We start from the raw sequence: 57,671 nt of genomic DNA on the forward strand, positions 1-57,671 counted from the left end.
CGGGGTCAATCGGCACTGTCGGTGGGGGTGTCGAGTATTTCTGACAGCGGGCGGTGGGTCAGTAAACTGCAGGCTTCCTCCAATACACAAGGGGATATGGGGGCTGGTGTCGGCGTAGGTTATCAATGGTAGCGAAGGGCCAATACTGACTATTGTTTAATATTATTACTGGGTTGTGCGATTTTTTTGCACAGCCCGATTTTTATTTTTTAGCTGAATCTATATTATTTCTCCAAACTATAGGATTGCCATTTTTATTATTCTTTTCATTGTCAGTACTTTTTTCTTTACTATTATTAACCGGTTTATTTTTACTCACTGGATATACTGCAACATATACGACTCATCATCTAATATCGCACCTGTTTTACCAATCACCGCTCTTGCGTTGACATAAACTGTTTAAAACTCAACAATAGATTATTCTCATATTTTTTCTCTATACACAGAGCGCTAATCCTTTAGCCAGAAATAATGCACTGTTGCCTTTCGTTCAGCAGATCAGGTAAGTCTGCCAACAGGACTGATTAAGGTCTCTTATTTTTTTAAGTACTAAAAAATCACAATCTATTGAAAAAATTTACTTTTTTGTGGGTCACTGGTTGATTTGTATCTTAATGGTTAAATAATTCCGCGTTTAGAAAATAAATAAATTGAGCAACCATTTTTGAATAGATCGTACTAATTAGCTCCCTTTATGGTTGATATTTTAAGGGGGAGAACATCATTAGGATAAATCTCACCCTAGTGTAACCAATAGTAAATTTTTATTGTGATGCGACACCGACTATCGGTGAGGTAGAGGTAAATTAGTCAGTTTTTTTGACTCAATGTTATGCAGAAGCAGGTTCGAGCGTCTTTGCCTAATAATTAGCCACCAATGACAAAAGGTGAGCAAGAATAAGATGGGGATGATATGACGAATATCAGAAGATATGATTGTAATTATATTTACAGATATACAGTTTTGAAATTTATTATAAGCGAGAGTTATCTTCGTGGTCTGCCCGCTATTTTTATGATGATGGTACTTGCGCCAGGTACTGCATTTTCTCAAATCTATGTGAACAATGCCAATGATACTTCTTGTTATGCCGTTCTAGATGTACCTGAATTATCTGGAATTAAGCCCTCTGGTATGACGACTAGTTCAAGTTGTAATACGTTGTCTTTGAGTAATCTGAATACCAATGGGGGGCAGCTATTTGTTGGCGGACAAGGCGGGCTCCCTGGATATGCTGCCACTCCCTGGACAGGGACATTCACGACGGCAGTTGGCACCAGTAATACCGGAACGGCATACGGTTTTGTCGTTCAAAGCAATGGGGCATTTATCAACGGTGATACTTACGTGCAAGGGGGGTTATTCTTGAATGGCAAAAAAGCCACCAATCTTGCCCCCGCAACGATTTCATCGGCCTCCACCGATGCGGTGGTTGGTAGCCAGCTTTATACGTTGAACCAGACTGGAACCCGCTATTTCCACGCCAACTCAGCCAACCCGCAAGACTCCGTGCCTGCGGGTCAGGATGCTATTGCTGTCGGGCCGGCGACGGTGGTCAACGGTAATAACGGTGTTGGTATCGGTAACAGTGCGGTTGTTGGGGTAAACGCTGTCGGGGGCATTGCAATTGGCCCCAATACTCAGGCGACCGGTACCGCGAGCACGGCCCTTGGTGCCGGAGCGCAGGCGCAGGGGGCACAGTCTTTGGCTCTTGGGGCCGGGGCGGTTACCAGCCAGGCAAACAGTATTGCGTTAGGGGCGTCGTCGGTCACCACGGTGGGCGCTCAGAGCAGCTACAGTGCGTATGGTCTGCCGACCGCACAGGCATCGGTGGGTGAAGTGGGTATAGGGACCGCGCAGGGTAATCGCAAGATCACCGGTGTGGCGGCAGGCTCGGCTGACTATGATGCGGTCAACGTTGCCCAGTTGACTGCTGTTGGTAATAAAGTCGGGAAGAATACCGCTGACATTACCAGTTTAGGCAGCCGGGTTAGCAACGTTGAGGGGGGGATGACCAGCATCACCAACGGGGGCGGTGTGAAGTACTTCCACACCCACTCCACCCAACCTGACTCGGTGGCCAGTGGTAGCGATTCGGTGGCTATCGGCCCGAATGCGCAGGCATCCGGTACCACGTCGATAGCCATGGGGGCCGGGTCGCAAGCGCAGGGAGCACAGTCGTTGGCATTGGGGGCGGGAGCGGCTGCCAGCCAGGCAAACAGTATCGCATTAGGGGCCTCGTCGGTCACCACCGTCGGTGCTGAGAGCCACTACAGTGCGTACGGGTTGACGGCCCCGCAGACGTCGGTGGGTGAAGTGGGAATAGGAACCGCGCAGGGGAATCGCAAGATCACCGGTGTGGCAGCCGGTTCGGCTGATTATGATGCGGTCAATGTCGCGCAATTGACCGCGGTTGGGGATAAGGTGGAACAGAATACCGTTAACATCACCAGTTTGGGGGGCCGGGTCACCAATGTTGAGGCGGGGATGGCCACCATCGCCAACGGGGGCGGCGTGAAATACTTCCACACCCACTCCACCGAGCCTGACTCGGTGGCCAGCGGCAGTGATTCGGTGGCGATCGGGCCGCAGGCGCAGGCGTCCGGCACCGCGTCGGTGGCTTCCGGCAAGGGCACGTTGGCCTCTGGTCGCGGGGCGGTGGCGATAGGTGATGCTGCAAGCGTCAGCGCAGATGGCAGTGTTGCCCTGGGGCAGGGTTCCGCTGATAACGGGCGCGGCATGGAGAGCTACACCGGTAAGTACTCTATTGCGGATAACGCTACCGTAGGTACGGTGTCGGTGGGCAATGCGGCAACCGGGGAGACCCGGACGGTCAGCAACATTGCCGACGGGCGAGAGGCGATGGATGCGGTCAATCTTCGGCAACTTGATGGTGCAATGGCCGCGGTGGGTGACACCGTTTCAGGGTTGCAAAACGGCACTGACGGGATGTTCCAGGTGAACAACAACAGCGGCCAGGCCAAGCCTTCGGCCACCGGAACTGATGCGATGGCGGGTGGTGCGGGTTCCGTGGCGTCGGGCAGCAACAGTACCGCGATGGGTACGGGCAGCAAGGCGACGGCGGCAAACAGCACCGCGTTGGGGGCCAACTCCGTGGCGGATCGTGAAAACAGTGTCTCGGTGGGGTCGGTTGGCAATGAACGGCAGCTCATCAATGTTGCCGCAGGGACTCAGGGCACTGATGCGGTGAATCTGGATCAACTCAACCATAGCATGTCGAGTACCACTAACGACGCCAATGCTTATACAGACCGGCGCTATGCTGCACTTAAAGAAGACCTGAAAAAACAGGATAGTACGTTAAGTGCGGGGATCGCCGGTGCCATGGCGATGGCGAGCCTGACCCAGCCCTATACACCGGGTGCCAGCATGGCGACCATTGGTGCAGCCAGCTACCGGGGTCAATCGGCACTGTCGGTGGGGGTGTCGAGTATTTCTGACAGCGGGCGGTGGATCAGTAAACTGCAAGCCTCCTCCAATACACAAGGGGATATGGGGATCGGTATCGGTGTAGGTTATCAATGGTAGCGAAGGGCCAATACTAAATATTGTTTAATATTATTAATGGGTTGTGCGATTTTTTGCACAGCCCGATTCTTATTCTTAGGGATTAAAAGGCAGCACCCATGCTATCACTCAAAACCACTGGATTGATCATATCGTCATTATTATTGTTTTTTTCCTTACTGCTACTAACTGGTTTATTGTTACTTACCAAGTACGATGCAACCTATCGACATACTATCAATAATACCCCGAAAATAGAGCCTCAGTGGGTCGAACTGCCCACATTGCCGCTTATTCAACAAGCCGTCGCAGGTTTGGTGCCCGCAGTAGATGGTCAGCACAAAGAGCTGATCATGAGTCAGGTGTGTGCATTGGCCAGAGGTGAGCGTTCTCAGGAGCAGGTAGCGCAAACATTAGTGAAATTCGGTATTGATATCAGTAATATTCCCCAGCAGGGACATCCTCTCTCGTTATTGGTGGATACCGATAAATCCAGCCGTATAATCGGTTGCGCAGCGTATGTTGCCAATTCTGTTATGGCGGTACCTAAGCCGACTGAGTTTATGACGAGTACTTATAAACCATCGGGTGTCTCGTTAGGGAAAAAAAATGAAGCAGTAACGAAAGAAAAGACACTGAGTATTGATGCTAAAAAATTAGCTCAATATCTTCGGGTTCAATTGTCTGTCGCAAGGGCTGATGCCGATGCTTTTGCAATTATTGCAGTAGAGTTGCAAAAGAAATCAGGACTGACTGCTGATCAATATACTACGCAAGCTAAGAAAATATTTAGTGAATATGCACTGGTCTATCTGCAGCGTGTTAAAGCGCTTCATGCCGCGGGTGGCGGGACTAACTATAAGTTAATTATTTACTCTGATGAGTATTTTAAGTTCATTAGTAGTGATGGTTATTTGTTTGAGTATGGATACGATGGTTTAAGCTTATACTTCAATAAAATTCCATGGTATGAGGGTGAAAAGTTACTGGGGAAAGATTATTTTCTTCCTACTTCGTACAGTGAACCGGTCTTGGCAAAGCGTATAAACGGTGAAGCACCTTCCCATAAATAAAAGGAGGTTTCCCCCTGAGGTTGATAACAACGTCCCCATGGCGGAGATAATAGGCAGACCGTAAAAATATTGGGGGATAAATTCACGCCCACCCTGAAACGGATGTTGTATTCCAGTGTCTATTTTCACCGTTTAAAATCGAGTCATTAGGGTTTGTCAGTAGTTTTAGAGGGGGGATGGATTTTATCGTACGCGGATGATGTTTATATACAGTAAAGCCGTGACTGACTTTTGTTGACCACGGCTTTATTATTTTTTTCAAAAAATTTTATAGCCGTTCGTTAAGCTGGCGTTTGGACTCTATCACTATACTGAGGGCTGGGAAATTAATGAAAGGAAAGGGTTATATATGAAAGCAAAGTATATATTAAGTGTGGCCACTCTTTGTCTTGTCAGCTTTACCGGCCTGGCAGCTACTATTACTAATAGTGTTACTGTCTATGCCACACAGCAAAATAAGGGGTCAATTTCTATAGGTGATAAATCTTATTACACAAAAGATTTCAAGGTTTTCATTGCTAATCTCTCGGACAATGAGATTGATTTATCTTCGTTATGTCTGGCGGTGCATTCTCCTGATGGAAAAACCTTCAAACTGGATACCGTGGATGAGACCCTGATTCAGGGGAAACTCAAGCCACAGGCTATGGTGGAGGGGGTTGCCGTATTTTCTGCCGAAGATGACAGTGTGTATCGTGCCGCCATTGTGAAAGTAACCGATAAGTGCAAATAGTCGATAAATAATAGCATCATATTCATATAATGCGCCGGAATTTCTATTTCTGACAGGTTATTTACATCAAAATTAATACTCTGATTTAGTGGTTTTGGCGTGTTTTTTACGGATTGTTAATATATCGTTTTTTTGTGGATATTTAATTAACTATGAAGATTATTTTATTTTCTAGCGTTTTCTTGATTTCTTTTATTATCTCGGGGTGTTCATCATCATGGGAACCAATAGGCCAAGCGCCCTTAACGTTAGAGGCAACTAAAAGTCTGTGCAATAGTGAGTCACTTATCCGCTTCCCCATTAAAAATGAAGTAGCGCAAAGGACAATTCAACAGACGGTTACAATAAAATGTAAAACTGGAGAAGAGTGCTCAAAAAATGGAGGATACAAATATGAGAATAAATCAGTTTTAGAAAGCTATCCTATGGATGTGAATAAACAGAGTCGCAATGCGAATTTTTCGGACTGCATGGGAAAAAATGGTTGGCAGCGAGAGACTAAATGGTTTTAATTGGTCGTTGCTTCTTTCTCTCTGCCTTTTCCTGTATTCCGTTATGGGCTAATAAGTGCAAATTATCTCGTGCAGACAACTCGTCCTGTGAAAACGGTTCACTCTGTGAAAATAATCGGGATAGGGAGGGAGTTATACGCGATATACTGACCGTCTGTTTTCACGACAGTGTTAATGAAAACAGACGGTGAAATGACTTAATCTACCAGAATACGCTTATTGGTTGCACCCCATAGAATTGACATTTCGGTAAATAGTGCCCCACTGAGATCTTCAATTTCTTCTGCCTGGATTTCTGCATTGCCCTGCTTTCCGAATAAGACTACTTCATTACCTAAACTCACTTTTTTTAGATCGGTGACGTCTACCATAACCGTATTCATTGATGTTTTGCCTAATACGGGCAGGCGCTGACCTTGAATAATCACATGCCCCGCATTACTGAATACTCGGCGATATCCATCGGCATAACCCACAGGGATATTAGCCAGCAGGGAATCACGTTTCAATGTATAGGTCCGGTCATAGCCAACAGTGCCGCCCTTAGGGTAGTTGTTCAGTGATGCGATATTAGATTTGAAGGTCATAGCCCGCTTATATTCTGTGCTGGCGATGGTGTCACCATAAAACACCCCTCCCACACGGACCATATCCAACCATGAATCAGGCACCGCTAAGGTAGCGAATGTATTGGCGACGTGGAGCTTAATCTTTTCACGTTTCAGCCCCGTGGCCGCGATAACATCTTTGGCTTGTTGCTGGAATCGAGCCAAGTCTGCTTTGATTTCGCTAGCATCTTCCACCGGGTAGTGCGACATGATGCCAACGATTGTTAGATTGTTTAAACCTGCAATCGTCTTTGCGTCATTTAAACCGCGGGTCTTACTGACCTCCAGCCCATTACGTGACATCCCTCCAGAGTTAAGTGCCAGATGGATACGGAGAACTTTTCCATTCAGTTTTGCAATATTATTTAACTGCTCAGCGACGGTTTTATCGCCAATAAGTTCTTCAGCATCGTAAGCCATGGCTTGTTGCATTTCTTTTAATGTTGCACTTCTGACCCGCATCAACTGACCAGTAAATCCTAGGTCACGTACCGTTTTTAGTTCCTGATTGCTGGCAACCCCAATACATTGCACATTGTTTTTTAGCATCACCGGTGTGACTAAGATCAGGTCATGTCCATAGGCATCACCTTTTAATATTGCACAAAGTGTGGATTTATTATCCAGCAGTGTAAGCATCTTTTTAGTATTGAAATCCAGCGCACCTTGAGAAATTTCAAGCCACGCATTATTCACTACAGGTTGCTGGGCATTGGCAGGTATAGAGGTCAGGCTAAGATGGTTTTTTGGTACGGGTTGGCTACAAGCGACCAAAGTTATTAATGATAATAAGAATAAATGACGAAAACGAACGTGCATGAAATCTCCTGAATAAATTTTCCATTAGTTTCTATAATTAAAACAATGAAGTGATTTTAATAAGATTTTTATTAAGAATATCTTTTTGTGATGAGTTGTGTTCGGGGGCATATTACATCTAACAAACTGTTGTCTGATATGCTCCATTAAAACTACAGTTGTAATGGGTTTAAAAAAAGATTAAACAATATATTCACCTGTTTTTATTCGCGTGAGCGCTATATGGCGCTAAGTTTAAACAGGCTAATCGCAGTTAATCTCAATGTGATTAACATTATTTGCGTGCTGTAACATGAGATGTAAGAGAAAAAGAAGAGAAGAAGGGAGGAGAGGCTCTGTTAGCTGTAAAGTACAGTAAGAAGGCGCGGGTATTTTGTGCTGATGGGCCTCTGCCTCCAGAATGTTTTAAGGATACCTTTCATCGTCAGGCTGCCGATACACTTCCCCACAAAGCAATACCACATCGGGTCTTCTTTCATGCAGGCGAAGAGCCACATCCATGCATTCATGACGTGTTGAATAAATATCTTCTGTCACCGGAAGCGCCTCACAAGCATCCATGCCGCAGGTACTAACCAGTAAAACAAACCCTATGAGCATATAGCCTCCTTGTTATAGGATTTATATGAGTATAGCGTGTTTCGTTGGGGGCTTTGTTGTTATCAGTATTTGTTGTTATGAATAACCGTTACCCTCGCTTTATAGGCAATAAAACGTTAGCAGGGGGGCTACTCGAATGTGAGTTAGCCAAATTTAGTCACAACAACACCCGCCATGATCATAAAACTGGCTGCAAGACGCAAGCCACTGGGTTTTTCTTTTAGCATCCCAATGGAAATGACCATAGCGAACAGCACGCTGATTTTACGTAATATTACTTCCAATAGGTATCAATTTCCACCGAGGATCATGTTTATATTGTGATCTTTGGGTGCCAATGAAGGAGTCAATAATAAAGAGGTTAACGGGATATCATAGCCGTTTTTTTGAGCTAAAGTGGAGTGCAACTAGGGGAGAGAATAAGCGAGGGGTATTACAGAGTTACTGCTTCCTAAAATAGCGGTAAATTGGCATCATATAATGATGACATTGGTTTTTAGGATAGACGATGAAACAGTTTCCTTTTGATAAACGTTACGAGATTGAAGATGTTTACGGTAGCGTTGAGTACTATATCGATGGCGATGAATATATCCGTAACCAGGATGGGACCCCTGGCTATCGAATCGACGGTTATGAAGTGTACGAACATGGTGTTGAGTCTAAATTAGCGGGTTTCCTTGAGGGGAAATATATCACGACGCCAGATGCTGATACCCTATTGACGATTCTGGATGAACAATCGCCAGTAGATTAATCGTTTTGATTTTAGCCAGTTAGACACAGTATCCACAATAAAGGGCCATTCTATTGAGTGGCCTAAGTATAAAAATGGGCTTAGAATTTTCTTTAAAAGAATCCATTACATCAATGAATAAATTACATTAAGTAATTGATTGTATAAAAATTGCTGATGTGAAAGAGTTAATGGTATGAAGACGTTAATTGAATGTGAGACTGAGCGTTTATTGCTGCGGCAATGGCGTCCTTCAGACCGGGAGCCATTCGCTCAATTAAATGCGGATAAACGGGTTATGGCCTATTTCCCTGCGCCCTTAACTCGGGCGGAAAGTGATGCAATGGCGGATCGCTGTCAATTATTGATTGAGCAGCGTGGTTGGGGATTCTGGGCTGTTGAAGTAAAGAACAGTGGCCAATTTGTGGGGGCGCTGGGGTTGCATATTCCTACTGTTAAATTGCCGTTTTCACCCTGTGTGGAAATTGGTTGGCGCTTTGCATACCCCTTTTGGGGAAAAGGCTTAGCAACAGAAGGCGCGTTGAACGCCTTAAAAGTGGGTTTTGAACAGTTAAAACTGGTTGAGATCGTTTCATTTACCGCACTCATAAATCTACGCTCACAAGCAGTGATGGCGCGTATTGGTATGGAGCGGGCATCCCATACTTTCCTTCATCCTGGCGTCAGCGCGAACAGTCCGTTAAGCCAACATTGCTGGTATCACATATCACATCAACAATGGCTGAATAGGTAGTATTGGGTTTGTGAAGCAAGCACAAGAATAGTATATATTTAACGGGCAGATATTCTGCAGTATTGGCTAGGAAATATAATGATAACTCGTTGGCAATTAATTCGCTCCATAGCTTTACTGCTCGGAATCTCTTTTTTGGCGGCCTGTAGTCAACTCCCAAGAAATCCAGTGCCTGTGGAGTTAATGCCCGCAGCCGAGATCCCTGGAATGCCAAATATTCGCGCTGGGGCAGGGCACATTAGCGCCGTATTTGAAGCGGACTTGCTGCAATCATATAAAGATGAATCGAAAGAGATGTTTCGTCAGGCTGACGGAACACGGGTGTACCCGCATTTGGCTTTGTCTGGTGGCGGGCCAAATGGCGCGTTTGGTGCTGGTTTTCTAAATGGTTGGACAGAAACAGGTAAACGTCCGGTTTTCAAAGTTGTTAGTGGGGTTTCAACGGGGGCCTTGATCGCGCCTTTTGCTTTCTTGGGTAGTGACCACGATAAAGCCCTGCATGATTTTTATACCACCACAACGACTCGAGATATTTTTCACCTAAATAACCTGTTGTTTCGCCTATTTTTCCGTGAATCATTGGCAGATACCAGCCCACTGTCTCAGTTGATTGATGGTCATATTACCCCGCAGTTGCTGAGTGAAATTGCTAAGGCCCATAAAGGCGGGCGTCGGTTGTATATGGGGACAGTTGATCTTGATTCACAACGCTTTATTGTGTGGAACATGGGGTTGATCGCGTCTAAAGGCACGCCAGAAGCCTTGATGCTATTTCGTAAGGTGATGTTGGCATCCTCTTCTGTGCCCGTCGCATTTTCACCGGTCTTCTTCGATGTCGTGGCTAATGGTAAACACTATGATGAGATGCACGTAGATGGTGGTGTTGCCGCGAGGGTTTTCTATAATGGCGGGGTATACAGCTCGAAAGTGGTACGCGCCAGAGCAGGTTTAGCTGACAGTAAAGAAGATATTTACATTATTCATAACGGTCAACTTGGCCCTCAACCGGAACCAACCCCGCGTTTGGTCCGTAATATTGCTTTGCGCACCTTGGACTCAACCAGTAAAGCTGCGTTAGTAGGCGACTTATACCGTATTTATGCTTTCTCTTTAGCTGAGCAATCGGGATTCCATTGGATAACTATCCCACCTGATGTCGATATAAATGGTGCGGAAATCTTTGATCCAGTCAAGATGGAGCGCCTGTATCAGGCGGGTTATGCCGAAGGATTGCGTGGGCCTGAATGGTCGCTGCGGCCACCGGGTTCTATTGAAATGGAGGTGCTATTAAAGGAAGCTGCTACAAGACATACTAATCAAATGCCAGCGGATTAAATTTGATAGATAGAAGACCGGATTGATTAACAGGAAATAGTTAATCTGCTGCTTTATCAAACTGTTAGCGCCAATTGAAAACAATTTAAGCAGCATATAAGCAGAGGGGGTGTAATTGTGCTACACTATGCGACCGATAATCAAGGATAAAACATGAAAAAAATCTCGATCATTGCTCAGTGCTTAATAAACGCTAAGAATTTCAGTGAGATGTCTGAAGCTGAATCCTCGATAAAAAAAGTGTTCAGCGATAGCTACGCGGAACACTCTTTCGATGAATGGAATACCGACGTTTCAACATTGAGCGCTAACCGTATCATTAGCCTGGTTGCTGGTGCATCCAAGGTTCGGGTCAGGGGATTGATCCAAGAATTATGGAATCACTGATCCCGGCTCAACCATTTCCAATAACCTGCCTACCATTTCACTACGCCAAGCATGCCAGCCATGCCGCGTGGTGAATGTTTTTACCCTATCTATCCTTTCTATTTCTATTTCTACTTATCTCTTCCTCTGTAGCACATAAAATCGGCTATCTCAGGCAACAAAAGTTCTGTTTTGGGTCTAATAACGTGAGTAAATGTTGGCCATCCCACGGCTTATGATTGGCGATTAACGTAAGCTGAGTCAGTCATACAATAGAGAGGTGAGGATATGTCATTTCTTGATAATCTTAAAAAACTGGTGAGCGGTGTGCGGGGACAGATTAAGTGCCCAGAATGTGGGGCGAATTCTGTGCAGAGTGCGGAGAAAGTGCAAAAAAATATCGCCTTGATCTGCCCGAAGTGTGGCTGTTTATTCTTGCCGCAAGACGCACCTCAGCCATGATCAAATCAGCCAAAGATCATTGATGCCCATCGTAATAGCATCAATGCAGCACAGATGCACAGTAACACCAAAAACATTTTCCAATGCCTTTTAGGTACGCGTTTGGTCACCATAGGGTCCTTAAAACGATTTGAGTATTATAGTCTGGTGAATTGCTGCACCAGACGTGAGTGGTTTTGATTCACCCGAATCACTGATTAGGGGCAACTCACCGGAATCAATGATCTTCCCCACAATGCTAGCTGCAACACCAATGATTTGATGTATCGGGTATAGTAGCGGAAATTTATGCTGATGCGAGAGTTAGTCAGTTCGTACTGATTAATATAAAGTGTAATATGCGTTGCATCAATAATATTACGAATAGGAATAATGAGATTATGGCTACACTCCCACAGAAATATGAAGACGCTGAACGTTGGGCATTTGGTGATACTGAGCAGGTCGCGGATGACTTATTGGCATTGGTACTGAATGGCACAAAAACGGCGACCTGTGCAGCATTGGATGAAGAGGGTGTTCCTCAGGCGGGTGACATATTTGTCGTGGTCAATGGCCGGAATCAGCCAGCATGTGCGGTAGAGTTAACCGAGGTAGAACTGAAAACGTTTGATCAAGTTGATGAGGCGCATGCACTGGCGGAAGGTGAGGGTGATAGTACACTGGCTTACTGGCGTAAAACTCAACAGCGTTTTTTCGAGGAATATGATATGTTTTCCCCAGATATGATGCTGATCTGTATGAAGTTTAAAGTGCTGGAAACCTTCTGATTGCTGCACCAGGCAACTGTTTTAATCAGTTAGCTCTGTCACGTTCCAAGAGAAGAAACCGTCACTCATAAGCATGAACTATGGGTTGACGGATCTTCTTATCGCCATGTTCAGGTTATTTTCATAACCCATGCATCTCGATGTCGGTCGTAATGCTGCTTGTATAACAGCGTATCCTTGCCATCTAAGATAGCAGGAATACTGATGTTTTCATCCCATCCATCTAACTGCATACATAAATCAGGGTCTGATTTACACGGAATACTAAGCGTATGCTCACCTTTTGTCTGTGATGATAATTCTGCATCATCAACTTCAAACTGCCTGATTTTTACAATGCTTTTCCCCATAAAGGCTCCTTACTAATGGTGTGGCAGGAGGTATGACCAGATTGATCACCTTATTGAGAATAGCTGAGCTGAAGAAAATCGCCAGAGATACTTTCTAAAAAATCTCTTGGAAGTAAAATAGCTCTTGGAAAACAAATAACACTGGATATATGTAGGTATGCACGGATGTTCAATTCAATATTCCAATACAACACTCACATTATCTTGATAAGTTCCCACCGTTTTCTGTGCTTGCTGCGCATTGATTACGGCATTATAAGGGATCAACTGCTGAGTGCCTGTCGCGGTACTCGTTCTTTTGTTCGTCACATTCCACGGTATTATTCCAGCCCCTTGATACAGTTGATACTGTAAATAGTCAGTTCCAGAGGTTAATTTCATTCGAGGCCATGGTGCGACGAAATTACTTCCATTGGTTATGTAAGTCGTGAAAGTGGCATTTTTTGTACAGGTGGCTGAGATGTTTTGATTAACAGGAACAAACTGGGCAATTAATGCATAACTGCCGAAATTAACGTTTGGGGCACTGTTAATGACGCAGTCGTTACTGACTGTTAATGTGACTGTAACGGTGGAGGTTGCCGTTCCACTGAAGGGGCCGCCAAGGCAGAGACTAATGATAGAGGTAGCACATAAATTATAATTCCAGTTTAAATTAATTACATCGGTATATGTTCCGGCACTGACGTTAACATTAATAGCGTTATTGCTACCAGTTCGAATATAAATAGGGAGGTTAGCACTAATTTGGAAAAATGTTACAGTGAGTAAACTGCTATTGCTGGCATAATTTATCATGTTGCCTATAGCAACGGGATTGTTATAACCTGCGTCAGAATAAATTGTATAAGGAATAAAGTCACCCGCTGAATTTTTTAGCCTCAAGGTATTAGTTGTACTGGCTACAGTTGCATTTAATATAGGAGAAGCCAATAGGCTCACACCTGTCCCAGTACAGAGCATTGCAGTGGTACCGCTGGCACTTTCTGTTAGGGTATTGACGTTAAATGACGAATTGGGTGGGAGCGTAACGGTGGGGGAGCTAAAGGTACAGGCTAATGTATTCCCTGCATAAAATAACCATAATACAGGTAATGCTCGCCAGCTAAGCCAATACCTGGGAGTGTTCGTTATGGTGGAGATCTCTCTGGCGGTGGATAACATTCGTCGTTCCTCATATGAAGTCTATACCCGTCATACTCCAAGCTGCATGCGCGTTGGCTTTCTTCGTTTACCCCGGTTACTGACTGGTGCAAGCTCCTGGAGACGTACTCAGTTGACGCTTTCCTGCAACTTGAATTATTTTGAGTATATTGATAGCATCTTATAGCGACTATCGGCATACGGTGGTGCCAGCATCCTGTATACCTTCCGTCGTCTTTAGTCTGAACTGGCTGTAGCACTGTGTGCCATTATCGGCGCGTATAATCCTAATTTTATTTAATTTTCTCAATTTATTTAATGGTGTCACATGTTCGATATATACCATGCCGTCCCAACCGACATAACTTATCGGGACGTTACCGGTGGTATATATTGCACTGCCTTTCGGTAAGTCTTGGCCTGATGTGTCTGTAATTCTAATATTCACTGCGGAAATTCGCTCAATTGGGAAATCAATTAAATAGCCGCTGCGTTCACTAATAGCTAACCTTCGTTCAACATTGGGTAGCAAGACATCTGCCGGTAAATTCATTGGGTCAATCTGGAATTTTGCCTGATAGAATGAGGAGACTGTCGGGATAAGCAAATAACCCTTTGCATTAGTTGTGCCAATAAGTTGATTTTCGTAGCTAACCGGAATATTGCTAAAACCATTGGTTGATACCAAGGCAAAAGCATCGTTAATCATATTACTGGCATAGAGATTTCTATTCATCATCACTAATGAACCGGTTAATCCCCCCCAATAGTTGTAGTTATTACTGTTACCATATAGGCCCACGCGACTTTCCATCATTGACGTACGCCAAATGATGTCTGCCTGTTGGTATTGATTACGGTTACTTGCGCTGTTGGCATAAGCGATGTTCCAGCCCCATCCACCATTCGGGGGCGCAGCACGACTATAATTTAGCCGTTGAGTCCATTGGTTATCACTTGTGCGTGTTGCACTGATGCTGCTTGATCCTCGCTGACCTAACGGAATGCTCCAGACCAGTTGTATATTGTAACCTTTACGGCCCAGCTCACGGTTTAGTGCGCTATAAAAGTTGCTATTGCGTAACAGTGAAGTACTGTAGCTGACATTGATAAGCCGGGTTTGTTCGCCGAGAGTATCTCTGACATCAAAGTAACCAGATCCTAAGTTACCGTAACTATCTAGGCTGATACTCCCCGTGAGTTGAGTCATACGTCGGCTTAAGCGCGAAGGACTTTTATAATTAGCAAGATCAGCATATTCATCACTACAGATAATATGTTGAGCATTTAAATTAAAGAATGCGTTACTGTAGCTATAACCTAATGAACGCTGGTTGCCACGACCATTACGTGAAGTTACAGGGTTCGGTAACCTACTCGATGTGGCGTTATTGGTATTTCGCGGTTCAGCCACCTCGTTAAAAGTGCCGTTCGATGTGTTGCTTATACTGTATGCGCTATTTAGGACACCCAATAATCCCATGCGTAGATTGACGCCCCCCCCAATGACATTCATTTCTTTGGCGATTTCTCCCCGGCCCTCCAGTGTCAACCAAGGTGTGGTGCCGTAACGAACGACGCCACTGGCAGCCATTTCACCGTAGTCTGCTGAGCGAATCGCATAATTACGACGTAGGATCCCCCCCGAGAGACTGAAATCCCACATTCCGGGTTTTAACAGTCTACTGGCAACGTAAAAGGGCACCGATGTGCTGATTTGCCTGCCAAGGGCATCGGTTGTGACGATAGTAGCTTGGCCAGCACCATTTATTCGCGGTGCATTATTGATGACAAAAGGGCCTGGGTTGATATTGGCAGATTGTGTCCTGAAGTTATCAATGTAGAGATCAACGGTGCTGGGTACTGCTGCTTGACCAGAAAATTGTGGTAATGGGTAGGTTATGAGATCGGGCCGGATAGCAAAATGTCGTGCTATCTGAATACCACCAAGGCGTATCGCACTGCTCCATGGCAAAGCACCGGTAATGAGGTCACCTGCGCTATAACGCAGCAGATGTTCTTCGTCATTCTTCTGCCACTGGGTATCAAAACGAATATAGCCTTTAGCGTCATCTGTGTTGTTATTACTTGGAAAGTGGGTGCGATAAACGCCGGTATTACTGAGCAAGCCAAAACGATCAAAAATGCGTTGTTCTGTCCATGCTGAAAAATGAGTTAAAGATGAGTACAGGTAACCTTGTGTGGCATAAATATCGTAATTGAATAAAGCCCCCAAACTACTTTGCGCAAGATTGAAATCATCTTGTTCAGTCACATCGATTTGTTGCTTTGGTAGCCACTCACTGGGGACATTGATTAATAGGCGTTGGTTCTCTCCATCATATTTAACGTTCACGCCCGCCATATTATCAACGGCAATCTCGAGTGCTAGTGGGTCTGATATAGGAAGCCCAATAGTCCTTAGCTGTGATTGAGAAAGATAATAACGGTTGTTGCGATAGCTAACAGGTACAGCACTCCCAAAGTTACGGTCATTTACCACGAGTTCAAGATATAACGTGGTATCAGGCATCGTTGTTGTTGTCGAGGGCGGGGGGAGGCTCCCTCCTAAAATAGGAGAGGGTATTAGTGACGCTAACACTATTGAGCCATATATCAGCACCGATAATGACGGTAGTCGGAATCTGATAATCATCCTCGATCCTCAGTTCATTGTGAGTAAAGTCCCATTTGTTTTTATGTATCTCAATTATTGGTATGGGATAGTTACTGATATGGAATAGTTACTGGTTTAGTATTGTTATTGATGATGGCCACCAACTCACCTTTTCTGGCAGTTAAGTCAATGGGAAAACTCATCTGTGAACCCGCTAATACATAGCCCAATAAACCGTTATTAACCGTCTGGCCGTTGAGTGTGACCTGAGAAATACGTGCATGTATTTCACTTTTATTGCGGATCGTCAGCCATTGCTTCCCCTGTTGCCGATTCAATATATAGCTGAGCACAGGCTGTACAATATCAGTTGGTTGTGTCGCCTCGGGTGCTATCCGCATACCACTCCCATAAACAAATAGGGGCACGGAATAGCGCATTTGAAATCTCAGTCCCAATGATGGGTTGTTTTTTTTATTGGGCTCCTGCCGGGGGATCTCATCGATTAATATTCGGTAGGCCAACTCTTTCCCCGCAGGAACTTGTGTATTTTTAACTAAGCGAATCAGTTGTCGCTTGCCTGGCTGAATATTGGCAACCGGGGGGCTGGCAATAATGGCTGATTGAGAATTGTAATCGTCAAGACCATTAACCTGTCGCCAACTCAGTACTCGTATTTGCATATACGTCGGTTGGCTATCTTTATTTTCCAGCCACAATACCGTGGCATTTTCATTATCGTTAATGACTGGATCAATGGGCCAAACTAATACGGAAACAGCAGCATATAGTGGGACGCAGGGTAGCAGAATAAAGAGCAATGTCAATCTGGATAATAGGTGATATATCATCATCGTAAATTTTTCTCCGCTATATTGTTATTGATCAGTAACTGACAGTAACCAATAACGTATCTGTATAAACTCCCGCAGTAGGTTGTGTATTACTGGCAAACAGTTGTGCATATAAAATAACTTGCTGTAGCGTACCATCGGTAGAAATGACTTGTGTTGTTCCCCCATTTGAACCATCCCCCCAGATAAGGGTTCGGGGGTTATTTTGATAAATTTGATACAGCAAGTATTCACCGGTACTGCTGTTAAGTAGGCGCCTACCCGCGGAGATATTACCCGTCATGTTGGCCCCTGAATTGAGCGCAAGTGTTACGCTAGGATTACCATTACATTGAATGGTAATGGTTCCTGCATTCAGCTCAGAAGTTGCATTAGTGGCGGTTGCCAGAGAAGTAATATTGCCAAAATTTATGGAACCAAAATTGGAGCTGTCAGTTGCACCTCCTCCCAGAACACATCCAGTTAGCACGGTAGCGTTGACGGTGAAAGGGCTAGATACGGGTGATGGTGCCGCGTTAACAGGTATGATAAACAGCGTTGAGATAAGCAAAGCGGCACTGAGGTTATACGGAGGAAAAAGACTTATCATTGTTAGCCCTCCCTCTATGCTTACCAATTCACCGTGACCTGAACGGTATCAGTATAGGTACCTACCGCAGGCGTCGATTGTACAGGAACCTTGCCATAAACCGGTATGGTGACGACTTGTCCGGTAGCAACCTGCGATACACCCACCACATCATCCCAGATGACACTATAGGTCGCGTCGGTATACAGGTTGTAGCTGACCTGCTGGGTTGCTGGTCCCCCGGACAGATAACGGTTATTGGTATTACCACTCTGTCCACCGCTCAGTAATACGTTAAAACTGCTGCCGTTGCTGCATTGCACGGTGATAGCGCCACTATTTGTTTGACCCACCACCGAGATTGGTTGGGTTAACGCGACAGTTGATCCAAAATCCAAGGTGCCGAAACTTGTGCTGCCACTGACAAGAAAACTCGCAAGGCAGGTGGGCAGTAGCGTGGCCGTTACCGTTATATTGGCTGTTTTTGATACTGTCTGTGCGGGATAAGCTTGGAATAGCAATAAGCCGCATACTAGCTTTAAACTGAATACAACAAGATTGTGATTTTTCACTGTTATTACCAAGTAACAGTAACGATAACAGTATCAATATAAGTACTGACACTGGGCGTTGTTTGTATCGGGACTTGGGCATAGATAGTTAAAGGAATAGGAGTGGCAATCCCGGTGCCGGTACCACTTTGGACACCCGTCGTCGGGGTCGCGCTCCATGGCTGACTGTAATTACTGTCTTTGAACAGATTATAATTAACATACTCAAAGGGGGTTGGTGCCGAGGCCCCTCCTCGGAGTCGACGCTGTCCTGAAGTACTACTGTACAGCCCATTATCAATAGCGATGGTATACGCAGTATTAGTACTGCAATACAAATTGAGAGACCCGCTCTGTGTGCCACTGAATGCGACGTTAATTACTGAGGATAGCACCACTACACTACCAAAGTTTATTGTTCCCAGATTACTCAGGCTTCCAGACCCAGTCCCATCGTTGATATAACAGCCGGAGAGGATGGTCAGTGTTGACGCCAGTGTACCTGTGGTAGTACCTGCATTGGCTATTGGTAGCACTGTCTGTAATATGGCTATTACACTTAAACTAAATAAGTTTTTCCTCATTACCCTACCCTTTATTCATATATAGTTAATCGCCAAGTAACCAGAGCGGAGTTGTTGAGCCAATAACGTAAAGCAACAAATATTTTCATTGCTAAACATTAGAAGTATGCATGATTAATTAATGATAATAAATTTAAATAAATAATTAATATCATTATCCTAATATTGATTTATTTTAGGTTCAACATTGTTTTTATTTTTTTTTAAATATTTAATTTGAATCCATTCAGCTGAGTAACTCTATGATGACTTTATTATTAATGGATGCATGAATTGATTAGATTTGCTATTTAATAAATAGGTGATGAGAAGTATATATGAGGAAAAAATAAAGAGACGGATTTAGAGATAAAAAAGAAAACAGCGGTGAATGCTATAGGAATTTAGAAAAATGGTTTATGAGAGTGAAACTTGCGGTGGAAGGCATGAGAGCGGGAAATCATCAGGGCAGCTTATGGCGAGCCACCCTGATGAATTATTTAAGAACGTGGAATGGCGGTTCCCCATTTTCGCCAATCTTTAGGTTCCTCGGGCGCGAGCAAAAAGTGCTGATTGATACTGGCTCTCGGTGCCAGTGGTATGGTTGGTGGAGTAGCGAAAGCGATGCCCCCACGGATAAACTGTTGGAAGGTCCCGCTTTTCACCACACCACCTATCAGACCGAACTCGAGGTTATAACCTGATGCTAGCCAAAAGACCGTGTTTTGTCTCACCAGGTGCTGAAACTTTTGGCTTATCCGCAGTGATACCTGCACTCGATCGGACATTGCACCCAGATTAAAGCCGGTTACAGTGCCGACTTCAAGCCCACGGAACAGGACTGGCGTCCCTACTTGCAACGAGCCAGCTTCAGCGGTATCCAGGATGATGCTCAGGCCATCAAGATAACGGGAGTCAGTAATAGTGGCGGTCTGTAACTCAAAATTGCGCAAAGGCCCCCCTTTACCGGGTTCAACATTAATGTAGGGCTGGAACAAGGTCTCCAGATTATTGACCCCTGCAGCCGAGATCTCCGGTGAGACGATGGAGAAACGGGTACCAACGCGGGTAAAGTTTTGCACATATTCTGGGTAAAGCACGGCTTTGGCTAAGACCTCATTACGTTCTGGTGCCAGCTTCAGTGACTCAACTTGGCCAATATCGATCCCCAAATAGCGGATTGGCATACCCGCCGACAGTTTACTGGCATCAAATGTACGTAATATAATCTGGCTACCCACGGCCCGAGCGGCCGTTTCATTACTATACAACGTCCGTTTGGCCCCTTTATCCAGAGTAACACCTTCTAAATTGTCGAAGCTGATGGCCCCTTTTAAGGCACGGTTAAGCGGTGATGCTTGTACAGTAAGGCCACTCCCACTCAGTTGTACTTTCGCCCCCCCTTCTGACCAAAAAATACTCTTTTCGGTTAGTAGGTTGCGATACTCTGGTTGAATGTAAACATCCACTTCGAAGGCGTTGGCTTTAGGGCGTACGTGAGTAATTTCACCCACCTGAAACTTACGATACAACACCACAGAACCGGCCTGTATATCGGGTAAACTGCTGGCAGTTAGTGTTAGGGTAGTTGCCGGTGAACTGCCTAAAATCCCATCAACTGCTTTTGCCACGCTACTGTAAAGGGGGTATTGGTTCAGTGCCTCGCCTTTGCTACCAGATAGAAGCAGAATACCGCCATCAATCCATTCTTGTGCGCTGGCTCCTTGCACGTTAATTCCATCAATCCCCACGTTAACATCAAGGCGGCTGTTCGCCACAAATTTGCTGTCCTTATGTACCAGATGGCGATATTTCGCTTCTATAGCTGCCGTGAAGGTGACGCCATCGGCTGACAGCTCGCGGGTTAACACCTGACCAATCTTGATACCACGTAGTGAAATAGGCTGGCCGACATCAATGCCATAGCTTTGTGGCGCGGTTAGTTGCAATTCAAGGACATTGGGTTGTTGTAACAGACTTTTACTGCTGGGCAGTACGGTAAAATGTTGTTGTGGCTCACCATCGCCTGGGATCAGCTCTAATGTATTACCCGTTAGCAGCTCACTTAAATTGGTATTACTGAGGCTGATCCGCGGGCTATTCATTTCAATGCGCGTGCCACTACGCATCAAACTCACTACGGAGGGATCAATGGTTAGCTCTCCCGTCACTTTTTGGTCTGGTTGGAGAGTCATTTTAGTCAAGGTGCCGACTTGCAACCCCTGATAAATCAGAGGGGTACGGCCCTCGCTCAAGTGACTGCCCCCTGGTAAATCTAGGGTGATGGCAACCCCGCGCTGACTGTGAGCTAAATCAGAATAAAGTTGGAAAGGCTGATCTGGCGCGGCATCTTGGCTATTTTGTGGGGAATCAAAAGCAATTGCGCCATTGATCAGCGCCGCCAGACTCTCCATTTGCACTGAGGCACCGCTTAGGCTGAAATCACCTTTAAAACCAGAAACATTCCAGAATCGAGAGTCTTTTTTCACCAAATTGGCAAATCGCCTATCAATCAGAACATCAATAATAACTCCGTCATTATCAGGGGCGATCGTGTAGTCATACACTTTACCAACCGGAATTTTGCGATAGTAAACCAACGAGCCGTTATTGAGTGAACCGAGGTCAGGGGCAGAGAGATGAATCATTAATTCGCCTGTATTCAGGCGGAACTTAGGCTGAGTATCCAATGCAGTGAAATGGTTTTGCGGCTTACCCTCACCAGGCATCATGCCGATATAATTACCGCCCACCAGCGCATCCAATCCAGAAACACCGGCCAGAGAGGCTTTGGGGGTCACTAGCCAGAACTGGGTGCCTTCACGTAGCGAGTCCTCCATATCATTCTTGATACTGGCGGTCACTTTAATGTTACGCAGGTTATCATCCAAGCTGATGGATTGAACCAAACCTACATCCACGCCTTGATAGCGGATAGGCGTGCGGCCAGCAACAATTCCAGCAGCTGACTGAAAATCAATAGTGATTTCCGTCCCACGTTCTTGCCAATTGTTATAAATCAGCCAGCCCGTGATCAGTAGCGCAATAAAAGGCAGTAGCCAGAAGGGTGAGATCCGGCGTTTATGTTTTACATGAGCTTCAGTCGGTGTACTCGGTATTTCCTGTTGCATATGCATCCCAAATCAATCGGCTATCTAGCCACTCAACAGCAAGAATAGTCAAAATAACCGCAGACCCAAAATAGAAGGCTGCTGGCCCCATAGTGAAGGAAAAGAGCTGATCGCGATTAATCAACGACATCATTAATGCGATAACAAAGAGATCCAGCATTGACCAGCGACCAATCCAGGTGATCAACCGCAGCAAACGCATACGGGTTTTCAGGCTGTGTTGTGTCTTTAGGTGAATACTGAGCAACAACGTGATTAACACAATCACTTTAGTAAACGGCACCAACACACTGGCGATAAATACCACGGCAGCAATGGGAAGATTACCTGATGACGCCAAAGAAACCACACCGGAGAAAATGGTATCTTCCATCTGTACTCCATTGGCATAAACGATTGATATTGGAAGTAGGTTTGCGGGCAATAACAAAACGATAGCGGCAATTAATGCGGCCCAGGTTTTCTGTATACTATGACGCCGGCGATGGCGAAGAGGAGTATGGCAACGCGAACAACGGCCATGGCTATCGGGGTGCCCAGCGTAGTGGCACGATAAACAAACGCGCAGTGTTTCCTGCGGGCCAGGCGTCTGCTCTTGCGGATAAAACCGTTCCCAAAGCTGTTCCAGATTCAGATGAACTAAGGTCAGAATACTGAGTAATGTCAGGGTCAGATAGGCTATCAGACCTGTACCCGGCATGATGTCAGCGTACTCTTTGACTTTAATACAGGCGACTGCCATGCCGATTAAATAGATATCTAGCATGACCCACTCTTTCAGCCGTTCCAATATAAGCAGTATTGGGCGCAGATTTATACCAATCCGGCTACCAATACGCAGATACAGAATAGAGAGGGTTAAGGTTACAGGCGCAGCGAGTACACAAAATGCCACCATACTGGCCGTTATGGGGTCGCCTTGGCGGCTCATTTGCCAAATCCCCGCTAACAGACTGGCATCAATACGTGTGCCGAGTAAGCGAATACTGATCAGGGGTTCAGTGAAGGCGAACGGTATTAACAGCAACATGGCGAAAGCCATGGCGGTCAACCGGGTCAGCGACCAGTCACGCCCACTGGTTATTTTGGCGTTGCAGCGTGGGCAATAGGCTGTTTGGTTGCTCCCCAGTGGTGGCAAGGTGAATAGGGCATCGCACTCGCAGCATCGTTGAACTCGCGCGGTGGATAATGGGCGTTGAATTGCATGTATTTTCATTAGATAGAGGATCGCTCTACATAGGATGCCATCAGTATATTGTATCGTTTTGTAAAAAATAGCGCGGTTTATAATGATGTAATCGGGCGAAACAGGTGATAAAACGGATGAATTCATAACATAGGTAACTCTTTTGCAACATTACAGAGGAATACCCTTGTCGCCAAGGGTATTTAATGATTATTTTATATAAGCCAAGCATTCATTGCCCTTGGCTATTCTTTGGATTCTAACGGTCATCACATGAAAAAAGCAGAATTCTACGCGGAATTAAAACGTGACTTATGTGCCTTAGTTGCAGGTGAAACGAATTTTATTGCCACACTGGCCAATGCCAGTGCCTTGCTTTATGAACGCCTTGATGGCTTGAATTGGGCTGGTTTCTACTTGATAGATGGCAAACAACTTGTACTCGGGCCTTTTCAGGGAAAGATTGCATGTGTGCGTATTCCGGTAGGAAAAGGGGTGTGTGGAACCGCGGTAGCAGAGAACCGCGTTCAGCGGGTAGGTAATGTGCATGTTTTCCCCGGTCATATTGCCTGTGATGCAGCAAGTAACGCTGAAATTGTGTTGCCAATCACTGTAAAGGGGAAAGTTATCGGCGTTTTGGATATTGATAGCATTGTTTATGATCGCTTTGATGAAGACGACGAATTGGGTTTAATCTCAGTTGTGGCGGGGCTTTGCGAGCATCTTGAGTGTTGTGACAGTGCCAAATATGTCACAGAGACTGCAAGTTGATATACGGATAACGTGGCAATTGCTGATGGCGTCATTATAATGACGCCTGTTCATGCCTGCGCTGGTTGGCAAACCCGTTGTAATCAGGAAATTTCATGGAAAATCAACCTAAGTTGAACAGTAGCAAAGAAGTCATAGCCTTTTTGGCCGAGCGGTTCCCGCTTTGTTTCACCGCCGAAGGCGAAGCACGCCCACTTAAGATCGGTATTTTTCAAGATCTAGTAGAACGTGTTCAGGGGGAAGAGAATTTAAGCAAAACGCAATTGCGTTCTGCGCTGCGTCTCTACACCTCAAGCTGGCGTTATCTTTATGGGGTCAAAGTCGGTGCTGAGCGTGTTGATTTGGATGGCAACCCTTGTGGTGTGCTGGAAGAGCAACATGTAGAACATGCCCGCAAACAGCTGGAAGAAGCGAAAGCCCGTGTTCAGGCACAACGCGCTGAACAACAGGCTAAAAAGCGCGAAGCTGCCATTGCTGCGGGTGAAACGCCAGAGCCACGTCGCCCACGTCCGGCAGGTAAAAAACCTGCGCCGCGTCGTGAAGCGGGTGCGGCTCCGGAAAACCGCAAGCCTCGTCAGTCACCTCGCCCGCAACAGGTTCGGCCACCTCGTCCACAGGTTGAGGAAAACCAGCCACGCCCTGTGCCGGTCACAGATATCTCTAAACTGCAAATTGGTCAAGAAATCAAAGTCAGAGCAGGCAAGAGTGCAATGGATGCAACCGTATTGGAAATCGCTAAAGATGGCGTACGGGTGCAGCTATCTTCCGGTCTGGCGATGATTGTGCGCGCAGAACACTTGCAGTTCTGATACGGAGGCCAACCTAGGCATGAACAAATTTGTCAGACTAGCAGCAATCGCAGGCTTGTTACTGGCTGGGGCGAGTTACGCAACCGATACAACGTATCGAATTGATCAACTCCCTCAACTGCATCAGGAACCTGAGCATGCAACCGTGAGTGAGCGCGTAACATCGCGCTTCACTCGCTCTCACTATCGCCAATTTGCATTGGACGAGCAGTTTTCCGCCAAAATATTTGATCGCTACCTCAATATGCTGGATTACAGCCATAATGTATTGTTGGCATCAGATGTGGCACAGTTCGCGGATAAAAAGTATTCGCTGGACAAAGAGTTAAAATCAGGTCAATTAGACACACCTTTTGCCTTATTCAATTTGGCGCAGAAACGCCGTTTTGAACGCTATCAATATGCTTTGTCAGTACTGGACCGGCCAATGGTCTTTACTGGTAACGATACGATTGATATTGATCGGGCAAAAGCGCCGTGGCCAAACAGTGAAGCTGAGCTGAATGCGCTTTGGGATGCAAAAGTAAAATACGACCAGCTTAATTTGAAGTTAGCCGGTAAAACGGATAAAGAAATTAAAGAGACGCTGACAAAACGTTATCAATCAGCCATTAAACGTTTGACGCAAAGTAACAGCGAAGATGTTTTCCAACTGATCATGAATGCCTTTGCTCGCGAGATTGACCCGCATACCAGCTACCTTTCTCCACGTAATACTGAACAGTTCAATACCGAGATGAGTTTGTCTCTGGAAGGTATTGGCGCGGTATTGCAAATGGATGATGATTATACACTAATCAATTCTATGGTCCCTGGCGGTCCGGCGGCGAAGAGTAAAACGATTGCAGTAGGTGATCGGGTTATCGGTGTGGGGCAGGCGGGTAAGCCAATGGTTGATGTTATCGGCTGGCGTCTTGACGATGTGGTTGCTCTGATCAAAGGGCCGAAGGGCAGTAAAGTACGGTTAGAGATTTTACCTGCGGGTAAAGGGACTAAACCTCGTACTGTAACCTTGACTCGCGAACGCATTCGTCTGGAAGATCGCGCGGTGAAAATGTCGGTGAAAACCATCGGTAAAGAGCGCGTAGGTGTGTTGGATATTCCAGGTTTCTATGTTGGCCTGACCGAAGACGTTAAGGTGCAATTACAGAAGCTTGAGAAACAGAATGTCAGCAGCATCATCATTGATCTACGCAGTAATGGTGGTGGGGCATTAACCGAAGCTGTTTCGCTTTCTGGTTTGTTCATTCCGAGTGGGCCGGTGGTTCAGGTGCGGGATAACAATGGCAAAGTGCGTGAAGACAGCGATACTGACGGTGTGGTGTATTACAAAGGTCCGCTAGTGGTGTTGGTTGATCGCTACAGTGCGTCGGCGTCTGAGATTTTTGCCGCTGCCATGCAGGATTATGGCCGTGCATTAGTTGTCGGTGAGCCAACCTTCGGTAAAGGTACTGTTCAGCAATATCGCTCGCTTAATCGTATATACGATCAAATGTTACGCCCTGAGTGGCCAGCGTTAGGTTCACTGCAATATACCATTCAGAAATTTTATCGGGTGGATGGCGGTAGTACGCAGCGCAAAGGTGTGACTCCAGATATCGTGATGCCTACAGGGGTTGATCCGGCGGAAACGGGTGAAAACTTCGAAGATAATGCTTTGCCATGGGACAGTATCAATGCTGCCAGTTATACCAAGACCGGTGATTTGAAACCATGGGAGCCTGAGTTACTGAAGAATCATGCTGAGCGTATCGCCGCTAATCCTGAATTCCAGTATATTCAGAAAGATATTGAGCGTTATAAAGCATTAAAAGATAAACGTAACATTGTCTCTCTTAACTACGCACAGCGTGAAAAAGAGAACCGTGATGATGATATGACGCGCTTGACTCGTTTAAATGAACGGTTCATCCGTGAAGGCAAAAAGCCTCTGAAATCGTTGGATGATTTACCAAAAGATTATCAGGAGCCGGATCCTTATCTGGATGAAACGGTGAATATTGCTTTGGATTTAGCGCACCAAGAAAAAGCTCAACCACAGATTGCGTCTCGCCCTGCCGCAGCTGCTACCGCTGCGGCAACAGTAAAATAAATCTGCGAATGATGTGAGGAATCCGGGTCTTATTGGGCCCGGTTTTTTTTTGCTTTTTTCAGGTGCATGACGGAGGAATAGGCTGCTTAACCCTTGTTACAATCAGATGTCACGGCGTATTGCTTGGGGCATTAGGCCAATTATGGCCTGCTCATTCTTAATATACCCGTCGTCCTTCAAGATACAGGGGTTAGCTGCCCTAACTCACTCCAGTCACTTAGTTATCTAAACTCCTGAGGATTGTCTACCTGCATCGCGAAGTAACTTGGGTGTAGATCTACAAAATAATAATGAGAAAACATTGGTTATGCGCGTTGCCTTGTCAGGGAAATATCATATGGCGAAGAAATAATAAAATATGTAATAAAAAACATCCAGTTTTGTAAAGTTGTGTTGATTCTTTTTGTTAGAACTTAACAAGCCTTGAAAATTTATCAGATGCCCATACGATTAACGTATCTCACAGTAATTTATTCAAGAATCTTTTTTTGCTTAACGCAAATCTGACTCAATATAAATTTGGTTTAACACAGCTTGTTTCAACATAATCAACTTGTTTCAACGTAATCAATTTGGCTCAACACGATTAATTTGACTCAACACAATTAATTTGACTCAACACAATAAGGAAAAATTCTTATGATGCGTATCGCTCTGTTCCTTCTCACTAACCTGGCGGTGATGCTGGTGTTCGGGTTGGTGTTAAGTCTGACGGGAATTCAGTCAAGCAGTGTGCAGGGGCTGATGATTATGGCGGGTTTGTTTGGTTTCGGTGGCGCATTTGTTTCGTTACTGATGTCCAAATGGATGGCTCTACGTTCAGTGGGCGGGGAGGTTATTGAACGGCCACGTAATGAAACAGAACGCTGGTTGTTGGAAACCGTACGTCTCCAGTCTCTGCAGGCGGGGATAGCTATGCCACAAGTGGCTATTTATCAGGCACCGGATATTAATGCCTTTGCGACTGGTGCACGTCGAGATGCCTCGCTAGTGGCGGTTAGTACCGGTTTATTGCAAAACATGAGCCGTGATGAGGCTGAAGCGGTGATTGCCCATGAAATCAGTCATGTGGCTAATGGTGATATGGTCACCATGACCTTGATTCAAGGGATCGTGAATACGTTCGTGATCTTTGTTTCACGACTGATTGCACAAATTGCCGCTGGTTTCTTGTCTGGTGACCGCGACGGTGAAAGTAACAGCGCCGGTAATCCAATGGTCTATTTTGCGGTATCAATGATACTAGAGTTGGTGTTCGGTATTCTTGCCAGCATTATTACCATGTGGTTCTCACGTCATCGTGAGTTCCATGCAGATGCCGGTTCTGCAAAATTGGTTGGGTGTGAAAAAATGATTGCTGCATTACAACGGCTGAAAACCAGCTATGAACCGCAGGAAGCGGGTAGCATGATGGCTTTCTGTATTAATGGTAAATCTAAAACGTTTAGTGAATTGTTTATGTCACACCCGCCTTTGGATAAACGTATCGAGGCATTACGTTCTGGTCAGTATCTGAAGTAATATCAGTATCTGAAGTAATAGGAATAAATCGGGCGAAATAAGCGGCTTCGATTCGCGAAGCGATAATATGGTCTTCCCACCCTGTGAGCGATAAGCTGACAGGGTGTTTTTTTTGATGGGCTTATAATGCAAAATGCCTAGATTTGGTAGGTGGATAGCATGAATCATAGTAATTTTCCTAAATAATAATTTTTTTTCACCTTAGTAAAGTAAATAATGTGTAAAAATGTTTCTAGCGTGGGCGTCATTAAAAAATCTGTGACTTACCTCACTGAAAAACGACATTTTTTGTTTTTTTATCCTAATGCTGGCATAAGAAAAATCCTATATGACTGTTTTTCCTGTTTTTTATTCACTAATTGTTTTTTTACTCGAATAGTTCTTTATGTGGTTGGTTTTTTAAATGAAAATAAGTTGTAGGATATTTCATACGCAATAAAGGACGATTCATACAATCTTGTTCCTGTTTTCTTTATTGTCTTTTAAGTTATTCTTAATATCTGAAGAGATATTTGTATTTATGCAGTTGTAGCTAAATTGACAATTATTCAAATGCTGTAATAATAGCCCTATCGAAATCGAACCACACTAATTAATGATATTATTCTCATCAACTCTATTAATATTAAATCTTAATATTAAACATAGGAAATAAACATGAAAATCAAATCAATCAATATATTAATTGCAGCTATCGCTGGCATATTTATTACCCAATCAGCATTTGCAGTCGATGGTACTATTACTATTAACGGTAAAATTACTGATACGACGTGTGGTATCTCTGTCAATAACGGCACTAAAGATGGCACAGTCACATTGCCAACGGTTTCTGCAAGTGCACTGGACGGTATTAACTCTGTAGCGGGTACCACACCTTTCAATATCGTATTAACAGGTTGTACTGGGGCGACAATGGGTAATGCCTATGCTCATTTTGAGCAGGGTACTAACGTAGAAACGGCTACTGGCCGTTTAAATAACAGTGATATCAATGGTGCAACCGGCGTACAGGTTCGTCTATTAGACAAAAATAGTGCTGCTATCGTGGTGGGTTCTAGCAACCAAGGTAGTGTAGTAGAAGATATTTCTGGTGATGACGCAACATTAAGCTATTATGCACAATATTATGCAAATGAAGCGAATGTCGAAGCAGGTTTGGTCACAACGAATGTCGACTATACTATTGTTTATGATTAATGTTTGTTCATGATTAACTAACGCGGATAGCAAATCCAATCCGGCATAAAATGGGAGCTTAATGCTCCCAGCTTTATAAGTTCGACATCATTGGAACCCATATGCGCAGAACGCTCCTCACTACATTGTCACTCTTAAAGGCTGTGTCATTTTTAAAGACATTGTCATTTTTAACGACACTGACACTCTTAACATTACCAATTGTGGTGACCGTTGCCCGTGCTGAAGTGATGATCAGTGGTACACGTGTTATTTATGAAGAGAAACAACGTGAGGGTGTGGTAAAGGTTTCCAATACTGGCGATATGCCAGTCCTGCTTCAGGCCTGGATAGATAAAGGTGATGCGAACGCACGCCCAGATACTATCAAGGTGCCTTTTAGTGTAACCCCCCCGGTAGTACGTTTAGACCCTAAGAGGGACCAAACTATTCGTCTTTTTCGCACTGATGGTGGATTAGCGGCTGATCGTGAAACGTTATTTTGGTTTAACTTATTAGAGGTCCCGCCAAAACCAATCCAAAGTGCGACTGGTGGTGAGAACAAAATGCAATTGGCTTTCCGTACCAGAATTAAAATGTTTTACCGCCCTGAAGGGTTAACAGTATTACCTACGCAAGCGGCCAAGAACCTCGCCTTTTCGATGAAAGGCAATCAGGTCGTCATAAAAAATGCATCACCGTATTACATTACCTTGAGAAAATTAGAATTACGTACGTCAGAGAAAGGACCGGTGTTGGCTAATCTTACTAAAATAAATAATAAAATGGTTGCCCCTTTTAGTGAACTAAGTTTACCCGCTAATGCAAAAAAATCGATCAATAACTCGGCGCAAGTTTTTTATTCTGTTATTAATGATCAGGGCGGCGAAACTCAGGGTACGCAAAAACTGACCCAATAAAACTATAAAAAATACAAATTAAGGGTAATTTGTATTTTTGCGATTTTATATGCTGCATTTAATTTAATGGCCTCGATATAATGCTTAGTGCTTTCATATGTTATCAAAAAAACGAGTGCCTAAAATATTTACCGGCATTCTCTTTTGCTATTTGTGGTATTGGTGGCATGTTATATACTCCATCATCTGCCGCTGAAAATTCTGAATACGTTGAGTTTAGTGACGCTTTCCTCCGTTTTCCCGTTGATGCCACCCGCTACAGTGAGGGTAATCCTGTTTCCCCGGGTGAGCGTCATATTGATATCTATTTAAATGATCAATGGATTGGTCGCCAGAAAATGCGTTTTGCATTACCGTCGCCAGAATCTAAAGTTGCCACCCCCTGTTTTGACGTAAAACTCTTTGATGAGTTGGGGGTTGATACGGATAAGTTATCTGTCGATACCTTGAAATTGCTCGAAAGTAGCGTGGCATGCTCTCCGTTGAGTCGTTTGCTGGAAGGTGCAAGTGCTATTTTCGACGACAATCAGCAACGCTTGGATATTCAGGTTCCTCAAGCTTATCTGTTCCGTCAGGCTCGCGGTTATGTGCATCCTAAATATTGGGATGATGGCGTGACAGCGGCCACCTTGAAATATGACTATACCGGTTACCGCAGTAATCAGCATGATATCGGTAGCCAGACCTATCAATATCTGGGGCTATTGGGGGGACTTAACTGGCAAAGCTGGCGTCTATATTACCGTAGTGCATTGAACCGAAGTGATAGCCAAGGCTTTGATTATCAGAACCTGGCCACTTATGTTGAACGGGCCGTTCCCTCTCTATACAGCAAGATGACTATTGGTGATTCAAACACGGATGGTCAGGTGTTCGACAGCATTAGCTATCGCGGCATTGAGTTGACCTCAGATGACCGGATGTATGCGGATTCTCAGCGGGGTTATGCGCCAGTGGTACGGGGTGTTGCTCGAACTAACGCCCGTGTCGTGGTGCGTCAACAGGGAAGGCCTATTTATGAAACGACGGTACCACCAGGGCCTTTTGTCATTGACGACCTCTACCCGACCGGTCAGGGTGGCAATCTCAATGTCACCATTACCGAAGCGGATGGCAGTGAACAGACATTTATCGTTCCTTTTGCCTCGATAGCTGAGTTGCTGCGACCGGGAACCACGCGTTACTCATTGATGGCAGGTGAGTATCGTGACAATTCGATGGTAGATAAACCGGTCCTATTTATGGGAACGGTGCGTCATGGTTTATCCAATTTACTCACCGGTAACGGTGGGGTGGTTGCGGCTGAAGGCTATTTATCGGCCTCTGCCGGGCTGGCATTTAACACACAGGTTGGTGCAGTGGCATTTAATGTGACGCAAGCACAAACCCGTCTGCCTAATAAAGATAATCAAAGTGGGCAAAGTATTGGTGTGACCTATGCCAAATCCTTGCCGGAAACCAATACCAACTTGACCATCGCCAGTTATCACTATTCCAGTAACGGTTTTTATACACCGGCAGAAGCCATGCGCATGCGTGATTATTTACAGCATGGTGAAATCAATAATACGCAGATTGATTCAAGTTGGCCGAATGGCAGTGATCGCTATGATGATAGTTTTAAGTATCGTCGCCGCAATCAGGCGCAAGTGAGTATCGCTCAGGGCTTACCTGATGGCTATGGCTCGTTCTACGCGAATGCCAATGTGCAGGATTACTGGGATGGACGTAACCGCGATATGAATTTTCAATTCGGCTACACGAATAGCTATAAATCGCTGAGTTATAACGTGGCGCTTAACCGCTTGCGTGATATACCTAGCGGAGATTGGGACAACCAATTAAGTGTTTCCCTTTCTATTCCTCTGGGGACCCATGCGGGTGCACCACGTTTGAGTTCCAGCTATTCCAATACTCGTGGTAGCAGTGCAATACAAACCGGGGTTTCTGGCTCTGCGGGTGAAGATAATCAATTTAGCTATGGTGTATCTGCGGCGAATAACCGTAGCGATGAAAATGGCAGTTATAACACCCTGGGCGCGAATGGCAGTTGGCTGGCACCTTACGCCACTGTGGGTGGCAGTTATTCGAAAAGTGACAGCTACGATCAAGCCAGTGCCAGCTTATCAGGGGGGGTAGTAGCTTATCGTGGAGGGGTGATATTGGCCCCGGCACTGGGTGATACCGTTGGTATTATTGAAGCTCCAGATGCTGCGGGAGCGCGTGTCGGCAGCTACTCCAGTATGTATCTTGATCGCCGTGGGCGTGCGATATTGCCTTATTTAAGTCCGTATCGGCAGAATGATGTTGAATTGGATCCGAAAGGGCTATCTGCAGATGTTGAGTTTAAAAGTACTAGCCAAAAAGTTGTGCCAACCGCGGGTGCTGTTGCATTGGTAACATTCGATACCTCAACCGGTTATTCGGTTTTATTAATGGGGCATCTGGCAGACAACACCCCCTTGCCGTTTGGGGCGGAAGTAAAAGATGACAGTGGTACCAGCGTCGGTTTTATTGCTCAGGGCGGTCAGGCGATGGTTCGAGTGAATCAACAAGCCGGTAATCTGCGAGTGATATGGGGTGATGGCATCGGTGAGAGTTGCAGTTTTGACTATAAATTGCCGGAAGGTAACCTGGTAAAAGGTGACTATCGGCGGTTAGAGGTGGTATGCGAATGAATTCTTATTTCTATAGGGTGAAAACAGCGATTCTGCATATCAGCATGCACCTGCGTGTTCATGTTAATGTCCGATCTGTTGCTACGCTACTGATACTGGTCGTCGTGGGCGGGGGGGCAAGCAGTAAAGTGCGGGCTGAAGGTCTTGGGATAAATTGTGACTATACTGGTGGTATTTACATCTATCCCCCTGACGGCGTTATTTATGTTAAACCTAATGCGGCTATAGGTGATCCTATTGGTTCTTGGATGTCCATCAGCGCACCTGAAGTTTGGTCATGCTCGCTATTAGCCGCTTACCAGTCCCGGGATGTGCGGGCTGGGATTCTGGTGTTTTCACCTTATAATCCATTACTTACGACCAATATTGATGGTAGTAATTACAAAATTTTCCGCACTGGCGATATTAATCCTGGCTTGGGAATTGCCGTACGTTTTCGTGCTATAGGGGCCGGTTTTAGCAGCGATTGGACCCAACTAGATGGTTTTGGGCTTGCAGAAGGCACGGTGAGTGCCCCATTAATAGGACCGGTTCCTTATAATAATGGTGCTAAATTCCCCTTGGGAATGGAAATGCAAATTCACTATGTGAAGGCGAGTGAACAGCTAAGGTCGGGTGGCGTAGGGATCTTTGATTTTGCTTATCTTTACCATAGGCGCTCCATTGATGGTGTGCCGGATAATAGTGGTGCTCGCTACAGGATTGTTCAGGTCCGGGCAAATAGTATTAATATTCAGATAATGACGCAAACCTGTACCACGCCTAATGTGATTGTGAATCTGCCTGATGTCAATTTGCGGCAGTTTACTGGCATTGGTTCAGTGACAGCACTTAAGGCTTTTAATCTGAATTTTAATAATTGCCCTGGTGGGCTAGACGGTATTAATTATAAATTTGGTGCGACGACGAATATTCTGAATTCGGCTAATGGTGTCGTTGCGTTGGATACCAGCTCGACTGCTGAGGGGGTGGGGGTATTACTGCGCAGCCAATCAGATGCGGCGATTGAATTGGATAAGGAATACACGATGAGTGGTTATAACACCAGTAGCACACAAAGTTACACGGTACCCATGCAGGCGGGAATTTACCAAACAGAAAACACCGTGACACCCGGTTCAGTAAAAGGTGGGTTCACATTTACGTTGATCTATAAATGAAAATGTTATGGCTAATCCTCATATCGCGTGCCCGCAAGGTGAATAATCTGCGTACTTTACTGATGACGGCTATTTTAAGCAGCTTGGTGCTGAGTGCCACTGTTCAAGCCAGTATTGCGATTGGCCTGACACGGGTGATAGTGACCGGTGCTGATAAATCCGGCAGTGTGCAGATCCTCAATGACGGCCTTCACCCAGCGTTGTTGCAACTCTGGGTGGATAATAATATCGCTGAAATGGATAAGCCCATTGAGCAGATAAACGTCCCGTTTGTGGTTGATAACCCGCTATTCCGCCTTAACGGCAAGACCAATAAATCTATCCGTATTTACTATACCGGAAGCGCTAATCAGTTGCCGTCTGACCGCGAATCCATGTTTTGGCTTAATGTGTTGGAAGTGCCGCCCAAAGCGTCTTCATCCCAATCATCACAAAATGCGGTACAAATCGCTTTTCGCTCACGTATTAAATTATTTTACCGCCCGGCAGAAATACCGATCAGTTCAGAAGGCGTAGCAACTAAGTTATCTTTCACTCTGGTACCTAAAGGGGATGGCAGTGTGTTACGCGTGACCAATCCGACGCCATTCAATGTCACATTCCAGACATTGGCTATCGGCCAAAGTAATACCGCACCGGGCATCACTATCAAACTGGGCGCTGATGATATGGTGGGGCCAAAAAGCAGCGTGGATAGTGCCCCTGTGGGCAACAACGCGCTGGTGAAGAATATGAGTGTGTTTTTCTCAATTATTGATGATTTTGGCTCACCCATTGAAGGCCAGCAGCCGCTACAATAAGTCAGTGATCGTCTTGCTGGGGGAAACCAACACTCAGGCTTCCCCCAATAGCCTAATAACGTTTTTGTGTTACACGTAAGATACTGACCAGTGCCGCGATACTGGCAAAACAGCCAGCCAGTATCAAGGAGGCGTGGGTGCCGTTGGTTGAGAACATATTGAACATTAGTGCAACCAATGCAGCACCTGAGGTTTGTCCTAGCAAGCGGGCGGTCCCCAACATGCCACTGGCTCCACCGCTACGATGCTGTGGAGCGGCAGAAATAATCGTATGATTGTTCGGGGTCTGGAACAGCCCAAAACCTGCGCCACACAATATCATCCGCCAGATAATATCCACGTCGCTGGGGTTGGCGGGTAACACCGCCAGCAAGAATAGACCACTGGCAAAAACAGCCAGACCAATCCCACCTAATAAACCTGCATGATAGCGCTCAACCAAACGCCCCGCGATCGGAGCAATGACCATGGTGGCCAACGGCCATGGAGTCAACAGTAGCCCGGTTGCCACTTCGTCGCGGCCCAATACGGTCTGTAAAAAGAAGGGAAGCGACACCATTGCCAGCATTTGAGCGGCAAAAGAAAAAATTGAAGTGCCAATCGACAACGCGAAAATAGGAATACGCAGTAAATCCACGGGGAGCAGTGGGAAGGATTGCGTGAGTTGACGACGCACAAAGAAGAAACCAATCAGTAATAGGGCAACCACTTGAGCAGCAATCACTGCCGGGCTTTGCCCTTGGGAAAAACCACTGATTGCGGTGATCAATAAGCCAAATGTCAGCGCATTCAGAACACAACTGGTGATATCAAAGCGATTGCCGTTGCTTTTCGTATTATTGGCGGGTAGGAATTTTATGCCTAAACACCACGCTAATAACCCAATTGGCACGTTGAGGGCGAACAGCCATTGCCAAGAGGCGACAGACAACACGGCAGCGGCAATACTGGGCCCCGCGGCTGAAGACACAGCAACAATCAAGGTATTGATACCAATACCTCGACCAAGTTGGGCTCGAGGATAAATGATACGAATCAGGGCGGTATTGACGCTCATCAATGCCGCCGCGCCAAACCCTTGTAGCACACGGGCAAACGTCAGGGTCCATAACGAATCGGACAGAGCACAAAACAGTGAGGTCACGCTGAATATCAGTAAGCCAGCTTGATAAACCCGCCGGTAACCAATGATATCGCCCAATGACGCCATGGAAAGCAGTGAGATGGTGATGGCGAGCTGATAAGCATTGACAACCCAGATAGATGTCGCTGGGCTGGTATTGAGGTCACGTGCGATAGTCGGTAATGCCACGTTGGCAATAGTGCCGTCCAATACCGCCATCATAATACCTAAAGCAATAACCAGTATCGCGGCATAGCGTTGAGGTACAGGTAAGCCATCACTTGTTGATGGGTTCATAGGTGCGTATCTGTAAAAGTAATAAAATAGGTGAGTATTGATATGCTAACGATTATTGCCCCTGATTGCATCCTTACACATCAGATTAATTGTAAGTATATAGGATTAATCGTAGGTTCATGGCGTTAATCATAGGTTCATTGAGTTAATCATAAGTTCATTGAGTTAATCATAAGTGTAATGGTTAATTGCACATCTTGCACCAGATTAACCGCCCGATAAAAAGAGTAATTTACGATAAAAAGAAAAAGTAGAACCGCGATCACGGAAAAATGAAACATTGTTTCTATAATGTGAGATAGTATTAGTCGACAGGTTCTCCTGCGAGTAAATTTTAATTCTCTGACGATTTTAAGGATTTTCCGGATGGCAAAAGGTAAACAAATCCCCCTGACATATCACACTTATCAGGATGCCTCTACCGGCGCACAAGTGACCCGACTGACGCCCCCTGATGTCACTTGTCACCGTAACTATTTCTATCAGAAATGTTTCACCCGTGATGGTAGTAAACTGTTGTTCGGTGGTGCTTTTGATGGCCCATGGAATTACTATTTACTGGATCTTAACAGCCGGGTCGCAACACAACTGACTGAAGGGCGCGGTGATAATACCTTTGGGGGTTTCCTCTCACCAGAAGATGATGCGCTGTTCTACGTGAAGGATGGCCGTAATTTGATGCGTGTTGATCTCGCCACATTAGAAGAGAACGTGGTTTATCAGGTGCCAGAAGAGTGGGTCGGTTATGGAACGTGGGTAGCAAATTCTGATTGTACTAAATTGGTCGGTATTGAGATTAAGCGGGAAGACTGGCAACCGTTGACAGATTGGAAGAAATTCCACGAATTTTATTTCACCAAACCGTGTTGCCGCCTGATGCGCGTTGATTTGAAAACTGGCGAATCAGCGGTTATCCTGCAAGAAAATCAGTGGCTTGGTCACCCTATTTATCGCCCTTATGACGATAGCACCGTGGCGTTCTGCCATGAAGGGCCACACGATCTGGTTGATGCACGTATGTGGCTCATCAATGAAGATGGCAGCAATATGCGTAAAGTGAAAACCCATGCAGAAGGTGAGAGCTGTACGCATGAATTCTGGGTTCCAGATGGTTCAGCATTGGTTTATGTCTCTTATTTGAAAGGCAGCTCCGATCGTTTTATTTATAGTGCTGATCCAGTGACATTGAAAAATCGTCAATTGACTTCTATGCCTGCCTGCTCACATTTAATGAGTAATTATGATGGCACACTGATGGTAGGTGATGGGTCTGACGCACCGGTTGATGTGCAAGATAACAGCGGTTATAAGATCGAAAATGATCCTTTCTTGTATGTCTTCAATATAAAGAATGGGACACAGCATCGTATTGCTCGACATGATACATCATGGCAGGTATTTGAAGGTGATCGCCAGGTTACGCATCCTCATCCTTCTTTTACGCCTGATGATAAGCAGGTCCTGTTTACGTCAGACGTCCACGGCAAGCCCGCATTATATATGGTGACATTGCCTGAGTCTGTTTGGCAATAGCCGAGTTTTCCATTAGCCTCTCTCTTAGAAAGAGGCTAATTTGCTGTCTGCAAGGCTTTTATCCGATTATTCACATTGGTTTATTGCACAGTCTCGCAACTTCCCTTTATAATAAAACCATTGTTCTATTTTTTCTAAAACATATTGTTTTATGAATCAAAGAAAACTGAGTAGGGTAACTAAAAAATGGCTATTGCAGATCTAGATAAACAGCCCGACTCTGTCTCGTCGGTGCTGAAGGTTTTTGGCATATTACAAGCGTTGGGTGAAGAACGGGAAATAGGTATTACCGAGCTTTCTCAGCGAGTCATGATGCCTAAGAGTACAGTTTATCGTTTTCTCCAAACCATGAAGTCCTTGGGTTATGTGGCACAGGAAGGCGAATCGGAGAAATATTCCCTCACCCTGAAGCTATTTGAATTGGGTGCGAAAGCGCTGCAAAATGTCGATTTGATTCGCAGTGCTGATATTCAGATGCGTGAATTATCTAATGAAACTCGTGAAACTATTCACTTGGGTGCATTGGATGAAGATAGCATTGTGTATATTCATAAAATTGACTCGATGTATAACCTGCGAATGCATTCCCGCATTGGCCGCCGCAACCCATTACACAGTACTGCCATTGGGAAGGTGCTATTAGCCTGGCGTGATCGTGGTGAAGTAGAAGAAATTCTGTCTCATATCGAATTTACCCGCAGCACCAAATATACGTTGGATAGCACTGCTGCACTGTTACCGGTTTTAGATAAGGTACGTGAGCAAGGGTTTGGTGAGGATATTGAAGAGCAGGAAGAAGGTTTACGTTGTATCGCAGTTCCTGTCTTTGACCGTTTTGGTGTGGTGATTGCCGGATTAAGTATTTCTTTCCCGACACTACGTTTCGCTGAAGACAGAAAGAGTGATTATGTTAAATCGTTACATTGCGCAGCCCGCAATATTTCTGAGCAAATGGGCTACCGCGATTATCCTTTCTGATAAAAATGTCGATAAATAGGGTAAGTACCCTATCGTTATTGGATAACTTTAGTTAGCTGTTAATTATAACTATTTATCCCTCTTTATAAAAAAACGGCTCCTCTGGTGGGGGCCGTTTTTTATTACATGAATAATCATACTATTTGCGTGGTTATTATACTTCTTAATAATTACCATTCCCCTTAATAATTACTGTGCGTATGGTTATCGGCTTAACATTATTATAGGTAATAAGCCTTATTTGGCCTTGCCACTGATTATTGATAAATATTGTTTATGATTTGTTTAATTCATTCAGGTCATTATAACCGCGGTTAATTAAATTATAGGGAGATAAATAATGAGGAAGCTATTGAGTGGGGGGCTATTATTGTTGCTGGCCGGTTGCAGTAGTTCAGATCATCGCAGCGCGAATGAGTTGATCGACCGTGGCGCATATAAAATTGATACCCGCTATCCCTCTGTTGCAAAAAATGAGCGGGTACGGTTTTTAGTCCTCCATTACACAGCAACTGATGATGCCGAATCACTAAAATTGCTCACCCAGGGTGAGGTGAGTGCCCATTATTTAATCCCTACCCACCCCAAGAAAGCCGATGGAAAAGCCATTGCTTTGCAATTAGTGCCAGAAGAACAGAGAGCCTGGCATGCAGGTGTCAGCACTTGGCAGGGGCGTAATAACCTCAACGACACCTCGATTGGTATCGAAATCGTCAACCTAGGCTTCACGGAAAAGATGCTAGGTAGAACCTGGTATCCCTACAACGAATCACAGATTGAATTGATAGAGCAGCTCACCAAAGACATTGTGCAGCGTTACAATATTTCTCCGACTGATGTTGTGGCTCACAGTGATATTGCTCCACTGAGGAAATCTGATCCCGGCCCATTATTCCCATGGAAACGTTTGGCCGAGAAGGGCGTAGGTGCCTGGCCAGATGATGCGACAGTGGCAAAATATATTGGTGGAAGAGATAAGAAGGGGACTGCTTCAGTGGCCGTCATTCAGCGGGCATTAGCGGCTTATGGCTACAAAATTCCCCAGAATGGCCAGTTGGATGCTGAAACTCGCCAAGTGATCAAGGCGTTCCAGATGCATTTCCGGCCTCAGGATTTCAGTGGTGTGCCTGATGTTGAAACTGAAGCCATTGCATTAGCATTAGTTGAAAAATATCATCCCCTTAGTACTTAAGGCTGCCGGGTTGTTAGCTGTGTTCACTCATACGAGTCACTTACTGGTCGTTGACTTTAAAATAAATAAGCGCATCGGGATTAATGAGCCTCATTCCTGAGGCTCACCCTGCGGGTAGCATAAATGCTATTCAAATGGATCGGGAACCCATTTGTCGTTCAGCTTGCCTCTAGCGAACAAAGCGCAGTGCATAGTCGTTTACAGAAACAAAAAAGCCAGTCAGAAATGAAACCCCTTACTCATGGGTATCCCACGGTTGGGGGGCTAAAAACTGGCTGGCTTTAGCTGATTACTATAATAATGAAAGTATTAGTATTATTTACTGGTGAGTCAGAATGTCGTCATCTTCATTATTCAAAATGTTTTTATCTGTTTGCTTCATTAATTGGCTGGTGATCGTCCCGGCCGTCATTGAGCCATTGACGTTCAATGCCGTACGGCCCATATCAATCAATGGCTCAACGGAGATAAGTAACGCAACCAATGTCACAGGTAAGCCCAATGCTGGCAGTACAATTAGGGCGGCGAAGGTTGCACCGCCACCCACACCGGCAACACCCGCAGAGCTGATGGTAACAATGCCGACCAGAGTGGCAATCCATACCGGATCCAACGGGTTAATACCAACCGTTGGTGCCACCATGACCGCCAGCATCGCTGGATAAAGGCCAGCACAGCCATTTTGTCCAATAGTTGCTCCAAAAGACGCTGAGAAGCTGGCGATAGATTCTGGTACACCCAGACGGCGGGTTTGCGCTTCAACATTTAATGGAATACTGGCGGCACTGGAGCGGCTGGTAAACGCAAAAGTCAGTACCGGCCACACTTTTTTAAAGAATTTCAGCGGATTGATACCCGTGAGCGACAGCAACACCGCATGGACAACAAACATGATGGCCAGGCCCATATACGATGCCACAACAAAGCTGCCTAGTTTAATAATGTCCTGAATATTAGAACCGGCAACCACTTTGGTCATCAGTGCCAATACGCCGTATGGGGTTAATTTCATCACTAATCGTACTAACTTCATCACCCAAGCTTGCAACGTATCAATTGCCGCCAGTACACGTTGGCCCTTCGTGACATCATCTTTTAACAGTTGTAGTGCCGCGATACCGAGGAAGGTTGCGAATATTACAATACTGATGATTGATGTTGGGCTGGCACCCGTTAAATCGGCAAACGGATTTTTGGGAATAAATGACAAGATCAGTTGTGGCACAGTGAGGTCGGCTACTTTGCCCAGATAATTACTCTCAATTGCGCTTAGGCGAGCTGTTTCCTGAGTACCTTGTACCAACCCCTCGGCCGTCAGACCAAACAAGTTGGTCACTAATACACCGACCAAGGCGGCAATTAATGTAGTAAAGAGCAACGTACCAATGGTCAAAAAACTGATTTTACCCAGAGATGACGCATTGTGCAGTTTAGCTACCGCACTCAAAATTGAGGCGAATACCAAAGGCATAACAATCATTTGCAAGAGTTGCACATAACCATTGCCAATAATATTAAACCAAGTGATAGACTCTTTCAGTATTAGATTATCTGCGCCATAGACCCATTGCAGCCCTAAACCAAACAGCACACCCAGTGCTAAGCCGACCAATACTTTTTTAGCCAAGCTCCACTGTTTATGCCGAGTTTGTGCCAAGAGCAATAGCAGTACTGCAAACACCAGCACGTTAACCACGAGTGGTAAGTTCATCCCCAAATCTCCAAGATATTATTATATTGACGCATTTTATTTTATACAGCCAAGTACGATGCACGACGGTGGTGTCGCTAGCCGTTTATGGTAGCAGCTACTGTGTTAGCTCACTTATATCCAAAAAGAATTCTATATAAGTTTTAGTATTGATTTGTATTAAATAAAATCAGTTTGAATGTTATTCATACGGCTTGATGTATTCATAACCTAAAACTTTTCAATTGTTCCATATAGTAGAGCAGCGGGATGGTGGTGTCAGTTTGCCAGTAGACGGAAAAACAAACCAATAGAACACATAATACGCGTTCTAATTGATTGCCTTTTTGTGGACGTAATAGCGGAATGCTGAAACGCCAGCGGCAGGGCCACAACAGCGGTACACCGGCTGGCGTGATCATATCGGCCAAGAGATGGCTGAAATAACCTATTATCATGGCATGAAATACATCTGGGGGGAACACCCCATTCAATGGTGCATCTACCTGAAATAGTGCAATGCCAGCAATTACCGCCAATAAGCTATGGGTAAATCCGCGGTGACCAAATGCGCGGGCAATAGGTACAGAAACCCACTTTAGCCGCTGGCCGAGGATCGACTTTGGGTGATCAATATCTGGCAGCAGGGAGGTCAGTAGGGCGCCAGGAATAATATGCCACCAATCGCCATGTGCCAATTCCGGTGTGAGACCGACTTTTTTGGCTAAAATAACGCAGGCGACAGAAAAAATAAGGTGTCCTTCCCCTGTCATACTTAAATTCCGAATTTGTAGCTGTTGATTTATCCAGTATATGAGATTTTTCTTGGCGTGAATAGTCGTTACGTTGTAACTAAATATCTTATTTTTACCTGATAGAGATAGACAGAGATAAAAGATGGTTAACCTTTAAGCGTTCAGGATGGAACCCTACAGGATGGGGCAGATTAGGGGTAATTGGCTAAATACCGAGGTATTCTCTGCTCTAATGGCCGGTGGCTGCAATATCACATAGGGGGATAAGACGTAGAGCTATACCGACGACCAATGTATTCCGACTGTAAATATATAACGACTATAAATGTATAACGGCTGACGAGAGGGGGACATAAATCGCTAAGCTAAAAAAGGGAAAAGTGACTGGGAGTCAACTTTTCCCCAAAATAATGCAAAGAATGAGCATAATTTAGCAAATAATAATGAGGGTACTCATAACGATATGATATTTAGAAACTGTATTGGATACCTACGCGGTAACGCGTTTGGCGTTCGTCAGTCACTTTACTGCCTGGGACATTACCAATAGCCATATATGGTTTCCAGTTTTTATCCCATTTGTAGGCGATTTTTACATCATGTGCCCATTCGTATTTTTCTTTATTAGCCAGAATTTCATCTTCAGACTTCTTGTAGTTTAATTCGTATTCAGCTGAATAGTCTTTCAAGAAGTTATAAGCAAACAACATTGTGAACTCATGGCCTTTCTCAGTTGATTTGGTCTGAGCAGGTTGGTTACGTTTGTAATATGGACGGTAGCGCAGTGACGTTGAGAAATCATCAGTGAGAGCCACTTTACCACGAATATATGGACGGTAGTTGTTGGAATCTGAAGTAGAGTCTAATGAGAAGCCTGGTTCGATCTGGAAGGTGTTATTGAATTTATAAACATAACTGGCCACCATTTCGGTACCGTTACTGACCTGCTCATTGAATGGCTTATTTGGCGTGGTATCAGAGCTATGCTGGCCCCACTTACCTTCCAAAGACAGACCAAAACCATTAGCAAAACGGTTTGAAATCAGTAAACGGTCTTTGTGATCGGATTTACTGGTATCTTTCATTTCATGTCGATAGTCAATCGTTGTTGCAACGGAGCTAAAACTGATAACGGAGACTGTTGCTGCCACTGCCAGAGTAATTATTTTTAATTTCATTTTTATATAATCCCAGAGTTATGGTTATTCAAAACGACAACATTATAAAATCAACACACAGACAAAACATATAACCACAATAAAAGAAACTGCGTTTCATTTAGTGATGTTGTACATTCTATTTGTATTTATAATTAATTGTGTGATCAAGATCTTTCTTAGTGACTAATTTATAACTTCACTATTAATTTGTGATGCTGATCTGGTTGACTGTTTTTTATTTAATTTTAGCAAATAAAATAACCCCACCAAATACATGGCGGGGTTTTTTGTGACTTAAGTTAAATAATTTAATTAATTAACGCATTGCACGTTTAAGAATGCGGTCACCTTGCTTATTAAAGTATTCTGCCGTTTCTTCTACGCTTTTTTGACCATAGTCGATATATTGAATTGCATCACCGAACAGTGAAACAATTTGTGGATCATCGAAGTACGGTGAAGTTTTCATTTCATGTGGTAATTCCAATGCCATATTCAAACCGGCAACAGAAGGATCTTCATCTTTAATTACACCATTGGCACGTAGTTGGGTCACAGCCGCGGCGCTCAGCGGCACTCCACGTTCAAGACCTAATGCATCAACACCTTCTTTGCTGTTTAGCAGGAAGTTAATTAGCATCGCACTTTCTTTAGGATGCTTAGTCGATTTACCAATTGAAAGCATTTGTGCCGGTTTAAAGAATAAGCCAGCATCTTTTGCATCAGGCAACATTGGATATGGGCCAAGATCTAATTTTGCAGGTTTGGTCAGGTTATCAGAGTATTTAGTAATGGTTGAGTTCCACATATAAGTCCCTGCCCACTCACCATTAATCCACGGCTTCATTTCGTACATATTACTCTTACCGAATGAAGCATAGTATTTGGAAGATGGCATAACATGGTTATCTACCATTTTTTTGTACATGGTAAAGAACTCAACCCACTGTTCTGGCGTGTAGGCAAATTTCTTATTTGCTTCATCAACGGTAGGAATGTTGTATTTCTGAGTCATATAAGAACGGATTAATGCTAAGGTATCTTGATGCTCTAATACAACAGGGTAATATTGGTCACCCAATTTTTCTTTAAACACTTGGCCTGCGTTGAGTAACTCATCCCATGTTTTTGGATATTCTAAGCCCGCTTTAGCCCAAGTTGCATCATTGAAATAGAATATACGTGCAGTAACAGAGATCGGAATACCATTCAGCTTGCCATTAACGGTGGTTTGTTGCAGTTCGATTGGATCGAATTGCGCCAAATCCAGTTGTTCTTTTACGTTATTTAAATTGAAGAAGCCCGTTCCGTCTTTAGAGAAAATAGGTAGCCAGTTCCAGTTAGTCTGCATGACATCAGGTTCAGTACCGCCTGCAATCTGTGTAGTCAAACGAGATAAATGACCATCCCAACCGGTATATTCCGCTTTAACATTAATGTTCGGATGTTGTTTATGGAATTCTTCCAGAGCTTTCAATGTTACCTGGTGGCGGCCGTTACCTCCCCACCATGACATCCGTAAATTGACGTCGTCTTGTGCTGCAAAAGCTTGATGTGACAATAGAGCCAGAGTGGATGCTATCAGCGTATGTAGGATCGCTTTTTTCATTGGTACTGCTCCTGTTAAAGAGAGATATTTTTTTCTGTTTTTGCATCAAAGATATGGCATTTATCCATATCAAACTGGAAGTACACGGTGCGATGCAGGCCGTTTTCAATAATCGGCCGTGCTTCATCAGACGGCAGACGGCAGGTCAATTCAAAGTTTTCAACCTTGATATACATAAAGAATTCATGGCCCATGTTTTCCACCCGAACCAATTCACCTTGTGAGTGATTACCGACAAACGGTTGCAGAGACATGCTAATAAATTCAGGACGTACGCCAAAGAACACTTTTTCTCCGGCGTGGGTGGCAACTTTGGCCTGCTGTCTTTCATTCAATACCAAGGTGTATTGACCAACCGTCAGGCCAATTTGCCCCTCTTTTTCTACCAGCGTGCTCGGTTTGATATTCATTTCCGGCGCGCCGATAAAACCGGCAACAAACATATTGGTAGGGTAGTGATAGAGATTGTCCGGGGTGTCCACTTGCATAATGTGGCCCAGCTTCATCACACAGATACGGTCGCCCATGGTCATGGCTTCGGTCTGGTCATGGGTTACGTAAACGGTGGTTGCTGCTTTACCGCTTTTTTTCAATTGCTTATGCAAATCAGAGATGCGGATACGCATGGAGGCGCGCAGTTTGGCATCCAGGTTGGATAGCGGTTCATCGAACAAAAATACATCTGGTTTTTTTACAATCGCACGCCCCACAGCAACACGCTGTGCCTGACCACCGGACAACTGGCGTGGTAAGCGGTCCAGAAGATCTTCTAATTCCAGAATCTTGGCGGCTTCAGCAACTTGGGCCTCGATTTGATCTTTTGGTAATTTGCTCAACTTCAACCCAAAGGCCAGATTCTCTTTTACTGTCATATGCGGATATAACGCATAGTTCTGGAACACCATGGCAATACCACGTGATTTTGGTGCCAAATTATTGACCACCCGATCACCAATACGGACTTCGCCATCACTGATCGTTTCAAGACCGGCTAACATACGCAGGGTCGTGGATTTAGCACAGCCAGATGGGCCGACGATGACCATGAATTCGCCATCATTGATCTTCAGGTCAATGCCATGTACTGCGCGGAAACCGTTGGAGTAAACTTTACCTAATTTATTGAAAATGACTTCAGCCATGATAAATCCTCTATTAACCTTTAATTCCGCTGCTGGTTACGCCTTGCACGAAGTAGCGTTGAGCCAGGAAGAAAACAATGATGGACGGCAGAATGGAGATGCTTGCCATTGCCAGAATTTCGTTCCACGGTGCGCCTTCGGTAACGTCAATTGACATCTTCAAAGCCAACGCTATCGGGTACTTATCTACGCTATAGACATAAATCAGTGGGCCGATAAAGTCGTTCATTGACCACATGAACTGGAACAGGGCGACAGAGATAATGGCCGGTTTTAAAATTGGCACTACCACATACCACAACACCTGGAAAGAGTTACAGCCGTCGATTTGTGCTGCTTCTTCCATATCACGCGGGACACCGCGTAAGAACTGGATCAGCATGAAAACGAAGAACCCTTGTGTGGCGAAGGCCAGTGGCAGATAGAGCGGTAAGTAGCTATTCAGCATGCCCATTTCACGGAACATGATGTATTGCGGGATCAATAACACGGTACTTGGCAGCAACATGGTGGTGATCAATGTGGTAAACCAGAATTTCTTCCAAGGGATCTCAAAGCGCGCAAAGCCATAGGCGACAATGGTGGAAGAGATAATGGTCAGGATCACTTTCGGAATAACATACTTAAAGGTGTTCAGCATGTAATGACCGAAATTATATTCAGTACCGGTTTTCCAGCCGTTAACGAAACCATCACTTGTTGGGTGCTCTGGCCATAATCCTAAAGTGGTGAAAATTTCATTATTAGGCTTAAATGCTGCCGAGAACATCCACAACAACGGATAAAGCATTAACAGACCAACAATAATCAAAACGATATAGCGGAAAGCCGCACTGACTTTAGCTTTGCGTAATGTACGGCTAATTTCCGCATCAGCAATATCCTGAGCCAGATCTGATTTTTTCTGGTTGGAAGTTTGTTGTACGTCAGTCATTTTTTCCTCCTTTATCGGCGGAGTAGAAGACCCAATATTTAGATGATTTAAATGCAATTGAGGCAAAGAGGGCGACTACCAGGAATAACACCCAGGCCAGTGCAGCACCGTATCCCATATCAAAATATTTAAACGCTGTATCGTAGATATAGAGTGAGAATAAATAGGTGTAATGGGTTGGTCCACCACCGGTAATGACATAAGGTGCGGTAAATTCTTGGAATGCCTGCGTAGTTTGCATAATAAAGTTAAAGAAAATAACCGGCGTAATCAGTGGCACGGTGACTTTCATAAACATTTGCCATTTAGAGGCGCCATCAATCATGGCTGCTTCATATTGTGACTGTGGTACGTTTTGCAACGCGGCCAAGAAGATAACCATGGCAGAACCGAACTGCCATACACGCAGTAACGTGACGGATGTCAGTGCTAGTGATGGCTCTCCCAGCCAGTTGATGGCATCAAACCCAAAGACACCAATAAAACTATTAAGCAAACCATCAATCGCGAATAGCGCACGCCATAATACGGCAATCGCTACGCTGCTACCAAGGATAGACGGAATATAGAATGCGGTACGGAAGAAACCGATGCCCCGTAATTTAAAGTTCAGTACAAAAGCGATCCCCAGAGCAAAAGCCAATTTTAATGGAATAGTCAGAAACACATAAGCGAAAGTCACGCCCATGGATTTCCAGAATAAATCATCTTCCGTCAGCATATAACGATAATTCTCGATCCCGTTATATACGGGAGGGCTCATTAAGTCATACTCAGTAAAACTGAGAAAGAAAGATGATACAAAGGGGAAAGCCGTGAATATTATCAACCCTATTATATAAGGTGATATATAGGCTAACCCCAGCATTCTGTTTTCATTCATAATGCTACCTATTTTTAATAAAATGAAAGATAAAAAACTACTGATTCAAAAGTGTCGGATAAATAAAATCGATGTCATACAGAGTTCGGCTTTCCCCATTTACCCGATAATCTCCATGGATATAACCACCGTTAGTAATAAATTGAGGTATTGCTGCTGATTTATCTTGTTTAGCGGCAATCAAGGTTAATAATGCTAATGCAATCGGATTGTCGATACGGAAGTAGCGGTGCTGAGACGATTCCACAAACAGTCCGCGGTGGTAATGTTGTTTAAATAGGTCATCACCTATTTGCCATGCCAATGCAAACAATGTAGGGCATTGACAATGCTCAGCCAGTTCGACTAAAGCCAGTAGCAGATAAGGAGAAGCAATAGGGCGTTGGGCGGCCATTAGCGTGGCGCGTCGCTGTGTTTTATTCAGTTCAGCTAACTGCCAGCGGAGTAATAAAACGCCAATTAAATCCAGTAACTCTTCATCTTCACTTAACCGCCAGGCACGTACCAGCGGTAACAAATAATCGACGTCTAATGGGAATGGTGAGATAACTGTGCCTTTGGTGCCATAATAGCCATCACGCGGTAAGACGTAGCCACTCATATCTTGGCCATCGTTCCATAATGGGCGCAATGTATTGCTCTCTATATCATAAGCAAAGCGATAGTAATTCTTGAGTCCATCAATCACCCACTGCAAGACCTCAGCATCATGCTGCTGGCGCAAGATATCCAGCATGGCTAATGGGTTATCTATCAATAATGGGCGCATATCGCGGAACAAAACATTTGCTTCACGAGCAACTTCACCAAACTCTGGGCCGAACTGGCGCTTGGCACGGTCGCCATACCAAGATTGAGTCTGGTTATCGTCAGCCGGTATTGGCTGGCGTTGCTGTGGTGAACTGAACTGATATACCGGTAAACCTGTTTCAGGGTTACGCGCTAAAACATATTGGCGATACAGATGTTTTCCCCATGCCGCCGCTGCAGCATCACCGGTATATTCAGCATATTTATAGGCTGCGTAAATTAAGTCAGTTCCAGCGTTAACAAAGGTTAGGCCTTTGGTTTCAGGCAGTTTTGGTAACTCTGCTGGGTTAACCACATCATATCGAGGATGGGCAAAAACCTGTGGGTCACGCTGTTTGCTGTAGTTACCATGGCGGCCCAGATCCAGGGTTTGCCAATCTTCTACGTGAGCGTGCCAAAACCCCTGTAAGAAATTAAGGGTTTTTTCCCGATCAATGGTTACCAGTAGGTCGTAATAGGGCAGATGATGTTTCAGCTCATGTACCTGGTCTTTTGATGCTGGCCCTTCAGTTTTTAGGGTATCCAAATTGAGGAAACGATGCCCACCCCAGTAAAAAAGCCCACTTTCGTTATGGACACCATGTTGCATAAAATAGCCGCTTTGCACCCGGGCTTGCTGGTGATATTGCGGATCCTGAGTCACCAGGCTGAGGGCATCCAATGTTCGTAACCAGTTTTGTTGACTGGCGAAGTTAGATATCGGAGTATGGTGGCCGTCTGGGAATTCCCAAACGACAGGTTGATGGGTCAGTACATCAAAACCATCGGCCAGCAATGGGGATGGATTAAGCTGACTGTGGCCTACAGACTGGACTAAATCAACATAGCCGCGGATAGCGCTGAGCCAGTTAATCATCATTGTGTCACTGCCTTTAATGTTGCCTGTAAGACCCATCGTAGTCACCCCACCTTCGAAACGTCAGGACGGAACCGGTTTTTGGTTCCTTATAAATAGAAACATCGTTTCAATCTATTATATTTGTATTTACTGGCGAGTCATTGGATGAATAACAAAAGTGTGATCGGAGTCGGAACGTTGTTTTGATTTTTTATTTTGGTGGTTTTATAAGAAAAAAATAGAAATTTTATTTGTTAACTATTTGATAAATAAATAATAAAAAAAGGCACAACTAAAGTTGTGCCTGATGCGTTTTTGAGTTGAATATCACAATAAGATAGATAAGTCGTGTTAACTCAAATTAGTCGCTATAACGGTTTATCGTGCTAACCAACCGCCATCAACGGCGATAGTATAACCGCTGATATAATCGGATGCTTTAGAGGCCAGGAAAACCACTGGGCCTTTCAGATCATCAGGTAAGCCCCAACGGCCAGCCGGGATACGGTCAAGGATCTCTTTGCTACGCTCTTCATCTTTGCGCAACTGCTGGGTGTTATTTGTTGCCATATAACCTGGTGCGACAGCGTTGACATTGATGCCGTGCTTTGCCCATTCGTTAGCTAACAGACGGGTCACGCCCATGACTGCACTTTTCGAGGCGGTATAAGAAGGGACACGAATCCCCCCTTGATAAGACAGCATCGAGGCAACGTTAATGATTTTGCCGCCATTACCTTGTTTAATAAACTGTTTAGCAATCGCTTGGGACATAAAGAACACAGACTTGATGTTAACGTTCATCACATCGTCCCAGTCTTTTTCACTGAAATTAATAGCATCTTCACGGCGGATGATCCCCGCGTTATTGACCAGAATATCAATATGGCCAAATTCAGCGACAGCACGCTCTAACAGGGAAGGGATGCAATCAATATTGCTCAGATCAGCCGTCAGGCTGAAAAAACGACGGCCCAGTGCAGTAACTTGTTCGATAGTTTCACGTGGCTCGACAATATTCACGCCGATGATATCACAACCCGCTTCTGCTAAACCGATCGCCATGCCTTGGCCTAAGCCAGTATCGCAACCAGTCACCAGCGCAACTTTACCTTTCAATTCAAAGGAATCTAAAATCATAGCTAAAATCTCTCTCAAGGCGGTCAATGATGGCCGCGATTTCATTATTGGGGGGAAAGCCGCCAAAAAGGTGGCTTTGATAGGTGATACTTAACGCAATTCGCTAACAGCTATATGGTCCATATCACCAAAGACTTGGTTTTCACCGACCATGCCCCAGATGAAGGTATAACGTTTGGTGCCTACGCCAGAATGGATAGACCAACTTGGTGAAATTACAGCCTGTTCGTTATGAACGAGCAAATGACGTGTTTCCTGAGGCTGTCCCATCATATGGAAGACGGCAGTCTCTTCGTCCATATCAAAGTAAAAATAGACTTCCATACGGCGTTCATGGGTATGACACGGCATGGTATTCCACAGACTACCTGGAGCCAGTTTGGTCAGGCCCATACTCAATTGGCAGGTGGGTAACACGTCAGGCACAATATATTTGTTGATAGTGCGGCGGTTACTGGTGGCATCATCACCTAAGGTCTGTGGTGCTGCCTCTGCTAGGGTAATTTTTTTATTTGGATAAGTGGTGTGGGCTGGGGCACTGTTGTAGTAGAACTTGGCAGGTTTAGCACTGTCGATGCTGCTAAATTGTACTTCTTTCGCACCTTTACCTACATACAATGCTTCTTCATTACCAATTTCATAAGTCTGACCATCAACCACTATCAGACCTGGCCCACCAATATTGATTGCACCTAATTCACGGCGTTCCAGGAAGTAACTGACACCCAGTTGCTTACCCACTTCATTACCGATGCTAACGGCTTTGCTGACCGGTAAAATGCCACCGACGATAATACGGTCAATGTGGCTATAGGTCATGGTGTAGTCATCTGCCGCGAAAATCTTTTCAATCAGAAATTCACGGCGCAGGCCAGCGGTGTCGAGTTGCTTAGCGTGATCGCTATGAATACTTTGACGAACTTGCATGTCAGTGCCTCTCTTTTAGAACAGTATCTTGGTGGGAACAACTCAGGCCAGAAACCAACGATAGGATCAGAAAGTGCGTATGGGGCCATGGTGTTCGCTGACATTTGCACGAGTCTGATTTTTAACCGAGTGTTTCTTGTGATGCAGAGATGATAGTGTTTGCGGGAAGTTAATTCAATAAAAATGAAATCATGTTTTATTATTTTTTGAGGCATGTCATGATTTTTGGATTAATTATGGTCAACCTACGGATTTTGCCCGTAGAATGCACTCGATTCAGCGTAAAACTGTGACTACGCTACACCAGAAACTTATTCTGTAAAATGAGAGGCAAGATAATGAAAATGTTCTTTATCAATGATGAAACTCCTTGGGAAGAGTTAGGCAATGGCATTAAACGTAAAGTAATGACCTGGAGCGATGAGCTTATGATGGTCTGCGTCCACTTTGAAAAAGGGGCCATTGGTGTCGCTCATAAACACGATATCCATGACCAGATTGCTTATGTTGCAGCGGGCAGCTTCGAAGTGGAGATTGAAGGGCAAAAGCGTATTTTGAAAGCAGGGGATGCGTATCGTGCAGTGAAAAATGAAATGCACGGTGCAGTATCTTTGGAAGACAACAGCATCTTGATTGATACTTTTACGCCTAAACGGGATGATTTTCTCTAAAACATATTCGGGCGGCTGAGTCACTGACTCTGGCCGCCCTTTATACCACTGGTGATAGCAATATCCTTTCCACTACGTATCGCTATAACGACTATTTTTTACTAAAAATCCGCATTCGCCACTAAAAACTCTTATTTTCATATCATATACGTACACTACGATATGTCGTCTTTGCGTAATTGCTCTAATGATTCCAATTGAATATCTGCTAATGCCCAGCGTGGGTCTGCACGGTACTCAACTGATGGGATAACAATAGAGCGCATACGCGCCGCTTTGGTCGCAATCATACCGTTCACTGAATCTTCCAGCGTGACGCATTGTAATGGATCAACATCAAGCTGAGCTGCCGCATTCAGATAAACTTCCGGATGCGGTTTACTGTAGGGTAGGTATTCAGCAGAAACCAAACAATCGAAGTACTTCTCAACGCCTAACATTGCGAGCACCCGCTCCTGCATATGCCGTGGGGAGGCTGACGCCAGACCAATTTTCAGCCCTTGTTGGCGGCAAAGCGCTAATGCATATTCAACACCGGGTAAAACAGGCCGAGTGTCTTCGACCAAATCAATTGCTCTGGCAATAATACGATTGCAAACTTCCTCTTGGCTTGGCCCCTGCCAAGGCATTGTTCGATACCAAAGTTTAACCACTAAATCGATACGCAGGCCAAGGGTATCTGGCAGTGAATCTCGTGAAGATGTATCCAAGCCCAAGGCGGTGAAAATATCAAGTTCGGCCTGTAGCCATAAAGGCTCAGAGTCAATCAACAAGCCGTCCATATCAAAAATTGCAGCCTTAATTGGGAGAGGGGTCGCCATTTATCGTCACTCCTGTCAGTTTTTAGCTATGAATTGACCACTTTATCATTGGTTCATACGATTGTGCGGGTCGAACGTGACTCTTTATTGCAGCTTAAGGCGCGATTTATGTTTAGCACAGCATGTACAGTACTCAATAAGATACATATAGTAAGTTAAGTGGAATGCAACATCACATGACCTAAACTATATAGGTTAATTCAGTGAGGTATATGTTATGGCTGACAATCCACAGAGCTTGCCTTGCATACTTCTGGTTGAAAAATGGCTAGGCCTTCTTTCCGACATTGGACGCGCCAGTGCCACCATCGAAGCGTATCGAAGAGCACTGCACCATTATCTTCGCCATTGCGCAGAGCAGGAAGTAGAGCCGTCCACCGCCAGTTTTGAAGATATTTCTGTAGTGGATCAGTAATACCGGACACCTCAATAGCCTGTTAATTTAATGACAGCCAATTGAGGTAATTGATAATGACTCAACCTAAACAGACCAAACGCCGTTTTTCTCCTGAATTCAAACTGGAAGCTATTGAGCAGGTCGTTAAGTATCAGCGGTCAACCATCGAGGTTGCACGCGCTCTGGAGCTGGATCCCAGCCAATTGCGTAAATGGATACGCCAGTACAAAGAAGAAGTCAGCGGGGTGACGCCGGACAATCCTGCACTGACACCAGAGCAACGTGAAATCCAGTCGCTCAGAGCGCAGATTAAACGGCTGGAAATGGAAAAAGAAATACTAAAGCAGGCAGCCGTGTTGATGAGCGAGCTCCCCATCAAATCTTTGCGTTAATCACACGGCTGAAAACAAAATGGTCAGTGGTCGAATTGTGCCGCCTGCTCAAAATAACGCGCAGTGTTTACTATGCTTCGCTGAATTTGCGGGTTGATGTAAAACGTCTGCAACTGCGTGCTCAGGTGCGGGAATTGCATCAACAGAGCCGGGGAGCAGCCGGCAGCAGAGCACTGAGTCTGCTGATGCGTCAGTCGGGTTATAACGTGGGGCGCTGGCTGGCCCGCAGGCTGATGCGGGAATGTGGTCTGGCGAGTCGCCAACCCGGAAAACCTCGTTACCGTGGCGAACGGGAGGTGTCACTGGCATCGCCAGACTTACTGAAAAGGCAGTTTAAGCCGTCGGAGCCCAATCGTGTGTGGAGTGGAGATATCAGCTATATCAAAGTCAATGGTGGCTGGTGCTACCTGGCACTGGTGATTGACCTTTACTCCCGTCGGATAGTGGGCAGTGCCATATCGTCATCCCCGGATGCCGAGCTGGTGTGCCGAGCCTTGCGTAATGCACTGGAGACGCGACCAAGGGAAAAGAGGCTGCTGTTTCATTCGGATCAGGGAGGGCAGTACAGGAGTAAGAAATACAGGAAGTTACTGTGGAGGAACGGAGTGATGCAGAGTATGAGCCGCAGGGGTAACTGCCTGGATAACTCACCAATGGAAAGAGTGTTCCGAAGCCTGAAAAGTGAATGGCTGCCTGTAGGGGACTATATGGATGTCCATCATGCGGTACGAGATATCGGTGAATGGATACAAAGTTATTACAACACAGTACGCCCCCATCGGCACAATGGTGGATTACCGCCCTGTGAATACGAAGATCAGTGGAAAAAGGCTACGAAGGTGTCCTGATTTTGTGATCCACTACACACTAATATCATGTTGAAGGATTAGCCGCTGCCTAATCAACGGATGACTCGTCTTTTACAGACCGACCTCAGTCAAGGTGCCTACGCGGGTCTCATCTGGATTTAAAGAGCGGGGAGCACAAGCTTCTTGCTGCAAATGAGCCTGTACATTAATTTTTAAAATCCCCTTTTTGGTTGTTTGCTGACCCCATCCCTTCTTTTCGTCAAGCTCCGTCCGGCACTTATTCATAAATTTTAAGGAAGCTATATGCAGATAACACCGCTAGCCAGCACCCTCCATTACTAACATCCGACAGCCAGGCGGTTTATCTGGATGCGCCAGAAACCCTGCAACAGCAGGCGTTTGGCGAGTTACCGGCAGATCCTCATCAGGCTGAACGGGCAGCGTTGGCGGTGATCCACTCGCCTGACTGGAAGCGCCGAGAACAGCAAATTATTCGGGCGTATCAGGGGGTTCTTCAGGCATATCGCCTCAAACTGGAAAAATACCCCGCTGTGATATTTGACGACCGTTATGTGGTGTACGGGACGGCAGATGTTGCTTTGGCTGAGGCCAAACTGGCTGAATATAAGGGAAGGCAATGAAGCGCGGCCCTTTACGGCATCATCGTCTGACAACTGCGTTATTGGTCTGTAGCGCAGCGCAGCCGTTGACCGCCAGTGGAATAAATTCTGCGCAGATTATTGCTGGATCCCTCTCTCCATCCTGCCTTGAGTATCGAGTCTCGGGCATCTGTTATTGGCTATTTTGCTCTGTCTGGGGTTGCAAAATAAGGACGTCGGTCAGGGTTTCTCATTATGTACCTAATGCCGTGATCTCCAGCTACGCCCAAACGGGGGCTAATCCGTGGTCTGAAGTCTCCGTATTGGGAACCGGCATTTCAGGTGTGGCACAAGGCGGTGGTAATAACGAGCAAAAGCGTGGATCACGCAAAAATAATCTACGGTTCAAAAATACTGATGCCATCGGGCATCCCGCATTGGCGACCCCGATGTTTAACCACTTTCTCGGCTCAATGGGGTATTCCTGCGCCGGTTCAGCCCGCGCATTTGTGCCGTATTTCATCAGTACGTTGGATGGACTGGTCTGGCGCAGTGGCTTACCGGAATCACTCTATCCCGAAGCGCTTATCCCCGGTATTAGGGAAATTGGCTCCACAGTGATGGGTGATCTATGGGGAAATATTTATCCCCGGAGCGGATTTGTGACTCAAGTTAATGATTATAAAGCCGCGGCTGTGATTGCACAGCGCACGGCTGACATCATCACCCGTACCGGCCAGATACATGTCTATAACCCGATGACGGTCAACAAAAGAGACGGTTATTGGCCACCGGAGCCCGTCACTGAAAACACCGGAACCAAAAATCACCAATGGCAGCAACTGGTTCCCACAGTTTCTTCCTCCTGTGCCGTTTTCCCGCACCACAATAACCCGATAGCGGCAGACGGCGCTTACGCCTGGGCGCTATGGCAACCCTATTCCTGCTGTAAGAAGCGTGGGCAGCGCTTCCTCTTTAGCACTCGCTTTTAAATTCATAAGGACGTGTCGATACAATGAAACAGAACCAATTTTTTAACATGGGTTTGATAGCCAGTTATGTCTTTTGGTGTTTGGCTGTTCCGGCACATGCCGCCTTTGGCTTGAAAGCTGAAGTCGGTGATGCGGGTTATGGCAAAGCGATAAAAGGCGCAGTCAGTGACAACCTTTTCTACAGCATTGGCGGTGGGACGGTGATATCACAGCCTCCGAGCAGCAATAATATGAAAAAGATCGGCTTAGGGATTAGTTGGAATAATGACCTGATGTGCGGCAACTTTAATTTGAGTACCACGGTGAAAAATCAGCTTAATGGCGTGACAGATGGCTTTAAAAATATGATGGGAGACGTGATAAACGGTGCTACCGGTATGGTTGCCAGCTTGCCTGCCATGATCATCCAACGCGCGAATCCTGGGTTATACGAGCTACTCACGAACGGTGTACTTCAAGCCAATGTTGCCTTCGATAAGGCGCAGCTTAACTGCCAGTCGATGTCGAAAAAGATGGGCGATTATTGGCTGGGTAATCAATGGACGCAGGTTGCGGTGGGTGAGGAGTATCAGAACATCGTTTCCGGGACTTCCGATGCGGTCATGGCGGATAACAAACAAAAGCAGGCCACAGGTAAAGAGGGGGTGAAATGGATTGGTGGCCAGAAAAAAGGAGGCAGTGGCCAGCCAGCCATTAAGCCAACCTACGATTTGGCTAAAGCGGGCTATAACATGTTGAATAAACAGCCCGTAACCAGTAATGCCTCGATCAGCGACTCATCTTGTC

Annotated in this window: 54 protein-coding genes (1 of these 54 running past the window's edge); 29 read left to right on the top strand and 25 right to left on the bottom strand. The window is 45.2% G+C overall.

Annotated features, from left to right (window positions below; all coding sequences use genetic code 11):
* The 5 genes from AC971_RS25755 to AC971_RS13625 form a co-directional block, all read left to right on the top strand.
* The coding region (locus AC971_RS25755) for a YadA C-terminal domain-containing protein (protein WP_197090732.1) at positions 1 to 132 on the top strand (132 nt) is incomplete at its 5' end.
* Positions 133 to 916: 784 nt separating this feature from the next.
* On the top strand, positions 917 to 3,553 hold the full coding sequence (locus AC971_RS13610) for a YadA family autotransporter adhesin (protein ID WP_048677692.1): 2,637 nt from the start codon (positions 917 to 919) through the stop codon (positions 3,551 to 3,553).
* A gap of 98 nt (positions 3,554 to 3,651) precedes the next feature.
* Positions 3,652 to 4,605, top strand: a complete 954-nt coding sequence (locus tag AC971_RS13615; RefSeq protein ID WP_025384115.1) for a hypothetical protein — start codon at positions 3,652 to 3,654, stop codon at positions 4,603 to 4,605.
* A 349-nt stretch (positions 4,606 to 4,954) separates the two neighbouring features.
* A complete protein-coding gene (locus AC971_RS13620; protein WP_025384114.1) occupies positions 4,955 to 5,338 on the top strand; it encodes a DUF4354 family protein in 384 nt (127 codons plus the stop codon).
* Between the two features lie 152 nt (positions 5,339 to 5,490).
* On the top strand, positions 5,491 to 5,850 hold the full coding sequence (locus AC971_RS13625) for a hypothetical protein (RefSeq protein WP_025384113.1): 360 nt from the start codon (positions 5,491 to 5,493) through the stop codon (positions 5,848 to 5,850).
* Positions 5,851 to 6,047: 197 nt separating this feature from the next.
* Here the strand turns inward: AC971_RS13625 and alr are convergent, their stop codons facing one another.
* From alr to AC971_RS24350, 3 genes are all read right to left on the bottom strand, one after another.
* Entirely contained in the window at positions 6,048 to 7,277 is a 1,230-nt protein-coding gene (gene alr / locus AC971_RS13630; RefSeq protein WP_025384112.1) for an alanine racemase, read from the bottom strand.
* Between the two features lie 405 nt (positions 7,278 to 7,682).
* Entirely contained in the window at positions 7,683 to 7,877 is a 195-nt protein-coding gene (locus AC971_RS13635) for a hypothetical protein (protein ID WP_025384111.1), read from the bottom strand.
* Positions 7,878 to 8,020: 143 nt separating this feature from the next.
* Positions 8,021 to 8,161, bottom strand: coding sequence for a hypothetical protein (locus AC971_RS24350; protein ID WP_174407873.1), 141 nt, complete (start codon positions 8,159 to 8,161; stop codon positions 8,021 to 8,023).
* Between the two features lie 224 nt (positions 8,162 to 8,385).
* Between AC971_RS24350 and AC971_RS13640 the strand changes: the two genes are divergently transcribed.
* From AC971_RS13640 to AC971_RS25190, 5 genes are all read left to right on the top strand, one after another.
* Complete coding sequence (locus AC971_RS13640; protein ID WP_025384110.1) at positions 8,386 to 8,634, top strand: hypothetical protein; 249 nt, start codon at positions 8,386 to 8,388, stop codon at positions 8,632 to 8,634.
* Positions 8,635 to 8,809: 175 nt separating this feature from the next.
* Positions 8,810 to 9,367 carry a GNAT family N-acetyltransferase gene (locus tag AC971_RS13645; protein WP_025384109.1) on the top strand — a complete coding sequence of 186 codons (558 nt, stop codon included), beginning with the start codon at positions 8,810 to 8,812 and terminating at the stop codon, positions 9,365 to 9,367.
* A 78-nt stretch (positions 9,368 to 9,445) separates the two neighbouring features.
* Positions 9,446 to 10,702 carry a patatin-like phospholipase family protein gene (locus AC971_RS13650; protein WP_025384108.1) on the top strand — a complete coding sequence of 419 codons (1,257 nt, stop codon included), beginning with the start codon at positions 9,446 to 9,448 and terminating at the stop codon, positions 10,700 to 10,702.
* A 153-nt stretch (positions 10,703 to 10,855) separates the two neighbouring features.
* Positions 10,856 to 11,089: a hypothetical protein gene (locus tag AC971_RS13655; protein WP_025384107.1), complete on the top strand. Its 234-nt coding sequence runs from the start codon at positions 10,856 to 10,858 to the stop codon at positions 11,087 to 11,089.
* 267 nt (positions 11,090 to 11,356) lie between these two features.
* The gene (locus tag AC971_RS25190) at positions 11,357 to 11,530 is read left to right on the top strand and encodes a YnfU family zinc-binding protein (protein ID WP_220387942.1); all 174 of its coding nucleotides are present in this window, start codon (positions 11,357 to 11,359) and stop codon (positions 11,528 to 11,530) included.
* A 5-nt stretch (positions 11,531 to 11,535) separates the two neighbouring features.
* On the opposite strand, the gene yniD is transcribed toward AC971_RS25190, so the two are convergent.
* Positions 11,536 to 11,643 (bottom strand): small membrane protein YniD, encoded by a 108-nt coding sequence (gene yniD, locus AC971_RS25195; protein WP_231573018.1) that lies wholly within the window; start codon positions 11,641 to 11,643, stop codon positions 11,536 to 11,538.
* Positions 11,644 to 11,910: 267 nt separating this feature from the next.
* On the opposite strand from yniD, the gene AC971_RS13660 reads away from it, so the two are divergent.
* Positions 11,911 to 12,300 (top strand): ASCH domain-containing protein, encoded by a 390-nt coding sequence (locus AC971_RS13660; RefSeq protein ID WP_025384106.1) that lies wholly within the window; start codon positions 11,911 to 11,913, stop codon positions 12,298 to 12,300.
* 110 nt (positions 12,301 to 12,410) lie between these two features.
* On the opposite strand, the gene AC971_RS13665 is transcribed toward AC971_RS13660, so the two are convergent.
* From AC971_RS13665 to yebS, 9 genes are all read right to left on the bottom strand, one after another.
* Positions 12,411 to 12,650 (bottom strand): YebV family protein, encoded by a 240-nt coding sequence (locus AC971_RS13665; RefSeq protein WP_025384105.1) that lies wholly within the window; start codon positions 12,648 to 12,650, stop codon positions 12,411 to 12,413.
* 174 nt (positions 12,651 to 12,824) lie between these two features.
* Entirely contained in the window at positions 12,825 to 13,814 is a 990-nt protein-coding gene (locus AC971_RS13670) for a Csu type fimbrial protein (RefSeq protein WP_025384104.1), read from the bottom strand.
* A gap of 169 nt (positions 13,815 to 13,983) precedes the next feature.
* Complete coding sequence (locus AC971_RS13675) at positions 13,984 to 16,449, bottom strand: fimbria/pilus outer membrane usher protein (protein ID WP_025384103.1); 2,466 nt, start codon at positions 16,447 to 16,449, stop codon at positions 13,984 to 13,986.
* A 71-nt stretch (positions 16,450 to 16,520) separates the two neighbouring features.
* Positions 16,521 to 17,264, bottom strand: a complete 744-nt coding sequence (locus tag AC971_RS13680; RefSeq protein ID WP_025384102.1) for a fimbrial biogenesis chaperone — start codon at positions 17,262 to 17,264, stop codon at positions 16,521 to 16,523.
* Between the two features lie 31 nt (positions 17,265 to 17,295).
* The gene (locus AC971_RS13685; RefSeq protein WP_025384101.1) at positions 17,296 to 17,853 is read right to left on the bottom strand and encodes a Csu type fimbrial protein; all 558 of its coding nucleotides are present in this window, start codon (positions 17,851 to 17,853) and stop codon (positions 17,296 to 17,298) included.
* Positions 17,854 to 17,873: 20 nt separating this feature from the next.
* A complete protein-coding gene (locus AC971_RS13690) occupies positions 17,874 to 18,404 on the bottom strand; it encodes a Csu type fimbrial protein (protein WP_025384100.1) in 531 nt (176 codons plus the stop codon).
* Between the two features lie 5 nt (positions 18,405 to 18,409).
* Positions 18,410 to 18,967 (bottom strand): Csu type fimbrial protein, encoded by a 558-nt coding sequence (locus AC971_RS13695; protein WP_025384099.1) that lies wholly within the window; start codon positions 18,965 to 18,967, stop codon positions 18,410 to 18,412.
* Positions 18,968 to 19,446: 479 nt separating this feature from the next.
* Positions 19,447 to 22,077, bottom strand: a complete 2,631-nt coding sequence (locus AC971_RS13700) for a PqiB family protein (protein WP_025384098.1) — start codon at positions 22,075 to 22,077, stop codon at positions 19,447 to 19,449.
* Complete coding sequence (gene yebS, locus AC971_RS13705; RefSeq protein WP_038402273.1) at positions 22,046 to 23,293, bottom strand: membrane integrity lipid transport subunit YebS; 1,248 nt, start codon at positions 23,291 to 23,293, stop codon at positions 22,046 to 22,048. Before yebS ends, AC971_RS13700 begins: the two co-directional genes overlap by 32 nt.
* A 243-nt stretch (positions 23,294 to 23,536) precedes the next feature.
* Between yebS and AC971_RS13710 the strand changes: the two genes are divergently transcribed.
* The 9 genes from AC971_RS13710 (at position 23,537) to AC971_RS13750 (ending at position 35,193) form a co-directional block, all read left to right on the top strand.
* On the top strand, positions 23,537 to 24,034 hold the full coding sequence (locus AC971_RS13710) for a GAF domain-containing protein (RefSeq protein WP_025384096.1): 498 nt from the start codon (positions 23,537 to 23,539) through the stop codon (positions 24,032 to 24,034).
* Between the two features lie 95 nt (positions 24,035 to 24,129).
* Positions 24,130 to 24,843 (top strand): RNA chaperone ProQ, encoded by a 714-nt coding sequence (gene proQ / locus AC971_RS13715; protein ID WP_002210849.1) that lies wholly within the window; start codon positions 24,130 to 24,132, stop codon positions 24,841 to 24,843.
* 19 nt (positions 24,844 to 24,862) lie between these two features.
* Positions 24,863 to 26,935: a carboxy terminal-processing peptidase gene (gene prc, locus AC971_RS13720; protein ID WP_025384095.1), complete on the top strand. Its 2,073-nt coding sequence runs from the start codon at positions 24,863 to 24,865 to the stop codon at positions 26,933 to 26,935.
* A gap of 639 nt (positions 26,936 to 27,574) precedes the next feature.
* The gene (gene htpX / locus AC971_RS13725; RefSeq protein WP_025384094.1) at positions 27,575 to 28,456 is read left to right on the top strand and encodes a protease HtpX; all 882 of its coding nucleotides are present in this window, start codon (positions 27,575 to 27,577) and stop codon (positions 28,454 to 28,456) included.
* A gap of 657 nt (positions 28,457 to 29,113) precedes the next feature.
* Entirely contained in the window at positions 29,114 to 29,656 is a 543-nt protein-coding gene (locus tag AC971_RS13730; RefSeq protein ID WP_025384093.1) for a fimbrial protein, read from the top strand.
* 101 nt (positions 29,657 to 29,757) lie between these two features.
* Positions 29,758 to 30,555, top strand: coding sequence for a fimbrial biogenesis chaperone (locus tag AC971_RS13735; protein WP_025384092.1), 798 nt, complete (start codon positions 29,758 to 29,760; stop codon positions 30,553 to 30,555).
* Between the two features lie 80 nt (positions 30,556 to 30,635).
* Entirely contained in the window at positions 30,636 to 33,233 is a 2,598-nt protein-coding gene (locus AC971_RS13740; protein ID WP_025384091.1) for a fimbria/pilus outer membrane usher protein, read from the top strand.
* A complete protein-coding gene (locus AC971_RS13745; RefSeq protein ID WP_025384090.1) occupies positions 33,230 to 34,393 on the top strand; it encodes a fimbrial protein in 1,164 nt (387 codons plus the stop codon). Before AC971_RS13740 ends, AC971_RS13745 begins: the two co-directional genes overlap by 4 nt.
* Positions 34,390 to 35,193 carry a fimbrial biogenesis chaperone gene (locus AC971_RS13750; protein WP_025384089.1) on the top strand — a complete coding sequence of 268 codons (804 nt, stop codon included), beginning with the start codon at positions 34,390 to 34,392 and terminating at the stop codon, positions 35,191 to 35,193. The genes AC971_RS13745 and AC971_RS13750 overlap by 4 nt, the downstream gene beginning before the upstream one ends.
* A gap of 52 nt (positions 35,194 to 35,245) precedes the next feature.
* Here AC971_RS13750 and AC971_RS13755 read toward each other — a convergent pair whose 3' ends face one another.
* Entirely contained in the window at positions 35,246 to 36,613 is a 1,368-nt protein-coding gene (locus AC971_RS13755; RefSeq protein ID WP_025384088.1) for an MFS transporter, read from the bottom strand.
* Between the two features lie 366 nt (positions 36,614 to 36,979).
* Here AC971_RS13755 and ogl point away from each other — a divergent pair, with 366 nt between their 5' ends.
* From ogl to AC971_RS13770, 3 genes are all read left to right on the top strand, one after another.
* Positions 36,980 to 38,146, top strand: coding sequence for an oligogalacturonate lyase (gene ogl, locus AC971_RS13760; RefSeq protein WP_011192552.1), 1,167 nt, complete (start codon positions 36,980 to 36,982; stop codon positions 38,144 to 38,146).
* A 186-nt stretch (positions 38,147 to 38,332) separates the two neighbouring features.
* Complete coding sequence (kdgR, locus tag AC971_RS13765) at positions 38,333 to 39,124, top strand: DNA-binding transcriptional regulator KdgR (protein WP_002210840.1); 792 nt, start codon at positions 38,333 to 38,335, stop codon at positions 39,122 to 39,124.
* Between the two features lie 340 nt (positions 39,125 to 39,464).
* Positions 39,465 to 40,316, top strand: a complete 852-nt coding sequence (locus AC971_RS13770) for an N-acetylmuramoyl-L-alanine amidase (RefSeq protein WP_025384087.1) — start codon at positions 39,465 to 39,467, stop codon at positions 40,314 to 40,316.
* A 319-nt stretch (positions 40,317 to 40,635) separates the two neighbouring features.
* Here the strand turns inward: AC971_RS13770 and AC971_RS13775 are convergent, their stop codons facing one another.
* From AC971_RS13775 to kduI, 10 genes are all read right to left on the bottom strand, one after another.
* Positions 40,636 to 42,027: an L-cystine transporter gene (locus AC971_RS13775; RefSeq protein ID WP_025384086.1), complete on the bottom strand. Its 1,392-nt coding sequence runs from the start codon at positions 42,025 to 42,027 to the stop codon at positions 40,636 to 40,638.
* A gap of 203 nt (positions 42,028 to 42,230) precedes the next feature.
* The gene (locus tag AC971_RS13780) at positions 42,231 to 42,779 is read right to left on the bottom strand and encodes a metal-dependent hydrolase (protein ID WP_025384085.1); all 549 of its coding nucleotides are present in this window, start codon (positions 42,777 to 42,779) and stop codon (positions 42,231 to 42,233) included.
* A gap of 452 nt (positions 42,780 to 43,231) precedes the next feature.
* The gene (locus tag AC971_RS13785) at positions 43,232 to 43,939 is read right to left on the bottom strand and encodes an oligogalacturonate-specific porin KdgM family protein (RefSeq protein ID WP_025384084.1); all 708 of its coding nucleotides are present in this window, start codon (positions 43,937 to 43,939) and stop codon (positions 43,232 to 43,234) included.
* Positions 43,940 to 44,237: 298 nt separating this feature from the next.
* Entirely contained in the window at positions 44,238 to 45,530 is a 1,293-nt protein-coding gene (locus AC971_RS13790) for an ABC transporter substrate-binding protein (protein WP_025384083.1), read from the bottom strand.
* Between the two features lie 14 nt (positions 45,531 to 45,544).
* Positions 45,545 to 46,672: an ABC transporter ATP-binding protein gene (locus AC971_RS13795; RefSeq protein ID WP_025384082.1), complete on the bottom strand. Its 1,128-nt coding sequence runs from the start codon at positions 46,670 to 46,672 to the stop codon at positions 45,545 to 45,547.
* A gap of 13 nt (positions 46,673 to 46,685) precedes the next feature.
* Complete coding sequence (locus tag AC971_RS13800; RefSeq protein ID WP_025384081.1) at positions 46,686 to 47,606, bottom strand: carbohydrate ABC transporter permease; 921 nt, start codon at positions 47,604 to 47,606, stop codon at positions 46,686 to 46,688.
* Positions 47,599 to 48,489, bottom strand: a complete 891-nt coding sequence (locus AC971_RS13805; protein WP_025384080.1) for a carbohydrate ABC transporter permease — start codon at positions 48,487 to 48,489, stop codon at positions 47,599 to 47,601. The genes AC971_RS13800 and AC971_RS13805 overlap by 8 nt, the downstream gene beginning before the upstream one ends.
* 37 nt (positions 48,490 to 48,526) lie before the next feature.
* Positions 48,527 to 50,194: a pectate lyase gene (locus tag AC971_RS13810; RefSeq protein ID WP_025384079.1), complete on the bottom strand. Its 1,668-nt coding sequence runs from the start codon at positions 50,192 to 50,194 to the stop codon at positions 48,527 to 48,529.
* 321 nt (positions 50,195 to 50,515) lie between these two features.
* Entirely contained in the window at positions 50,516 to 51,277 is a 762-nt protein-coding gene (gene kduD, locus AC971_RS13815; protein WP_025384078.1) for a 2-dehydro-3-deoxy-D-gluconate 5-dehydrogenase KduD, read from the bottom strand.
* A 90-nt stretch (positions 51,278 to 51,367) separates the two neighbouring features.
* Positions 51,368 to 52,204 (bottom strand): 5-dehydro-4-deoxy-D-glucuronate isomerase, encoded by an 837-nt coding sequence (gene kduI / locus AC971_RS13820; RefSeq protein WP_025384077.1) that lies wholly within the window; start codon positions 52,202 to 52,204, stop codon positions 51,368 to 51,370.
* A 338-nt stretch (positions 52,205 to 52,542) separates the two neighbouring features.
* Between kduI and AC971_RS13825 the strand changes: the two genes are divergently transcribed.
* Positions 52,543 to 52,875 carry a cupin domain-containing protein gene (locus AC971_RS13825; RefSeq protein WP_012105016.1) on the top strand — a complete coding sequence of 111 codons (333 nt, stop codon included), beginning with the start codon at positions 52,543 to 52,545 and terminating at the stop codon, positions 52,873 to 52,875.
* A 155-nt stretch (positions 52,876 to 53,030) separates the two neighbouring features.
* Here AC971_RS13825 and hxpB read toward each other — a convergent pair whose 3' ends face one another.
* Complete coding sequence (gene hxpB, locus AC971_RS13830; protein ID WP_025384076.1) at positions 53,031 to 53,696, bottom strand: hexitol phosphatase HxpB; 666 nt, start codon at positions 53,694 to 53,696, stop codon at positions 53,031 to 53,033.
* Between the two features lie 217 nt (positions 53,697 to 53,913).
* On the opposite strand from hxpB, the gene AC971_RS13835 reads away from it, so the two are divergent.
* The 5 genes from AC971_RS13835 to AC971_RS13860 all read left to right on the top strand — a co-directional run.
* Positions 53,914 to 54,111, top strand: a complete 198-nt coding sequence (locus AC971_RS13835; protein ID WP_025384075.1) for a hypothetical protein — start codon at positions 53,914 to 53,916, stop codon at positions 54,109 to 54,111.
* Positions 54,112 to 54,167: 56 nt separating this feature from the next.
* Positions 54,168 to 55,333, top strand: a protein-coding gene (locus AC971_RS13845; protein WP_156170224.1) for an IS3 family transposase whose coding sequence is annotated in 2 segments (ribosomal slippage) — positions 54,168 to 54,432 and positions 54,432 to 55,333 — 1,167 coding nt in all. Because the reading frame shifts where the segments join, the coding sequence is not laid out codon by codon here.
* A 248-nt stretch (positions 55,334 to 55,581) separates the two neighbouring features.
* Positions 55,582 to 55,935, top strand: coding sequence for a TIGR03757 family integrating conjugative element protein (locus tag AC971_RS13850; protein ID WP_048677701.1), 354 nt, complete (start codon positions 55,582 to 55,584; stop codon positions 55,933 to 55,935).
* Positions 55,932 to 56,885, top strand: a complete 954-nt coding sequence (locus AC971_RS13855) for a TIGR03756 family integrating conjugative element protein (RefSeq protein WP_025381217.1) — start codon at positions 55,932 to 55,934, stop codon at positions 56,883 to 56,885. The genes AC971_RS13850 and AC971_RS13855 overlap by 4 nt, the downstream gene beginning before the upstream one ends.
* A gap of 47 nt (positions 56,886 to 56,932) precedes the next feature.
* On the top strand, positions 56,933 to 57,671 hold the 5' portion of the coding sequence (locus AC971_RS13860) for an integrating conjugative element protein (protein WP_038402358.1). 659 nt of this gene lie beyond the right edge of the window; the window shows 739 of its 1,398 coding nt (coding positions 1-739); its start codon is at positions 56,933 to 56,935; the stop codon falls past the right edge of the window.

Source organism: Yersinia similis, assembly GCF_001053095.1.
In the GTDB taxonomy this organism is placed as follows: Bacteria; Pseudomonadota; Gammaproteobacteria; order Enterobacterales; family Enterobacteriaceae; genus Yersinia; species Yersinia similis.

Coding starts and splice junctions, on each gene's coding strand:
- ogl (WP_011192552.1), top strand. CDS start 36,980: ATGGCAAAAGGTAAACAAATCCCCCTGACATATCACACTTATCAGGAT.
- AC971_RS13655 (WP_025384107.1), top strand. CDS start 10,856: ATGAAAAAAATCTCGATCATTGCTCAGTGCTTAATAAACGCTAAGAAT.
- AC971_RS13750 (WP_025384089.1), top strand. CDS start 34,390: ATGAAAATGTTATGGCTAATCCTCATATCGCGTGCCCGCAAGGTGAAT.
- AC971_RS13635 (WP_025384111.1), bottom strand. CDS start 7,877: ATGCTCATAGGGTTTGTTTTACTGGTTAGTACCTGCGGCATGGATGCT.
- AC971_RS13825 (WP_012105016.1), top strand. CDS start 52,543: ATGAAAATGTTCTTTATCAATGATGAAACTCCTTGGGAAGAGTTAGGC.
- yniD (WP_231573018.1), bottom strand. CDS start 11,643: ATGGTGACCAAACGCGTACCTAAAAGGCATTGGAAAATGTTTTTGGTG.
- AC971_RS13640 (WP_025384110.1), top strand. CDS start 8,386: ATGAAACAGTTTCCTTTTGATAAACGTTACGAGATTGAAGATGTTTAC.
- AC971_RS13755 (WP_025384088.1), bottom strand. CDS start 36,613: ATGAACCCATCAACAAGTGATGGCTTACCTGTACCTCAACGCTATGCC.
- AC971_RS13645 (WP_025384109.1), top strand. CDS start 8,810: ATGAAGACGTTAATTGAATGTGAGACTGAGCGTTTATTGCTGCGGCAA.
- AC971_RS13810 (WP_025384079.1), bottom strand. CDS start 50,194: ATGGGTCTTACAGGCAACATTAAAGGCAGTGACACAATGATGATTAAC.
- AC971_RS13695 (WP_025384099.1), bottom strand. CDS start 18,967: ATGAGGAAAAACTTATTTAGTTTAAGTGTAATAGCCATATTACAGACA.
- AC971_RS13745 (WP_025384090.1), top strand. CDS start 33,230: ATGAATTCTTATTTCTATAGGGTGAAAACAGCGATTCTGCATATCAGC.
- AC971_RS13610 (WP_048677692.1), top strand. CDS start 917: ATGACGAATATCAGAAGATATGATTGTAATTATATTTACAGATATACA.
- AC971_RS13770 (WP_025384087.1), top strand. CDS start 39,465: ATGAGGAAGCTATTGAGTGGGGGGCTATTATTGTTGCTGGCCGGTTGC.
- AC971_RS13735 (WP_025384092.1), top strand. CDS start 29,758: ATGCGCAGAACGCTCCTCACTACATTGTCACTCTTAAAGGCTGTGTCA.
- AC971_RS13800 (WP_025384081.1), bottom strand. CDS start 47,606: ATGACTGACGTACAACAAACTTCCAACCAGAAAAAATCAGATCTGGCT.
- AC971_RS13730 (WP_025384093.1), top strand. CDS start 29,114: ATGAAAATCAAATCAATCAATATATTAATTGCAGCTATCGCTGGCATA.
- yebS (WP_038402273.1), bottom strand. CDS start 23,293: ATGAAAATACATGCAATTCAACGCCCATTATCCACCGCGCGAGTTCAA.
- kduI (WP_025384077.1), bottom strand. CDS start 52,204: ATGCAAGTTCGTCAAAGTATTCATAGCGATCACGCTAAGCAACTCGAC.
- AC971_RS13625 (WP_025384113.1), top strand. CDS start 5,491: ATGAAGATTATTTTATTTTCTAGCGTTTTCTTGATTTCTTTTATTATC.
- hxpB (WP_025384076.1), bottom strand. CDS start 53,696: ATGGCGACCCCTCTCCCAATTAAGGCTGCAATTTTTGATATGGACGGC.
- AC971_RS13665 (WP_025384105.1), bottom strand. CDS start 12,650: ATGGGGAAAAGCATTGTAAAAATCAGGCAGTTTGAAGTTGATGATGCA.
- alr (WP_025384112.1), bottom strand. CDS start 7,277: ATGCACGTTCGTTTTCGTCATTTATTCTTATTATCATTAATAACTTTG.
- AC971_RS13675 (WP_025384103.1), bottom strand. CDS start 16,449: ATGATTATCAGATTCCGACTACCGTCATTATCGGTGCTGATATATGGC.
- AC971_RS13680 (WP_025384102.1), bottom strand. CDS start 17,264: ATGATGATATATCACCTATTATCCAGATTGACATTGCTCTTTATTCTG.
- AC971_RS13620 (WP_025384114.1), top strand. CDS start 4,955: ATGAAAGCAAAGTATATATTAAGTGTGGCCACTCTTTGTCTTGTCAGC.
- AC971_RS13790 (WP_025384083.1), bottom strand. CDS start 45,530: ATGAAAAAAGCGATCCTACATACGCTGATAGCATCCACTCTGGCTCTA.
- AC971_RS13710 (WP_025384096.1), top strand. CDS start 23,537: ATGAAAAAAGCAGAATTCTACGCGGAATTAAAACGTGACTTATGTGCC.
- AC971_RS13835 (WP_025384075.1), top strand. CDS start 53,914: ATGGCTGACAATCCACAGAGCTTGCCTTGCATACTTCTGGTTGAAAAA.
- AC971_RS13650 (WP_025384108.1), top strand. CDS start 9,446: ATGATAACTCGTTGGCAATTAATTCGCTCCATAGCTTTACTGCTCGGA.
- proQ (WP_002210849.1), top strand. CDS start 24,130: ATGGAAAATCAACCTAAGTTGAACAGTAGCAAAGAAGTCATAGCCTTT.
- htpX (WP_025384094.1), top strand. CDS start 27,575: ATGATGCGTATCGCTCTGTTCCTTCTCACTAACCTGGCGGTGATGCTG.
- prc (WP_025384095.1), top strand. CDS start 24,863: ATGAACAAATTTGTCAGACTAGCAGCAATCGCAGGCTTGTTACTGGCT.
- kduD (WP_025384078.1), bottom strand. CDS start 51,277: ATGATTTTAGATTCCTTTGAATTGAAAGGTAAAGTTGCGCTGGTGACT.
- AC971_RS13670 (WP_025384104.1), bottom strand. CDS start 13,814: ATGTTATCCACCGCCAGAGAGATCTCCACCATAACGAACACTCCCAGG.
- kdgR (WP_002210840.1), top strand. CDS start 38,333: ATGGCTATTGCAGATCTAGATAAACAGCCCGACTCTGTCTCGTCGGTG.
- AC971_RS13685 (WP_025384101.1), bottom strand. CDS start 17,853: ATGATAAGTCTTTTTCCTCCGTATAACCTCAGTGCCGCTTTGCTTATC.
- AC971_RS13795 (WP_025384082.1), bottom strand. CDS start 46,672: ATGGCTGAAGTCATTTTCAATAAATTAGGTAAAGTTTACTCCAACGGT.
- AC971_RS13700 (WP_025384098.1), bottom strand. CDS start 22,077: ATGCAACAGGAAATACCGAGTACACCGACTGAAGCTCATGTAAAACAT.
- AC971_RS13740 (WP_025384091.1), top strand. CDS start 30,636: ATGCTTAGTGCTTTCATATGTTATCAAAAAAACGAGTGCCTAAAATAT.
- AC971_RS13780 (WP_025384085.1), bottom strand. CDS start 42,779: ATGACAGGGGAAGGACACCTTATTTTTTCTGTCGCCTGCGTTATTTTA.
- AC971_RS13775 (WP_025384086.1), bottom strand. CDS start 42,027: ATGAACTTACCACTCGTGGTTAACGTGCTGGTGTTTGCAGTACTGCTA.
- AC971_RS13615 (WP_025384115.1), top strand. CDS start 3,652: ATGCTATCACTCAAAACCACTGGATTGATCATATCGTCATTATTATTG.
- AC971_RS13660 (WP_025384106.1), top strand. CDS start 11,911: ATGGCTACACTCCCACAGAAATATGAAGACGCTGAACGTTGGGCATTT.
- AC971_RS25190 (WP_220387942.1), top strand. CDS start 11,357: ATGTCATTTCTTGATAATCTTAAAAAACTGGTGAGCGGTGTGCGGGGA.
- AC971_RS13855 (WP_025381217.1), top strand. CDS start 55,932: ATGAAGCGCGGCCCTTTACGGCATCATCGTCTGACAACTGCGTTATTG.
- AC971_RS13785 (WP_025384084.1), bottom strand. CDS start 43,939: ATGAAATTAAAAATAATTACTCTGGCAGTGGCAGCAACAGTCTCCGTT.
- AC971_RS13805 (WP_025384080.1), bottom strand. CDS start 48,489: ATGAATGAAAACAGAATGCTGGGGTTAGCCTATATATCACCTTATATA.